44 protein-coding genes and 2 pseudogenes (2 of these 46 cut by a window edge) are annotated in these 57,671 nt (G+C 61.8%); 16 read left to right on the plus strand and 30 right to left on the minus strand.

Going from position 1 to position 57,671, the window contains the following annotated elements:
- Positions 1-576, plus strand: partial view of a hybrid sensor histidine kinase/response regulator gene (locus CWR53_RS10605; RefSeq protein ID WP_100851477.1) — the 3' portion only. The gene continues 1,047 nt to the left of window position 1, outside the view; 576 of the gene's 1,623 nt are visible here — the last part of the coding sequence; the start codon falls outside the window, past its left edge; its stop codon occupies positions 574-576.
- Positions 577-594: 18 nt separating this feature from the next.
- Here CWR53_RS10605 and CWR53_RS10610 read toward each other — a convergent pair whose 3' ends face one another.
- Complete coding sequence (locus CWR53_RS10610) at positions 595-891, minus strand: hypothetical protein (RefSeq protein WP_058604601.1); 297 nt, start codon at positions 889-891, stop codon at positions 595-597.
- Positions 892-1,139: 248 nt separating this feature from the next.
- Between CWR53_RS10610 and CWR53_RS10615 the strand changes: the two genes are divergently transcribed.
- Complete coding sequence (locus CWR53_RS10615; protein ID WP_078478616.1) at positions 1,140-1,484, plus strand: transcriptional regulator; 345 nt, start codon at positions 1,140-1,142, stop codon at positions 1,482-1,484.
- The gene (locus CWR53_RS10620) at positions 1,484-2,698 is read left to right on the plus strand and encodes a type II toxin-antitoxin system HipA family toxin (protein WP_058604603.1); all 1,215 of its coding nucleotides are present in this window, start codon (positions 1,484-1,486) and stop codon (positions 2,696-2,698) included. The genes CWR53_RS10615 and CWR53_RS10620 overlap by 1 nt, the downstream gene beginning before the upstream one ends.
- A gap of 25 nt (positions 2,699-2,723) precedes the next feature.
- Here the strand turns inward: CWR53_RS10620 and CWR53_RS10625 are convergent, their stop codons facing one another.
- The 3 genes from CWR53_RS10625 to CWR53_RS10635 all read right to left on the minus strand — a co-directional run bounded on the left by CWR53_RS10625 (position 2,724) and on the right by CWR53_RS10635 (position 6,157).
- Positions 2,724-3,977: an arsenic transporter gene (locus CWR53_RS10625; RefSeq protein WP_100851478.1), complete on the minus strand. Its 1,254-nt coding sequence runs from the start codon at positions 3,975-3,977 to the stop codon at positions 2,724-2,726.
- A gap of 7 nt (positions 3,978-3,984) precedes the next feature.
- On the minus strand, positions 3,985-5,235 hold the full coding sequence (locus CWR53_RS10630; RefSeq protein WP_100851479.1) for an MFS transporter: 1,251 nt from the start codon (positions 5,233-5,235) through the stop codon (positions 3,985-3,987).
- Between the two features lie 310 nt (positions 5,236-5,545).
- Positions 5,546-6,157: a trans-aconitate 2-methyltransferase gene (locus CWR53_RS10635; RefSeq protein WP_058604606.1), complete on the minus strand. Its 612-nt coding sequence runs from the start codon at positions 6,155-6,157 to the stop codon at positions 5,546-5,548.
- 238 nt (positions 6,158-6,395) lie between these two features.
- Here CWR53_RS10635 and CWR53_RS10640 point away from each other — a divergent pair.
- The 3 genes and pseudogenes from CWR53_RS10640 to CWR53_RS10655 form a co-directional block, all read left to right on the plus strand.
- A pseudogene (locus CWR53_RS10640) lies at positions 6,396-7,001 on the plus strand (site-specific integrase); the annotation flags it as partial.
- Positions 7,002-7,579: 578 nt separating this feature from the next.
- The gene (locus CWR53_RS10650; protein WP_058604608.1) at positions 7,580-8,026 is read left to right on the plus strand and encodes a hypothetical protein; all 447 of its coding nucleotides are present in this window, start codon (positions 7,580-7,582) and stop codon (positions 8,024-8,026) included.
- Positions 8,001-8,297, plus strand: a pseudogene (locus CWR53_RS10655) (GrpB family protein); the annotation flags it as partial. The gene CWR53_RS10650 and the pseudogene CWR53_RS10655, both read left to right, overlap by 26 nt.
- Positions 8,298-8,568: 271 nt before the next feature.
- Here CWR53_RS10655 and CWR53_RS10665 read toward each other — a convergent pair.
- The 7 genes from CWR53_RS10665 to CWR53_RS10695 all read right to left on the minus strand — a co-directional run bounded on the left by CWR53_RS10665 (position 8,569) and on the right by CWR53_RS10695 (position 22,353).
- Positions 8,569-9,165, minus strand: a complete 597-nt coding sequence (locus tag CWR53_RS10665; protein ID WP_058604610.1) for a TetR/AcrR family transcriptional regulator — start codon at positions 9,163-9,165, stop codon at positions 8,569-8,571.
- Between the two features lie 155 nt (positions 9,166-9,320).
- Positions 9,321-10,529: an MFS transporter gene (locus CWR53_RS10670; RefSeq protein WP_058604611.1), complete on the minus strand. Its 1,209-nt coding sequence runs from the start codon at positions 10,527-10,529 to the stop codon at positions 9,321-9,323.
- A 109-nt stretch (positions 10,530-10,638) separates the two neighbouring features.
- Positions 10,639-11,418 (minus strand): 4'-phosphopantetheinyl transferase superfamily protein, encoded by a 780-nt coding sequence (locus CWR53_RS10675; protein ID WP_309147995.1) that lies wholly within the window; start codon positions 11,416-11,418, stop codon positions 10,639-10,641.
- Positions 11,415-13,049, minus strand: coding sequence for an aldehyde dehydrogenase family protein (locus CWR53_RS10680; protein ID WP_241493105.1), 1,635 nt, complete (start codon positions 13,047-13,049; stop codon positions 11,415-11,417). Before CWR53_RS10680 ends, CWR53_RS10675 begins: the two co-directional genes overlap by 4 nt.
- Before the next feature lie 56 nt (positions 13,050-13,105).
- Complete coding sequence (locus CWR53_RS10685) at positions 13,106-13,981, minus strand: SDR family NAD(P)-dependent oxidoreductase (RefSeq protein ID WP_058604614.1); 876 nt, start codon at positions 13,979-13,981, stop codon at positions 13,106-13,108.
- 30 nt (positions 13,982-14,011) lie between these two features.
- Positions 14,012-15,187: an FAD-dependent monooxygenase gene (locus tag CWR53_RS10690; protein ID WP_058604615.1), complete on the minus strand. Its 1,176-nt coding sequence runs from the start codon at positions 15,185-15,187 to the stop codon at positions 14,012-14,014.
- Positions 15,184-22,353 carry a non-ribosomal peptide synthetase gene (locus tag CWR53_RS10695; RefSeq protein ID WP_058604616.1) on the minus strand — a complete coding sequence of 2,390 codons (7,170 nt, stop codon included), beginning with the start codon at positions 22,351-22,353 and terminating at the stop codon, positions 15,184-15,186. The genes CWR53_RS10690 and CWR53_RS10695 overlap by 4 nt, the downstream gene beginning before the upstream one ends.
- 200 nt (positions 22,354-22,553) lie before the next feature.
- Here CWR53_RS10695 and CWR53_RS10700 point away from each other — a divergent pair, with 200 nt between their 5' ends.
- Together CWR53_RS10700 and CWR53_RS10705 are read left to right on the plus strand one after the other, a co-directional pair.
- Positions 22,554-23,240 (plus strand): TetR family transcriptional regulator, encoded by a 687-nt coding sequence (locus CWR53_RS10700; protein ID WP_241493102.1) that lies wholly within the window; start codon positions 22,554-22,556, stop codon positions 23,238-23,240.
- Between the two features lie 1,335 nt (positions 23,241-24,575).
- On the plus strand, positions 24,576-25,271 hold the full coding sequence (locus tag CWR53_RS10705) for an aminotransferase class I/II-fold pyridoxal phosphate-dependent enzyme (RefSeq protein WP_058604618.1): 696 nt from the start codon (positions 24,576-24,578) through the stop codon (positions 25,269-25,271).
- Between the two features lie 143 nt (positions 25,272-25,414).
- Here CWR53_RS10705 and arfB read toward each other — a convergent pair whose 3' ends face one another.
- The 3 genes from arfB to CWR53_RS10720 all read right to left on the minus strand — a co-directional run bounded on the left by arfB (position 25,415) and on the right by CWR53_RS10720 (position 29,075).
- On the minus strand, positions 25,415-25,828 hold the full coding sequence (gene arfB, locus CWR53_RS10710) for an alternative ribosome rescue aminoacyl-tRNA hydrolase ArfB (RefSeq protein WP_058604619.1): 414 nt from the start codon (positions 25,826-25,828) through the stop codon (positions 25,415-25,417).
- Positions 25,829-26,163: 335 nt separating this feature from the next.
- Complete coding sequence (locus CWR53_RS10715; RefSeq protein WP_100851481.1) at positions 26,164-28,074, minus strand: AAA family ATPase; 1,911 nt, start codon at positions 28,072-28,074, stop codon at positions 26,164-26,166.
- Between the two features lie 101 nt (positions 28,075-28,175).
- The gene (locus CWR53_RS10720; protein WP_058604622.1) at positions 28,176-29,075 is read right to left on the minus strand and encodes a helix-turn-helix domain-containing protein; all 900 of its coding nucleotides are present in this window, start codon (positions 29,073-29,075) and stop codon (positions 28,176-28,178) included.
- Between the two features lie 161 nt (positions 29,076-29,236).
- Here CWR53_RS10720 and CWR53_RS10725 point away from each other — a divergent pair, with 161 nt between their 5' ends.
- The 4 genes from CWR53_RS10725 to CWR53_RS10740 all read left to right on the plus strand — a co-directional run bounded on the left by CWR53_RS10725 (position 29,237) and on the right by CWR53_RS10740 (position 35,100).
- Positions 29,237-30,595, plus strand: coding sequence for a glutamine synthetase family protein (locus CWR53_RS10725; RefSeq protein ID WP_058604623.1), 1,359 nt, complete (start codon positions 29,237-29,239; stop codon positions 30,593-30,595).
- A 67-nt stretch (positions 30,596-30,662) separates the two neighbouring features.
- A complete protein-coding gene (locus CWR53_RS10730) occupies positions 30,663-31,751 on the plus strand; it encodes a polyamine ABC transporter substrate-binding protein (RefSeq protein ID WP_058604624.1) in 1,089 nt (362 codons plus the stop codon).
- Between the two features lie 13 nt (positions 31,752-31,764).
- Positions 31,765-33,060 carry an FAD-binding oxidoreductase gene (locus CWR53_RS10735; protein WP_058604625.1) on the plus strand — a complete coding sequence of 432 codons (1,296 nt, stop codon included), beginning with the start codon at positions 31,765-31,767 and terminating at the stop codon, positions 33,058-33,060.
- A 120-nt stretch (positions 33,061-33,180) separates the two neighbouring features.
- Entirely contained in the window at positions 33,181-35,100 is a 1,920-nt protein-coding gene (locus CWR53_RS10740) for an acyltransferase family protein (RefSeq protein ID WP_100851482.1), read from the plus strand.
- A gap of 12 nt (positions 35,101-35,112) precedes the next feature.
- On the opposite strand, the gene CWR53_RS10745 is transcribed toward CWR53_RS10740, so the two are convergent.
- Complete coding sequence (locus CWR53_RS10745) at positions 35,113-36,489, minus strand: L-serine ammonia-lyase (protein WP_100851483.1); 1,377 nt, start codon at positions 36,487-36,489, stop codon at positions 35,113-35,115.
- A 146-nt stretch (positions 36,490-36,635) separates the two neighbouring features.
- Here CWR53_RS10745 and CWR53_RS10750 point away from each other — a divergent pair, with 146 nt between their 5' ends.
- On the plus strand, positions 36,636-37,589 hold the full coding sequence (locus CWR53_RS10750) for a LysR substrate-binding domain-containing protein (RefSeq protein WP_100851484.1): 954 nt from the start codon (positions 36,636-36,638) through the stop codon (positions 37,587-37,589).
- A 32-nt stretch (positions 37,590-37,621) separates the two neighbouring features.
- On the opposite strand, the gene CWR53_RS10755 is transcribed toward CWR53_RS10750, so the two are convergent.
- The 12 genes from CWR53_RS10755 to CWR53_RS10810 all read right to left on the minus strand — a co-directional run bounded on the left by CWR53_RS10755 (position 37,622) and on the right by CWR53_RS10810 (position 49,700).
- A complete protein-coding gene (locus CWR53_RS10755) occupies positions 37,622-39,043 on the minus strand; it encodes an undecaprenyl-phosphate glucose phosphotransferase (protein ID WP_058604629.1) in 1,422 nt (473 codons plus the stop codon).
- A 174-nt stretch (positions 39,044-39,217) separates the two neighbouring features.
- On the minus strand, positions 39,218-39,976 hold the full coding sequence (locus tag CWR53_RS10760; RefSeq protein WP_100851485.1) for a WecB/TagA/CpsF family glycosyltransferase: 759 nt from the start codon (positions 39,974-39,976) through the stop codon (positions 39,218-39,220).
- Entirely contained in the window at positions 39,976-41,163 is a 1,188-nt protein-coding gene (locus CWR53_RS10765) for a glycosyltransferase family 2 protein (RefSeq protein ID WP_100851486.1), read from the minus strand. Before CWR53_RS10765 ends, CWR53_RS10760 begins: the two co-directional genes overlap by 1 nt.
- On the minus strand, positions 41,160-42,362 hold the full coding sequence (locus tag CWR53_RS10770; RefSeq protein WP_100851487.1) for a glycosyltransferase: 1,203 nt from the start codon (positions 42,360-42,362) through the stop codon (positions 41,160-41,162). The genes CWR53_RS10765 and CWR53_RS10770 overlap by 4 nt, the downstream gene beginning before the upstream one ends.
- A gap of 49 nt (positions 42,363-42,411) precedes the next feature.
- Positions 42,412-43,416, minus strand: a complete 1,005-nt coding sequence (locus tag CWR53_RS10775; RefSeq protein WP_100851488.1) for a DUF535 family protein — start codon at positions 43,414-43,416, stop codon at positions 42,412-42,414.
- A 9-nt stretch (positions 43,417-43,425) separates the two neighbouring features.
- The gene (locus tag CWR53_RS10780; RefSeq protein WP_258313226.1) at positions 43,426-44,412 is read right to left on the minus strand and encodes a glycosyltransferase family 2 protein; all 987 of its coding nucleotides are present in this window, start codon (positions 44,410-44,412) and stop codon (positions 43,426-43,428) included.
- The gene (locus tag CWR53_RS10785) at positions 44,409-44,933 is read right to left on the minus strand and encodes a serine O-acetyltransferase (RefSeq protein WP_058604634.1); all 525 of its coding nucleotides are present in this window, start codon (positions 44,931-44,933) and stop codon (positions 44,409-44,411) included. The genes CWR53_RS10780 and CWR53_RS10785 overlap by 4 nt, the downstream gene beginning before the upstream one ends.
- A gap of 6 nt (positions 44,934-44,939) precedes the next feature.
- Positions 44,940-45,893, minus strand: coding sequence for a glycosyltransferase family 2 protein (locus CWR53_RS10790; protein WP_100851489.1), 954 nt, complete (start codon positions 45,891-45,893; stop codon positions 44,940-44,942).
- The gene (locus CWR53_RS10795; protein ID WP_027916342.1) at positions 45,886-46,503 is read right to left on the minus strand and encodes an acyltransferase; all 618 of its coding nucleotides are present in this window, start codon (positions 46,501-46,503) and stop codon (positions 45,886-45,888) included. Before CWR53_RS10795 ends, CWR53_RS10790 begins: the two co-directional genes overlap by 8 nt.
- 104 nt (positions 46,504-46,607) lie before the next feature.
- Positions 46,608-48,074 carry an FAD-dependent oxidoreductase gene (locus tag CWR53_RS10800; RefSeq protein ID WP_100851490.1) on the minus strand — a complete coding sequence of 489 codons (1,467 nt, stop codon included), beginning with the start codon at positions 48,072-48,074 and terminating at the stop codon, positions 46,608-46,610.
- Positions 48,071-48,283 carry a twin-arginine translocation signal domain-containing protein gene (locus CWR53_RS10805; protein WP_100852627.1) on the minus strand — a complete coding sequence of 71 codons (213 nt, stop codon included), beginning with the start codon at positions 48,281-48,283 and terminating at the stop codon, positions 48,071-48,073. Before CWR53_RS10805 ends, CWR53_RS10800 begins: the two co-directional genes overlap by 4 nt.
- 40 nt (positions 48,284-48,323) lie before the next feature.
- The gene (locus CWR53_RS10810) at positions 48,324-49,700 is read right to left on the minus strand and encodes an oligosaccharide flippase family protein (protein WP_100851491.1); all 1,377 of its coding nucleotides are present in this window, start codon (positions 49,698-49,700) and stop codon (positions 48,324-48,326) included.
- Between the two features lie 95 nt (positions 49,701-49,795).
- Between CWR53_RS10810 and CWR53_RS10815 the strand changes: the two genes are divergently transcribed.
- From CWR53_RS10815 to galE, 3 genes are all read left to right on the plus strand, one after another.
- Positions 49,796-51,331 carry an O-antigen ligase gene (locus CWR53_RS10815; protein ID WP_100851492.1) on the plus strand — a complete coding sequence of 512 codons (1,536 nt, stop codon included), beginning with the start codon at positions 49,796-49,798 and terminating at the stop codon, positions 51,329-51,331.
- Positions 51,328-53,925 carry a cellulase family glycosylhydrolase gene (locus tag CWR53_RS10820; protein WP_100851493.1) on the plus strand — a complete coding sequence of 866 codons (2,598 nt, stop codon included), beginning with the start codon at positions 51,328-51,330 and terminating at the stop codon, positions 53,923-53,925. Before CWR53_RS10815 ends, CWR53_RS10820 begins: the two co-directional genes overlap by 4 nt.
- Before the next feature lie 106 nt (positions 53,926-54,031).
- Positions 54,032-55,009 carry a UDP-glucose 4-epimerase GalE gene (galE, locus tag CWR53_RS10825; protein WP_058604640.1) on the plus strand — a complete coding sequence of 326 codons (978 nt, stop codon included), beginning with the start codon at positions 54,032-54,034 and terminating at the stop codon, positions 55,007-55,009.
- Between the two features lie 40 nt (positions 55,010-55,049).
- Here galE and CWR53_RS10830 read toward each other — a convergent pair whose 3' ends face one another.
- The 3 genes in view from CWR53_RS10830 to CWR53_RS10840 are tightly spaced (at most 19 nt apart) and all read right to left on the minus strand, a layout consistent with a single transcriptional unit that may run on beyond the window.
- Positions 55,050-55,856 carry a CpsD/CapB family tyrosine-protein kinase gene (locus CWR53_RS10830; RefSeq protein WP_100851494.1) on the minus strand — a complete coding sequence of 269 codons (807 nt, stop codon included), beginning with the start codon at positions 55,854-55,856 and terminating at the stop codon, positions 55,050-55,052.
- A gap of 10 nt (positions 55,857-55,866) precedes the next feature.
- A complete protein-coding gene (locus tag CWR53_RS10835) occupies positions 55,867-57,429 on the minus strand; it encodes a Wzz/FepE/Etk N-terminal domain-containing protein (protein WP_100851495.1) in 1,563 nt (520 codons plus the stop codon).
- Positions 57,430-57,448: 19 nt separating this feature from the next.
- Positions 57,449-57,671, minus strand: the end of a protein-coding gene (locus CWR53_RS10840; protein WP_100851496.1) for a hypothetical protein. 893 nt of this gene lie beyond the right edge of the window; only the last 223 of its 1,116 coding nucleotides appear in the window; its start codon lies beyond the right edge, outside the window; its stop codon occupies positions 57,449-57,451.

The following is a 57,671-nucleotide window of genomic DNA, read 5'->3' on the forward strand; positions in this document are numbered from 1 at the left end:
GTCAGGCAAGTGCGCGACAAGGACGTCGAAGGCGTCGGGTTGGGCCTGTCGATCGTTCGTCGGCTTGCGCGGCTGATGAACGTGCAGGTGCACCTGCGATCTCGACCCGGTCACGGCACCACCGTGAGCCTGAAGGGGTTGCCACAGATAACGCCTCAACCTACACGGGCAGCGCCTGAGCAAGAGCTGGCTGCTGCAGGTTGGCTCAACGGCCTGCGGGTTTGCCTGATTGAGGACGACCAGAACGTGCTCAGGGCAACATCGGCCCTGTTGCAGCGTTGGGGATGCGAGGTAGACGGCCATAGTTCTGCTGCCGCTTCGAATGAGGACTGCGACGTCATCGTTGCCGATTATGACCTTGGCCAGGACGCCACCGGAGTCGATTGCATCGAGCGGCTGCGCAGCGAGCGGGGCTGGGCTGTACCAGCCTTGATCATGACGGGGCATGATCCGGACCGAATACAGGTCGCAGTACAGGGTCGCGGTATCGCAGTGCTGTCCAAGCCCGTGCGCCCTGCCGAATTGCGGGCCATGTTGCGCACGCTCTGTGATAACGCCACCTCGCCCCGTTATTGAAAGCGGCCATAGCGCCGGTCAAAAGCGTCCGGTCTGGCCTTCTTTCACGCAGCTGGGGGTGGGTTGATAGATGCCCATGCCGGCCGCAGCGACCAGCGCACCACTGGGCATCTGGCATTCGAATCGCCCTTTGCCAGTTGTGGCGGTGTAGTACGTGATGGTGCTGTCGCTGCGCACATCTTCCACTTTGGAGACCTTGGTATTGAGTACGAACTCGGTACGCTTCTTCAGCGTGTCATCGGAAGGCTTGACGGTTTGGCAGCCGGCCACGGCGAACAGCGCACCGGCAATGCCGATTAGCTTGAAAGGACTCATGGGAGGTTTCCTTGGCGATGAAAGCCCTGGAATATAGCGTGCGTTGAAGGGAGGAGCGATTAGGACGGATGTGCTAAATGGCACCTGGCTACTAGAGCCTTGATCAATTTATACGAGATATAGAGTCAACCAATATTGATCTTATACTATTTAGTGTTGATTATAGTCGCTTCTATGAGTCTGGTTTCTCATTTTAGAGGCAACCGACGTAAGTCTTAAGCCTCGTAAAATTGACTTTGGTGAGCATTATGCAAGACTTCTTTCCCGTGGCTTGTGCCGACATGCTCGCGCGTGTAGGCATGCTGGTGAAGGCACAGCGTTTGGCGCTAGGTATTCGGCAGGCGGACATCAAGGCCGCTATTGGCATATCGCCGCACCTGTTGCGCAAGGTCGAACAGGGCTCGCCTCACGTAGACCTGCGCTCCTTCATGCTGGTGCTATGGCGGCTTGGCATCAACGATACGGTCTTCCGAACGCTCGAGGACGTTGAGCACAGCGCCCAGATGGCCCGTTTCGTTCAGCTGGAGGATGACCCTGAGCAACTTTCAGCCCGACGCGTGCGCCTTCCCAAACCCAAGCCTGAGGCGTTCTGATGCAACGTGCCTACATCTACATGGAGCATCCCGAGAGCGGCCAAGTAGTCACCCTCGGCCGCCTGAGCCTGAAGGGCAGACTGGGCGAATTCGTCTACGCACCCGAATACGTGGCGCAGGGCGGATGGGTACCAGACCCGATCCACTACCCGCTGCGTGCCGAACCCTACACGGGCATCACACGTAACCGGGGCATACCTGGCTTCATCAACGATGCGATGCCGGACGGTTGGGGGGAGCGCTTGCTGCATCGGGTTTATGGGCAAGCTTTGAGCACGCTGGACTTTCTGCTCAAGTCTCCTAACAACGACCGCGTCGGCAACCTGATGGCGGGGCGAGCCCGCACGCCCGACGAAGGCACTGGCGAGGGTACCATCCCGAGCCTAAACGGCCTGGCCAAGTTCATCGCGGCATGTGAGGCGGTTTATGATGGGCAACTGACTGCCGAGGCGATCACTGCCTTGAGCATGCGTCAGCAGCGCTCGGCACTGGGTGGAGCGCGGCCGAAGCGAACGCTGCAGGACAAGGGCATGCTGATCCTGGCCAAGCCACGCGACCGTTTCGATCACTACGACCTACCAAGCATCGAGCATGCCTGCATGACGTTTGCGGCAATGAAGGGTCTGAGTGTTGCACGCACGGCGCTGCATGCACACAGCCCGTCCACCTTGCTGGTAGAGCGCTTCGACCGGCTCCCCATTAAGGATGGTGCGCGGCGGATTCCAATGCTCAGTGCGCTGACACTGCTTGATTCAGAGTGGAACGCGCCATACCACAGAGACTGGCAATATGCCGCAGTGGCCGACGAGATGCGCCGTCGGGGAGTGCCGGTCGGTGACCTGCAAGCATTGTTCACACGCATGTGCTACAACGCCATGGTTGGCAACTCGGATGACCACCCGCGCAACCATGCGGTGATCTGGCTTGATGGCCAGTGGCGTCTTTCACCGCTCTACGATGTTCTGCCAATGCTCGATGAGGGGCCGGCCAAGGCTTTGGCCATGGCCGTCGGGCGCGAAGGCAGCCAAATCAGCAGGTTAAACCTGCTGAGCCATCATGCCCACTTTGGGCTGGCGCGGGACCAAGCCGAGCATGTGCTCGAAGAGGTCGCCAGCTGGGTACCTGCGCTTCGCGATCACTATGCCACCTTCCTCGCGGGTGCGGACCTGGACAGCGCATGCGCAGCGGCGAGCAGTGATCGGATGCTCAGTTGATTTTGCAGCGGGGTCTTTGCGGCAATCAGACCATAAGGGCCAACAGCGCTGCGGCCAAGGCTGGCGGCATGATCAGCAGACCCAGGCGCAGGAATTGCCAGGCGCTGACAGACTCGCCTTCACGTCGAATCGCCACCAGCCAGAGCAGGGTTGCAAGGGACCCGGTAATGGACAGGTTCGGGCCCAGGTCGACGCCGATCAGCAACGCGGCGGTGGTTTGCCGAGGCAGGTGGGCGATATCAACCATTGAGCCGGCAATCAGCCCAGTCGGTAAGTTGTTCATCAAGTTGCTTGCCACGGCCACACCGAGCCCAGCGGTCCAGCTCGCAGCGGCCTGAGACCGCTGCTCCATGGTCATGAGCATGTGCGCCAAGTGTTCGATCACGCCTGTCTGGGCCACAGCTTCGACCAATACGAACAAGCCCGCAACCAATGGCAGTACACTCCAGGCCACGTGTCGCATAACGGGCATCGGGCTGCGCCGTTGGCGCAAATGAATCAGCGCGGTGGTCGCGACACCAGCGCTGAAGGTAGGCAGGCCCAAGGGTACGTCCAGTGCCGAAGCACCCAATAACACGCAAGCAGTCAGCGCAATACCCCATGCACACAGACGGGCACCGGCTGAAAGAGGCTGTGCTTGCACAGTCAGGGCAAGCGGTTGGCAGATCTGGCGGCGTTGGGTAATGCGCAACATGAGATAGGTCGCCATGATGGCCGCCAACGAAGGCAAAGTGAATTGCCTGAGCCAGTCCCACAAGGGCGGCATCTGGCTGCCGAAAACCACTAGGTTGGCGGGATTGGAAATGGGCAGGACAAAGCTTGCGGCATTGGCGATGAACGCACAGATGAACAGATAGGGCAGGGGCTCAGCCTTGGCGGCCTTGCAGGCTGCATACACTGCCGGGGTAAGAACCACGGCAGTGGCATCGTTCGAGAGAAAGACGGTCACCAGAGTGCCGACCAGGAAAACCAGATTGAACAGGCGCTGGCCAGAGCCCCGGGCATGTCCTACGGCGTACCGGGCTACCCAATCGAAAAGGCCTTCCTGACGGGCCACTTCGGCCAGCACCATCATGCCGATCAGAAACAGGTATACGTCGCCGCCCTTGGCCACGGCGGCCAAAGCGTTCATCGGCGCAATCAGCCCAAATAGCACGAGTGCGATGGCGCCACCCAGCGCCCAGATAAATTCCGGCACCTTGAAGGGTCGGAGTATGACGCCGGCGGTGGCCAGGGCCGAGACGATCCAGATGATCAATGAGGTTTGGCTCAGGTGCATGAAGGGTTCAGTTTCCGGCGGCTGACGGCATTGAGGAGGAGGGCGCATCGCCCTGACGCGGGTGGGTTTCGGGCAGGGCGACCAGCACAAGCACGAAGGCGCAGGCTGCGATCCCGGCCAGCGTCAGGAACGCGGCATTATAGCCCGCCGCTTGGACGACGAACCCAGCCAGACCAGGGCTTAGCGCTGCACCTAGACCGAACACGGCGGTAAGCGCCCCAAGGCTGACGTTGAACCGCCCGGTGCCCTCGGTGAGGTCCTTGACGATGATCGGGAACAACGCCCCGAAAATGCCGGCGCCAATGCCGTCGAGTAACTGCACGCCTACAAGCCAGAAGGGATTGTCCGACAAGGTGTAGAGGGCGCCGCGCAGCGGGAGTATCAGGAACCCCACGAGCATGAACGGCTTGCGCCCCCATTGTTCGGCACGCGCCCCGACCAACAGCGCCATGGGTACCATGACCAGCTGGGCTGCCACGATGCAGGCCGAGGTCAGCGGCGTGGCCAGGCGCAGGTCGACCTGGGAGAGCTTCTGGCTTACCAATGGCAGCATGGCCGCATTGGCCAGGTGGAACAAAGCGCAGCAGATCGCGAAGAGCAGCAAGGTGCGGTTATGCAACAGCAGCGCAAAGCCAGCCGGATTGTCTTGATCGTTCGGGCCATGGGCCAGACCGCGAGCCACGTGGTGGTCGATGGCGGCGCCCGGCACGCATGCTACCGCGATGACGCTGGCCACGGTCAAGGCAGCCATCAAATAGAACACCACTACTGGGCCATAAAGGTAGGCGAGCCCACCGGCCAGTAGTGCAGAGAACGCATTGCCAGCATGGTTGAAGGTTTCGTTGCGCCCTACGCGTCGCGTGAACGCCTTCGGTCCGGTCAGCCCCAGTGAGATGGCAGCGATCGCCGGCGCGAACACGGAGCCGGCCAGTGCGCTTACAGTCTGGGTTATAGCGACCCAGGTAAATGACGTGATAAAAGGCAACAGCACACAGCTCCCGGTTACCAGTACTGCCGCTATGACCACCACGGCACGCTTGGCAGGCGTACGGTCAATCAGGGCGCCGGCGGGCGTCTGAGCGAGCAGGGCAGTAACACCGGCAATCGTCATGACCAGCCCTATGCTTGCGGGCTGCCATTGATGAACGGCAAGTAGGTAGATGGCGAGGTACGGTCCAAGTCCGTCACGTACATCGGCGAGGAAGAAGTTCAACCAGTCAAGCGAGCGATACGGGGCGGATTGCCTAGGGTTTTCCAAGGACGTGCTCTCGAGAGGGCCACGCAGCCATCTCGCTGGCGTGGGCCGGGGGATGGACGGCAGGCGAGTACTGATGCTGGGGTGTCATTGGCAAAGACTGTGCTTTGCGATAATAGGTTCCAGAGGCGGATTTGAGTTGTCTGGGGTGACGGCCAAGAATCAGTGAGGGATGGAATAACAGGCCTGGTCATCAGGGCATCATCAGATGAAAAGCTTGGGAAGGTAGGGCTGGCTACGACGATACGAAGGATCATTTTATAACTAAACTAAATGAATATTTAGTGTAGTTATCACCTGTAGTTATATTAGTTTAGGGCAGGAGGCGCCCTAACCATACGGTTAGTCCTCCAGATTCTGGATCTTCAACAACGTGATCGACTACCTCGAACCCGTTGATGCGCAACTGATCGGCGTATTCCTTGGCATTTAGACTCGCGTGATACAGCGTTTCGCCTTCGAATGTACCCAAGGCCTCACCGTAAGAAGGCCCACTCGTGAACATGAGCAACGCCCCTGGAGCCGCGTGACGACGGAAAACCGGGAACATCCCGCGCTGATCTGAGGGTTTGAGATGGAAGAAGCTGTTCCAAGCAATGATCGCGTCGAATTGGCGTCCCAATGCAAGCGCGCGCATGTCTGCGTGAATCCATTGCTGTTCAGGAAACTGTGCACTGCAAAGGGTCAGCATCTGGTTGGAGGAATCTACACCCACAATGCGAGCGCCGATTCCGACCAGATATCGCGCCACAGGTTGGCCAGAGCCGCAGCCCAGATCTAAAACAGTTGCTGACGGCCTCAACAAGGCCCCGAAACGCTCAATCCATTTGCGATCGGTGAAGTGATTGGCACGTTTTTGGTGCCAGGTGAATGCATGGCGATCGTAGAGGTCGATGATGTGGTCAGCTGATAGATGGTAGGACATGGGAAGAGGGTTTCCGTGAGCGGTCTACAGGAGGACGCTGTATGCGGTTCGTGGGTTCGAATGTACCCCAGGGTCGTATCGAACTGGAAATACCTAGATGCGCATAATGTGTATTATGTTAAATGGTGGATGAGCTTGTTGGGTTGAGTGGCTTTCTTTTCGATGATTCGCCCAGCGTTCATCCGCGACCTACCCGTATATTGAGGCTGTCGCTAAATGAGGCGACTCACCAGTATTAATGGCGAACACCGAGCCGCAGCGGCATGAACGAACTTTGTTTATTGTTGCCACCTTGTTCGCCATGTACCTGCGGGTTTCAGATCTCGCCGGCCGAAAGAATTGGAAACCCACCATGGGTGACTTTCGCTTAGATGATGAAGGCAACTGGTGGTACTTCACGGTGGGTAAAGGCAACAAGGCAGCCAAGATTGCCGTGCGGGATATCTACGTAGAGCGCTATTTAAAACGTTATCGACGATTCCTGGGGCTCTCCGAATTACCTCATCCAGGGGAAAGTACGCCGCTGATCAAAACACTCAAGGGGCGAGCAGGCTTGTCTGACCGACAGATCCGCGCCCTCCTCCAAGCCGTTTTTGATAAAGCCGTGGAGAAGATGCGCAGCGAAGGCCGCGCTCACCATGAGATGGAGAGTCTGCGCAGTGCGTCTGCGCACTGGCTGCGTCACACCTCGGCCACGTTTGACGCTCCACTGCGCAATCCTAAGGACCTGCAAGAAGACCTGCGGCACAGCAACCTCAGTACAACCCAGAACACCTATTACCACGCACATGATCAGGAACGTGCGCATTCGGTGAAGCGCATCGGCATGCGCGACCGCGGTTGAGCCTGGATTGCCCAGTCGTCAACCACCAGCTTGCCGTCCCACATGGCTCGAAGCCATTTATCTAGGAGTTCACAGTGAAAACTACCGGGCTGGTTGAGGTTGAGGCCGTTACTGATGTGACCTGTGACGTCTGCGGCTGTTCTACGCGCAGGGCCGCGGGCGGTTGTCAGTATGGAACCCTACACGCCCACTGGGGTTATGGCAGCGAGCACGACGGGCAGCGATTCGAGGTACACCTCTGTGAGCACTGCTTTTTTCAGACCTTGGCGTACATGAAGCAAGAGCGGCGCGTTCAACAGCTATTCAGTGATGAACCGTCTGCTCTGACTGATGATTTGGGCCTGGTTGCCCAGGACGATTACTTCCACGACACGGGTCGCCGTTGATGGGTTGATCATCGACAACGACCAGCCAGTGGCCTCGCCCTAATGAGCGGGCTTCCGCGAGTGGCGTTTTCCTTGGGCAAACGGTCGACCAGGACCAGCATTGAAAAATCTGAATTAATGTTGATCTATCTCTTGGCGGGCAGCTCGGCACTGGCTTGTTGTGCCCTCTCCCCTTAATGCTTAAGGAGCGTCTTGCAGAATGCGGGAATTCCAAAGGCGAGGAATCTTTCCCGCCGAGAGGCCATTTTTCAGTCCAAGTCACAGGCCAGGGTCATAGCCAGTGGAGATTGGCTCACCTGGTCAGAGCTGAATGCACTGTTGCCGGCGGTGGCTGAGGGACGCAGCGACGGCGCTCCTGGCCGGTACCCAGACGGTGCGATCTTCTCTGTTCACTACGAGGGTGTGGAGTACTTCCCGCGTTACGCCGTCGAATCGCTCAGCCTGGCCATAGGGTCGCCGGGAATGCAGCGCATCATCGCTGTGCTCGCCACCAGGATGAATGGCTGGGGCATGGCTTTGTGGTTCGAATCATCGAATTCGTATTTGGCGGGTAAGCTGCCGAAGGACATCATATCCTCCGACCCCGACGCGGTTGTTCAAGCCGCACAGGAGGAGTTTGGGATATGTACGAGGAAGTGACCTATCGGAAGGGCATCATTTCTACCGGCGTAATGTGGATGGGATTCGCACGCACAAGCTCCACGCTTGTACCCGCGGCCACCTTACGATCCTCCAGATGCTGGGGTTCAGAGATTTGCTTAGGCGAGATGCCACGGTCCGCCAGCAGTATGAAGCGTTGAAGTTCCAATTGGAGTCGAGCAATACAGGTGGGATGGCTGAGTATCTGGAGAAAAAGTCTCCGTTTATTATTGCGGCACTGCTTCATGCCGGTATATCCACTCCAGAATGAGCGATGAGTCGACTGCGGTCAGCCGCGACTGACTCCACTGGGCATTTACTGACAATGCCTACGTGCGGGATGACATCACCTCACTGGCGCGCCACATCTGCTGTTCAATGTGCAGACGATGCCGCAGGACTTTGTAGGAGCGGGCTTGGCCCGCGAATTGGCCGGTCCATCAAAAGGCGTCGTCTGGCACGGGCTACGCCCGTGTTCGCGGGACAAGCCCGTCCCTACAAGGAGGGAGCAGAATTCAATGGCAGCTTTGGGTCGATAGCGGTCACCCATCCGTGGGCCGCTTCAGTACCCCGCGCAACAGCAATTCTAACGCCTGGCTTGCCTGCGCCAGTCGCACATCACCGTCATCGGCCTCTGCAATCCATACTGTCGCTTCCGCCAAGCTACCGTATATCAGTGCGGCCAGTGCTTGAGCCCGCGCCTTGACAAGTACACCCTGCAGCATCAGATTTTCAATCAACTCGCGCAACGACTCTATACAATGCCGCTGGGCCTCTGGCGATCCGCCACCCAACACCGCTCTGGCATCACGCAACACGATTCGCTGAATTTCTGGCTCCAGCGCCATTTCCAGATAGGCACGACAACGCTGGCGAAAACCGTCCCAGGGATTCTCGGCGGTATCGGTGATAGCACGCAGGCGCTCGTCCATTTCCGCATCAAGCTGCTCGACGACCGCAGCAAGCACCCCTTCCTTGTCACCAAAATGGTGGTAAAGCGCACCTCGGGTCAAACCCGCCCGGGCGGTCAGATCGTCCATCGAAGTGTGCGCATACCCCAACTCGCTGAACATCTGGCGGGCGGTGGCCAGCAACAGGGCTCGGGTTTCTTGCATTGCGACGCGGGTGCGACGAACCATCCAGTTATTCCTTGTCTTCAATGGCATGCGGTGGGGGCAACGTATGCATGCCTCTAGCGCGCATTGTCTTGGGCACGAGGCGCACTGACAAGCCTGTTGCCTCGTCGTGCCCGATCGAGCCCAGGCCAAATAGCCAGCCGCCAGCCTTAAAGCGGTCAAACCGAATATGACGCCTGCTGGGCACGGGCGCGCACGCGCTGGTAGCCCCAGAGTGCGACCAGCAACACTGCGGCCCCTGCGGCCAAGGCCACGTTGAATCCGGTCTTGGCGCCCCATGCATCAACCACCTGCCCCGAGGCCGCTGCGCCGCCGGCCACGCCAACGTTGAGGCCGGCGAGCAACCAGGTCATGCCTTCGGTCAGCTTGCTTTCGGGGACGATGCGCTCTACCAACGACATCGCCACGATCATGGTCGGGGCAAAGAACAGGCCCGCGACCAGCACGGCGCCGGCCAATCCGACAATGTTTCCCGCCAGCAGCAGCGGCAAGGTTGTCGCCGCGGTCGCCAGCCCGCCCAGCAGGAGCAGCTTGTGTAGCGGTGTATCGAGTTTCAGCGCACCGAACATCAGCCCGGCAGCGCAAGAACCGATGGCATAGCAGGACAGCACTACGCTAGCCGCCGCCGGCATGCCCATCTGCTCGGCGAATGCCACGCTGACGATGTCGACGGTACCGACTATCACGCCCATGGCGACCATCAGCAAGGTCAGCAGGCGCACGTCGGCCAGCCGGAACACGGAATTGCTGCCTTGACCGGTGACGGCTTCGGCCTCCACCGGCGGCTCGCTGCTGACCTGCACCGACAGGGCGATCACCCCGATGGCCAAGAGCACGGCGGCAGCCAATGGCCCGGCCTGTGGCAGTACCGCCACGCTCAAACCCACCGAAATCGGCGGGCCGGCAATGAAGGTAACTTCGTCGAGAACGGTTTCCAGCGAATAGGCGGTTTGCAGTTGCGCCTTGCCGCGGTAGATCGCGGTCCAGCGCGCGCGGACCATCGCCGACATGCTGGGCATGAAGCCGGCAAGCGCGGCGCCGACGAACAGCGTCCACTGCGCCAGCCGCCAATAGCTGCAAGCCAGCAGCAAGAGGATGCCCAGTACGCTGATTCCGGCGGCGGCTGGCAATACCCGGCGCTGGCCGTGGCGGTCGACCAAGCGCGAGATCTGTGGCGACATCAGCGCATAGGTCAGCACGAAGGTGGCTGCCACAGCACCGGCCAAGCCGTAACTGCCGGAAATCTGCGACAGCATGGTGATAATGCCGATACCGGTCATGGGCAATGGTAGCCGGGCCAACAGGCCAGCCAGGGCAAAGCCCTTGGCCCCTTTGGCCTGAAACAACTCGCGGTAGGTACTGAACATACTCGACTCTCCTTATCGAAAAGGCCCTCGCGCAGTCATGCGCCAGCGCACGTTTACATACACTGCGTATGATTAACACCCTATTATCATACGCACTGAATGTAAAGCATCATGATCCTGCCGGATCTACCTTACGCAGCTCACCCTGCTCGCCTACTCGATGGGTATTACGACCGATGGCCAGCAGGGTCAGCATGGTGTTATCCCGCTCGGTCCAGTAGCCTTCGAAAAGCTGCCCCTGGATGAACTGCGGCGCAATCCGTGCTGAAGTCAAACGCAGTTGGAAACGCCCCTGCAGATCCCAGGCGGTCAGTTCTGCTTCGGAAAATTCCATGTCCGTGTGACAGAGCGGGAAAACCGCCTTGTAGAACGCTTCCTTTGCGCTGAAGCTCAGATAGAAGAAGCGCAACGCCTGCGCCTTGTTCATGTTCTCCAGGCATGCCCGTTCGTGGCTCGTCATCACCTGCGCGACCATCTCCCACAACTCAGGATGCAGGGCTATCGGCTCGGCATCTATGCCAACACCGGCGTAGTAATGGGCATCTGCAGCACAGGCCAGGGCGAGGTTGTGGGTATGAGAAATCGAACCCACCACGCCGAGCGGAAACCGCGCATAGCGATAAGGCTGGGCAGTTGCCAGCCAAGTGGGTTCCATGCCCAGGTCAGCCAAGGCGGCAGCTGCACAGAGGCGTCCAGCCGTGAATTCCCTGCGCCGGGGCGGCAACGCCTGTTCCAGGCACCGCTCATTCGGTACGGATGTTTGCGCCCATGTGGTGCTGCCGTCCAGGCGCAACGAGCGCAGAGCAAGGCCGCTCGGTGGCGGTTGCCGGAATGGCCAGCAGGCTTGTGTCACCGCCATAGCCAGCTCTGCGTGTGCTGCCCCGCTCATAGTACCTTGCGCCGCTCGGTCATGCGCAGACGGGCATGATAGAAGGCCGGACCTCCGTATGTAACGTCTGCCGCCGGGCCGGTGGCTCCGCCATGTATATCCGTGAATACCGAGCATTGGCTGATGAAGAAGTTCTTGCAGAAGTTGACTGACAGCACCGCACCGATCTGCGCCGCAACCTGTGCCAAGGCATTTTCCACTCCGCCATCCTGCGTATACAGGCCCAACCCCAGCATCCCGTAGTGCTTGCCGACATGACGTAACTCGGAAATCAACTCGCGCAGACCCTGCTTCTGAATCATGAACGACACTGGCCCACACACCTGGTCTGCGTAATGCTCGACGGCCGACACGAAGCCCGAGCGCACCTCGATGACCGAGGGCGAGACGATACATGCCTGAGGGAAATCAGCATCATCAAGTGCTTCGGCACGGCGCAGCACGCGAGCGAAATGGGCATTCTCAAGCGCGCGGATCCGCGCCAGGCAGGCCGGGTCGAGCACCGCGCCGAGCAGTTCGCGCGGTGGCGTGAAGCGCTCGAGCAGACGTTCGACGCGTGCAACCAGATCCTTCTGGAACTGCTCGACCGCTACCCTGCCGCCCGGCACCCCGACGCCCTCTGACAGCACGTAGATGTTCTGCGGCGAGGTACACAGCTGTGCCGAGTACGAGCACAAACCGAAGGCAAGGTTCTCGAGCATGCCGTCATAATCTGCGGTTGAATGCACGAACACCGCAGTTTGCGCGCTCTGCTGGGTCATCACCCGGGCGCGCCAGGCATGCTGGCGCAACCAGCCACCGAACTCGTTGCCCCCCATATAGTCGATCAGCCGCACCGAGCCATGCAACGCAGCGTCGCGATAGTGCGCTGGATTGTCGGAATAAAACAGATTGACGATATCGCCCGGTAGGCCGACCTGGGCGCATACCGCTTTGATCGCCCTGACTGTCAGGGCTATGGGCAAGATGGCATTGGCGTGCGGGATGAGGATTACCGGGCAGCCCGCAGCGAGCGACGCGAACAAGCCCGGGTATGCCCCCCAGGTGGGCACCACCTGGCCAGCGTAGACCAGAGAGAGCCCCGCGGGCATGCAACTGAAGTCACGCACGATGCGCTGCACCTCGCCCTGCCCGATCACCATTTGGTTATCCAGGCGACAGCTCAACTCGCGCGACACTTCATACACGTTTGCCACCGATTCAAGCGCGCGCGCCTGCGCATGAATGGCATTGGCATGGAACCCCATGAAGAAGCCGTGGCCGCTTGTGTGCATGCCGACATGGGCGAACAGGAACGTGTCGGCGTGCAGCCGTTTGATTACCTCACACAGCAAAGCGCAGCGCAGCTCTGTTTCCACCTGCTGCCACTTACGCATGGCCGCCTCGGCACGGCCGACCAGATCGGTGAACGCCTCGCACGGGTAAGCGATATCCAGATCGAAACCATAAGGAGAGCGCTCGGCACCCGCGTAGCGGGTGCTCGAAACATCGACCACACCCGGTTCAAGCCTGAATGCGCTACCCAGCAGCGCGTTGAATTTCTTTTCGCCCTTATGAACCAGCGCGGGATCGTAATCGGCCAGCTCGTCGGAGAACGGGTTGTATGGCTGACGCGTGCGCACGGCACACATCGCCGCAGCCAGCAAAGGGCCGTGCTGCTCGCGCCAGGCCTTGAGCTTGCGCCTGTTCATCCGATCGCTCCCGCCACCTCGGCAAACGCCTGGGCGCCAGGCATCTGCGCGGCGAACAGCGCATCCAGTTCGACAGCACTCAGGTTACGCGCCATGGCGACGAACTCCGCGGCATCATTGCCCACACAGTAATGACTGGCCGGTGCTTGTGCAGTCAGGACCTGCACGATCACGTCGGCGAAAGCGTCCACCGTGGTCACCGCACCCTGCGCGGACGCCTCGCTCTGCTCCAGGAATGCGCGGAATGACGGCCCGTACAGCGCCTGGGCTTCCTCACCAGCCTGGGCCAGGATGTGTTGGCCGGTGGCAAGAAACTTGCCCCAGATCGGTGTGTGGATCGCCCCAGGCTGGACCACGCTGACACTCACTCCGGAGTTCAGAAGCTCGCGGCGAAGTGCATCGGTGAACGCCATCTTGGCGAACTGGGCAATAGAATACGCGCCCAGATAGGGTACGGCGATGCTGCCCAAGCCAGAGGTGACGTTGATCACCCGGCCATGGCTGCGACGCAACTGCGGCAAAGCGGCCTGCGTGACCAACAGCTGGCCGATCACATTTGTGTCGAGCTGGCGTCGCAACTCATCGGCATCCAGCAATTCGAGCGGGCTCGGCACGCAGATGCCTGCGTTGTTCACCAATCCCCACAATGGCCTGCCGTCACTGGCGCTGGCGATCTGTTCGAAGGCGGTGGCGACTGACGTTTTGCAGGCCACATCCATGCCGATGGCTTCGATCCCGGAAACGCCGTTGAACACGCCCTGAATGCTGCGCGCGGCGGCGAACACGTGAAATCCGTTGCGCGCCAGCTGCAGCGCCGCCGCCTGGCCAAGCCCCGAAGATGCCCCGGTGACGAGTACGCTTTTCTTGCTCATGATAATCCCTTATCGATAGTGGGTCGTGTGTCAGCGGCTGCGGACCGCCAAGTCGTCGAACAGCAGCGAAGTCTGCAGGCGCTCACGCATGGTTCTGGCCGGTGCCAGCCACATGCCAAGGTCACGCTTGAGCCGTGGCACGAAACGGTCGTACTGCTCCACCTCGCTCAAAGCCCGGGAGGCATCGACGATGGCTCTGGCGCGTGGTTGCCGAAGGGTTTCGTAACGGCGCAAAGCGGCTGCGTAGTCGCCCTGCCCGTCAAGCACATGGCCAAGCACCGCCGCGTCCTCGATGGACAATCCGGCACCCTGGCCAAGACTGGTCAGCATCGGGTGAGCGGCGTCACCAAGCAGCGTCACCCGACCCTTGGACCAGGTCGCGGGGAACGATCGATCCTTGGCATCGACATTGATGATGGCGTCATCCGGCGTAGCGTTGATGATGTCACCCACGATTTCGGGCCAGCCGGCGTATACCTGCGCCACATCGGCTCGCGTGCCACGCCATTGCTGGGCCTGCCGGTTGGGCATGTTGCAGGTGCCCCACCAGTACACCCAGCCGCCGCCGATATCGATGATGCCTACCCGCTTGCCCTTGCCCCAGTAATGCACCACATAGCCGGGAGTGATCTGCGGGTGACTGTACCTGACCAGTGCCAACCAGCAGATGTAGCCCGCCTCTTGAACCACGCTGCTTACACCGATCGCCTCGCGCACGGCAGAGTGATAGCCATCGGCACCGACCAGGATATCGCCCGAGGCCTGGCTGCCATCTTCGAAGCGGACCTGCACGCTATCTGCCAACTGTTCCACGCTGGCGAAGCGTTTGCCGAGCTGAATGTCGGCTTCGCTCAGGTGGTCGAGCAGCGCCCGTTGCAGCTGCTGGCGAGAAATGCACACGCTGGGTGCGCCCTGTTCTTCGGCGATTTCCTGAAAAGGCAGGCGCTTGAGCAGGAGCCCGGACTGGTGGCGGATTTCAAAGTCGCGGATCTGTGCGCCATAACGTTCCAGGCCGAGATCAATGCCGAGCAGGCGCTTCATTGCGGCGCTGGCATTGGACATCACCGACAGCCCCGAGCCAGATACCCGCAGGCTTTCGGCCTTTTCGAAGAGGCGCACCGACCAGCCTACCTTCTTCAAGGCAACCGCGCTGGCAAGGCCGCCGATGCCGGTACCGATAATCAATGCGGTGGGGTTGTTGTTCATTGTTCAGTCCCTTGTTGAATGTCTTCCATGATGGCTGCCACCAACGGCCCGACGAAGGGTTCTTCCATGATGGTCAAGTGGTCGCCGTCGACTTCGACCAGCTTCACACTGCCGGAGGTCTGCGCGGCCCAGCCGTTGAGCGGGTCGTTGTATTCACTGCGAATGGTGTCGTGCATCTCCCGAAGAATCGGCGGCAGTGGCTCGCGGGCGCGCACCAGGGTGATGTCGACTGCCGGGCGCCGAGCCTGATAGTTGTACTCGGTAGCAGCGTCCCAGTTGTTGCGATATACCTCAAACAGGCGTTGCATCACCGCTTTGGTGCTGCCCGCCGGAATCGCGCCAATGGCGATGGCGTGGTCTGTGATGTAGTCGAAGCGTTCCTGCAAGCTTTGGATGTGCGCCGGCACCAGCTGCACCGGCAGCTCCGAACCACGCGAGGTCCACAGCAGTTCCCAGAAGAACCAGCTCAGTAGCCCATCGTCACTGGCCTTGCCTTTGGCCCTTTGGCTCAGCGCCATGGTGTCCAGGATCAGTACCTTGGCTACTTCCTCGCCCGCCTGGATCAGCTGGTTGGCCATTTCGAAGGCGACGAAGCCACCATACGACCAGCCACCAATCAGGTAAGGCCCGGTCGGCTGCACACGGCGCATGGCCTGGATGTAAACGGCAGCCTGAGCTTCGACGCCGGGGATCGGCTGTGATCCGACGTCGACTCCGCAGGCCTGCAAGGCGTAGAACGGCTGATCAGCCGGAAGATGCGGCAGCATACGCAGGTACGAAAGGATGTTGCCGCCCATCGGGTGGACCAAGAACAGCGGCCTGCGGCCCCCCGTCTGACGCAGCGGTACCAGTGGGTCGAAGTGGAACTGACCACCGCCCTGCTCGATCAATCGGGCGAGTTTTTCCATGGTTGGCGCACTGACGAACGCCGACAGGGGCACGTTGATGCCATAGCGCTTTTCCACCAGCACGACAATGCGCATGGCAGTCAGCGACGTAGCGCCGCAGTCGAAAATGCTTTGCTCCGGGTACAGACGCGGGATCTTCAGCAATTCCGCAGCCAATTGACACAAGTGCAGCTCATATTCGCCGACCGGCTCCCGGTAATCACGGCTGCTGCTGGCCTGGCGGATTTCCACCGCCCGCAGCTGGGCGTCGTCGCGTTTTCCGCTAGGTGTTCTGGGCATTTGCTCAATTGCAACGATATGGTTCGGCAACATGTAAGCGGGTAATTGTTCAGCCAGGTACGCGCGCAGCGCCTCGGTCTGTTCCGGTTGGTGCGCGACGGCGCCCACCAGATAAGCCACGAGGTAAGCATCCAGTGCATCCCGCGGCCGCGCGATGACCGCTACCTCGACTCGCTCGCCCTGCGCTTCGAAGAAGTCGAGTATCTTCAACTCAATCTCGGACGGTTCGACCCGATAGCCACGCACCTTCACTTGGGAGTCGTTACGGCCGAGGCTGATCAGCAGGCCTTGTGCAGTGCGAATCCCGATGTCGCCGGTGCGGTAATACACGCCTCCGGGCACACTCGACTGGCGAATGAACTTGTTCGCGGTTTCGCTGGATGCACGGTAATAACCGCTGGCCAGTGCCTCGCCATAGGCACAGATCTCCCCCGGTACGCCGTCTGGCAGCAGATGACCGTCGCTGTCCAGAATCAGCAGGCCCGCACCGTCGATGGAGCGGCCAATCGGCGGCAAGGTAGGGAAGCGCTGCGGATCCCCGCTCATGGCATGGCTGGCGACCACATGGGTTTCGGTCGGCCCGTACTGGTTCTCCAGCACACTGGCCGGCAGATGCCGCATCAATGCACGAATCTCCGCAGTGACCCTCAGTTGCTCGCCTGAAGACGCGACTACGCGCAGACCACGTGGGTAAAGTTCCAGAGCCAGCGCGGTCTCAGCCAGTTGCTGCAGCGCGACGTAGGGCAGGAAGACCCGCTCCACAGCATGGTTGTCGAGGTACCTGAGCAGTGCCGCCGGATCACGCCGCTGGTCCTCGTCGATGACCTGCAACCTGGCGCCCGCACAGAGCGTGCAGAAGATTTCCTGGAACGACACGTCAAAGCTTAGTGGCGCGTACTGCAGAGTCGAAGCCACCGCGCCGCTGGCGATCCCGTTCTGCCACGCCACCAGGTTGGCCAGCCCGCGATGCGGCATGGTCACGCCCTTGGGCGTGCCGGTGGAACCAGAGGTGAACAGCACGTAAGCGGGATCGGCTGCTTCGATCTGTGCACGGGGCTGCCAGGCCAGATGCTCATCTGCCGGCCCTGGTTCCAGCGAGACAGTGGGTACCTGCCAGGACAAGCCAGGAATCTCGCCGGTACGGACCACGAGCTTGGGCACAGCCACTTTCAGTATCAGTTCGATGCGGCTTGCTGGATACGCAACGTCTATAGGCAGGCAGACCGCCCCCACCGCTGCGATTGCAACTACCGTGGCAATCTGTTCGAAGGAGCGCGGCATGGCCACACCGACGATGTCGCGGTGGCCGACACCGTGCGCGTTGAGCTGGCCTGCAATGGCCGCTACAGCGTGCCACAGGCGAGCGTAGTTCCACTCGCCTTGTTTACCGGCCAAAGCAATTGCCTGAGGCGTGTCCCGCACCACTGCGGCAATGCGCTGGGTCACAGGGATGAAAGCCTGCCCGGCATTACCGTCGAGCAACCGACCAACCTGGGCAAGCGGCCGGCAGAGGGTCACCGCCGACTGCGGTTGGTAGGCCATACTGGCAAGCGCCTGGCTGAACAACTGTGCATAGACCTGCGCCTGCTCGCCGGCAAAACGTGTTGCGTCCATGTCGACACGTACGCTGACGCCTTCGCCGGAGTAACCACGCATGACGTTGGCAAGGATAGCGAAGCTGGTTTCTTCCTGCGGCTCGAAAGCTGCAATCTCGATTCCGGCCTTGACTGCGACGTCGTGCAGAACATGGAAATGGATGTAGTTGAACGCGGTCGTGACGGCGATAGCCGGGTTGCTGTGCTGGATTTCGCTCAGCGGGAAGCGGCGGTGCTTGTGACTACGCTTATCGCGCTCGTAAAGCTGCTCGACCAATCCTTGCCAGCTGCCATCCAGGGTGGTGCGCACGGGTAAGGTATTGAGGAACAGCCCGAGCAGATACTCCGAATGCTCTATCTCCGGACGGGCATGGGTGACCACGCCTGTTGTCACCTCATGAGCGCCGGCCATGGCGCCCAGCGCCACGCAGTGCGCCGCCAGGTAATAGAACTTGACGGGCACATGGTTGCCGCGAGCAACGCGGCCCAAGGCCGCATCCAGTTGCGGATCGACCTCGAAGCGGTACGAGAACACGCCGCGACCAGGCGCCTGCAGGTGCCCGGCCAGTCCCACTGGCAAGGTAGGAGTGGCCCCCTCGAGGTATTCGCACCAGTAGCGGCGATGCTCTTCAGCGTCCATCGCTGCCAACTCATCTGCCACGAAAACTGCCGGGTTTGGCAAGTCATGCTGCGCATAGCCCAGCTCGGCGCTTCCATCCCGCGCATAGCTGAGCAGCAGTTCGCGCATCAGATTGGCGACGCTGCCGCCATCGAGGATCGCGTGATGGAAGCTCAGAACCAGGTCGACCGTCGCCGCCGGTTCATCGGGAAATACGCTGATATTGAACAGTGGCCCCTCAGCGAAACGGTAATCGTGCTCTGCCCATTCGCGCATGTGGCGGCTGATAGACTGCTCATGTTCTCCAACCGGCGGGTGAACTATTGCCAGTACGCTTTCGACCGTCAGCGAATGCCTGATCAATTGCAAAGGCCTGCCGTGGTCACTCAGATTGAAACAGGTACGCAACGCCGGATGCCGGGCGATGACGCCTTGCAAGGCACGGGTGAATGCCGCCTCGTTCCAGGCTGTTCTGAGGGTGTAGCGGAACACGTCTTTGTAGGCTCTGGCAGCCTGCGTCTCACGGCTGTGGAACAGCAACCCGAGCTGCAACTGAGACACCGGGTAAGCATCGGCCCAGGTCTGGTCAAGGTGCTTGCGTTCCACCTCGCTGACCAGTGCGAAGGGAGCAAGCGGTTCGCGACTACATGCCTCGGCCAAGGCCTGCTGCTCCAGCAACAGCGACAAAGCGCCGAGTGTGGTGTGCTCACCCAATGCCGAGAGATCGACGGCATAGCCATGGTGCTCAAGTTCCGAACGGACTTTGAGCATGAGGATCGAGTCACCGCCGAGTGAATAGAAATCGTCCTCGCAAGACATGTCCTGCGGCCCGAGCACCTTGCGCCAGATGTCGGCCACCAGAGCCTGGTGCTCGCCCATCAGCTCGGTACGTGATTGGGGAACGCTGCCGTTGATCTGTTCGAGGGCCAGCTTGCGATCGAACTTGCCATTGGGCGTCAGTGGCATGCTATCGAGGGCCGCCCATCGGGAAGGCAGCATGAACGCTGGCAGGCTGGCAGACAGCTGTTGGCGCAAGCTCCGCTCCTCAAGCGGCTGGCGGCTGACGTAGACCGCGATCAGGTACTTGCCGCGCACCTCGTCCTCTTCGACGAGGATCTCGGCGTTAAGGATATGCGGCAAGGCCATCACGGCATTCTTGATCTCTCCAAGCTCAATGCGGTTGCCACGAATCTTGACCTGACCATCCATACGCCCCAGATACACTATCGAGCCGTCCTCTGCCCAGCAGGCAAGGTCGCCGGAGCGATACCAGCGGCGGTTATCGTGCGGGTCCGTGATGAATCGCTCGGCTGTCAGTTCGGGGCGGTTGAGATAACCACGCGCCAGTTGCACACCCCCTATCTGCAGTTCGCCGGGAATGCCGATCGGTTGCCGCACGCCGTGTTGCGAGACGATCCGGATGGACGTGTTGTTGATCGGGAAGCCAATCGGCACCACATCAATGTCCGCATCAGCGAGCAGATCGAGTTCGAAGAACGTGACATCCACCGTTGCTTCGGTAGGGCCATACAAGTTGATAAGGCGGGGGGGCTGCGCTGCGTTGCCGAACAGCTTTCGATACTTGTTGACCACGGCCGGGCTCAAGGCTTCACCGCTGGTGAACAGGCAGCGCAGACTGGCCACGGTAGCAAGAAGCCGACGGTCCTCGGCGAGCGCTTGCACGTAGGGTTCGAACATCGATGGCACAAAGTGGGCGACCGTCACCCCGTGGCGGTGGATTGCTTCCACCAACGCCCGTGGGTCGCGCTGGGCGCCTGGTGCCAACAAGGCTACGCTGGCTCCGCACATGCTCCACCAGAACAACTCCCAGACCGATACGTCGAAGGACACCGGCGTCTTCTGCAGGATCACATCGCGGCTGTCCAGCGGATGAATCTGCTGCATCCACTCCAGACGGTTGATCACGCTGTGATGCTCGATCACCACCCCTTTTGGGCGGCCGGTCGAACCGGAGGTATAGATGACATAGGCCGGGTCACGCGGGCGCGCTTTGCTTGCACTGCGCACGCTGGGCGCTTGCTCACGCGATACGGCAGCCAGGTCGAACCAGCGCGGATCGGTCGGGGCGACGACTTCTGCCAGGTCGGTGATGACCAGCTTGGCCTGACTGTCCTCGAGCATGTAATGAATCCGCTCGCGGGGGTACTCGCTATCGATCGGCAGATAGGCCGCGCCAGCCTTGAGTACGGCGAAAATGGCCGCCAACATGCGTGGCGAGCGCTTCAGCGAGACCGCGACGATGTCACCCCGCGTGACGCCGCGGGCCTCCAGGGCCGTGGCCAGTGCCGAGGCCCAGGCATCGAGCTGCTCGTAGGTCAGGCAGGAACCGTCCGCAGCGCGCACGGCCACCTGCTGCGGCATGCGCCGCGCCGTGGTCTCGAACACTGACATAAGTGTCTCATGCTCGTGGTACGGCTCGTTCGGCCCATCCTCGAAGCGGACAAGCGTCCGAGCCTGCTCTTCGGTCAGCAGGTTCATCGCCGACACTGGCTGATCGAGGTGGGACTGGAAGCACTCAATCAGTTGGACAAAGGTATCCAGGAACTCCTTGGCGCAGTGCTGCGAAGCGAAGGCGGCGCTGTTAAGGCACACCTCGCCCTGAACCTCAGCACAATCTCCATGGCTGTGCAGGTGGATAGCCACGGCATCCTGCACGTGCACGTGGGCCAGGTTGTACACATCGGTCGCGCTCAGTCCATCGAGGTCATGGGCCGGATAGCGAAGGTACGAAACAGTCGCATCGAATAGCTGCCGCGAGCGACCGGTGCGGGCCAGAGCCGCCACCAACCGGCCAAACGGCATCGACTGCTTTGGCTTGAGCGCTGCGGCTTCGTCGCGGATGGCCAAGGCGATTTCACGGAATGTCTGATGCTGGTTGACCTCGATGCCGAGGGCCAGGGTGTTGGCGCGCTGCTCGACGCTGGAGATGCGTGTGTGATCACGATTGAGGAAAGGCACCCCGATGAAGAAGCGCTCGCTGCCGTATTGGCACGACAGCAATACCGCCAACGCCGCTGACACGCTCATGAACGGCGTAATTCCGCCCTCCAGCGCATGCTGCACATCTTCGGCAGCAATTTTGAAAGTACGTCGGTAACCGGCATCGGTGGAGGGTTTGGCACCGGTCTTGGCAAACAGCACCGGCTCGATCTCGCCATGCCGAGCCGCCACGGTCTGAGCTGCCAGGTCGATGTCTGACGACGCCAGGTCGCAAATGTCGCTGGCATAGGGCATGACCTGCTTGAGGCGCTCAGTGCTGCCGGCGCGGACGTCGAGAATCTTGCGCACCAGTACGTCGAGCGCCCAGCTGTCGGCAACGATGTGGTGAGCACGAATCATCAGCATGACGTGGCTGGGCGCCCGGCCCACGACCACGTTGATCAACGGTTCGCCGGAGAGCGCCCAGGACTTTCGCGACCACTCTTCGAAGAACGCCGTCGCTCCCTGCTGATCGGCAAACACAACGTGCTCCACTGCGTCAGGGGCAGCCACATAGCCAACCATCGCGACACCTTGGTGGTCGAGATAGACCCGCCGACAGGCCGGCTCAGCCTGCATCACCTGTTCAGCGGCATGCTGCAGTTCGTCGACCCTGTACGACAGCGGCAGACGGATGCTCAGCGCAACCGTGAACTGGTGACTGGTGGGGTCGCGCTGCGCCTCGACCCAGATGTCCCGCTCATACGGGCTCAGTGATTCAGTTTCGCCTAAGCCCGGTTTACTGGCGTTGATCGCAATAGTCATCGGTGATCTAACTCCCTTTAGATGGATTCCTACGGATCGCGCCGGTGAGCTGTGTTTGCTCAAGGAATTCCGAATAGGCGATCCGTCGCCTACATACTGAGACCGCGCGAATAATGTCTTCGAGTGACATATTATGTCAAGCGTCACTTTTCATTTGGTGAATTTTTATAAAATTGCGCAAATGTCAGGTAAAAACCATAATGCAAGATTGGTCATCATCCGTTGACCTGACAGGAGGAATCGAACGCGTGACAGATAAAGAGGAAGTAGGCCGTCGCGAACGCAAGAAACTCATGCTGCGTGATGCCCTCATTAGCGCGGCATACGAGCTGTTTGCGGTGAAGGGTTTCGACGAGACACGGGTCGAAGACATTACTGAGCAGGTGGATGTGTCCACGCGAACGTTCTTCCGCTACTTCGCCTGCAAGGAAGATGTCGTACTCGACTATCAGGCAGCCGAACACGAGGACTTCATGGCGGCGCTTAGCCGACGCCCCGCCAGCGAGCCGGCCCTTACCGCTTTACACCACGCAGCCGTGGAGGTTGTCAGGTCATGCGAAAGTGGCTCGTACGGATTCGACGCGGACCGCTTCATGACGCTTCAAGAGTTGCTCAGAAGCCACCCGCTGGTACGTGCAAAGAACCTGCAGAACGGCGTGGAGCGGCGGGATTCGATCATCAAGCTGATCGCTCAGCGCATGGGCACCGACCCTACCGAGGATATCCGACCCAACGTACTGGCATGGGTCCTGGACTACGCCCATATCGCCGCACACGACCTTTGGAAGAGGAAAAAAGCTTCATCGGTGCCCTATTCCGATGTGCTGGACGAAATTTTCACCGTGATCGAGCAAGGCTTGAACTTCCCGGCGATCTTGCCTTCATGAACGCATCAGGCAAAAACCGTCCAGGGTAAGCGAACGGCAAACACACCTTGCGAGGCTGTTACCTCTGCGGTTCCGATGGTGGCTTGCTTCGCTTGTGCTTCTCCGTATCAGAGTGATCCGATTTGCTGCAAAGCAGGAAACAGAACAGCATTCTATGTGTCCACCAGCCAGCCTTCAGAAGCTCTGGAACGGCAAGGTGAACTACCCTGCGGAAATTCGGTAAATAGCAGCAAGGCGGCCTTGTAGATTCTGCCGTTAGACGCTATCTAAATCGGCGCGCCCAATGAACTGAACGCTTACCGCTTGTATCTCAGCCCAGGTATTGTGTCTGATAAGCACAGGTTGTCCGCATCTATTGCAGCGTTTAGCGATGAAATTGACAGAACCAGCACCGATGCCCTCGTCCCAGCCGATGCAGCCTTGCGGTGAAGTCAGTTTCAACCAGCCAACCGGCCTGCTGCCTCAAGATCGCGGTCTTTGACCAGTGCATGATCGAGAAAACGGCTGGCTTGTCGGTCCGCTTCGCTGGCGTTGCGCGTGCTTCCGCCCGGAAGCGAGCAGCCATCATTGGCTTTGGCTCGCGTTTAGGTTTTCCATGCGACCTTGCGGATCTGAATGAACAGATGTTATTGCTGTCGAGCCACAGCGAGAAAACTACTTGTCCATACCAGTTGGAAGACGGACCAGCTCTCCCCCCTCCTCCGGCAGGAACCCATATGCGCTGCCAACCCAGGATGAAACGTACTGCAGGAATGCATTTTGCTAGTTTTTTTCGATACGGCGAATGTGAATGACTTGCTGAAGCACCACTTCGATGGCTCAGCTGCTATCTACAACTGACTGTTAGCACGCTTCACCGGACGCGCCATGCTGGCCCTACCCACACCAGGCTGTATGCCGCAGCGACCGCTATCGTCGCCGCGATAAGTGCAATGATAACTCGGAAGAGGCGATGCAGGACTGTGCGCCGCCGATGGAGCTTGAAGTCAGACCACCAACCCACGAATCTGGTGCGGTCCCCGTGTTGAAGCCAGCGATGTTCAGCCCGTTCCCTACACTGCAGGCGTGGCGGGTGCGCTCTCTGAACGCCATTCAGACGGGGCATTCAGGGGCGGGTTTAGCGGCATGACCAACTGGCCTTAGGCGACACTCCCCCGCAACTCGATAAACTCAGGCTATTTTGACATAGCAGTCCGCAGTCGCTGCGCTTGCCTACAAGATCGGTGCCGTGCAACCCCCGCCTGACGTCATAGTGTCATCAGAGTCTCTCGACTTTAGCCTTTGGAACACTTGTCATGAACAGTATCACGATCCACGGAATTAGCGAGGGCCGAGGTGATTTTGCGCAGCGGTATCACGCTGATCGAGGACGACCCTTACCGCCACCTTATCGACAATGCGCCGCCACCGATCGCGACCCTTCTGGGGCGACGCAATGCTTATTACCTCGCCTCTTTGTCCAAGTGCCTGTGGCCGAGCCTGCGTACGTCGTTCGTCTTGCCACCGCACGGCGATGACGGACAGAATCTGCAGCTTAGCCTGCGCGCCACGAGCATGGGCTGTTCAGCTTTGTTGCTGGCGCTGGTGGAGCAATGGCTCAACAGCGGCGTGGCGAAGCATCTGGTGCAGGAAATCAAACGCGAAATGCGAGCGCGGCACGTGCTGGCTGGTAAGATGCTGTCCCACCCGTTTCATGCACACCCGACCGGCCTGCATCTATGGCTGGAACTGCCGGCGTATTGGAATCATGAATTGCTTAGCCACGCCCTGCGCGATCAAGGCGTAATTGTCGCAGGCGGAAACTCTTTCGCAGTGGACTCTCAGGCCCCCAATTGCCTGAGAATTTCATTGGGCGGCGCTGTGAATCAGGCCGAACTGGGCCGCGCGTTGCGCAAAATCGAAACACTTCTGAACCACGACCGACGCCGTGAATCCCGCGCTTTCGTTTCATTCAGCACGCCCGAAACACTCGGAGGTGTGTACCCTGGCAGGTGGGTGAGGAGCTGTTTCCACTTGCTTGACTTGCTATAAGGGTAGGCGCCCGTCCTTGAAGGATGAGAGAGTGGGTCCATTGCCTGTCTATTAGACAAATACATTAAAAATCAATAGACAACCACGGGGAGCCGTAATCCATCAGCGGCTCAAGGCATATTGGAGAGCATTATGGATCCCGGCTAGAACTCCACCTTTCCTCTGCCCGCCTTGATACCACTACGCCTGGCCTTCCCCTCCAGGCGGCGCGTTTTGGAACCGAGTGTCGGCTTGGTAGGCCGACGCTTCTTTTCAACCTTGCCTGCACTCACGATCAATTCGGTCAGACGCGTCAGCGCGTCAGCCCGGTTCTGCTCCTGGGTACGGTATTGCTGAGCCTTGATGATCAATACACCGTCCCCAGTGATGCGGCTGTCTCGCAATGCCAACAGTCGCCCTTTGTAGAACTCAGGCAATGAAGAAGCGGGAATGTCGAATCGCAAGTGCACGGCACTCGACACCTTGTTGACATTCTGCCCGCCTGCGCCCTGGGCGCGCACGTAGGTCAGTTCGACTTCAGCGTCCGGCAGTTGTACGGAATTGGAGATGGTCAGCATGAAGGGACCCTTATGATCGACCGCATTATCACAGCAATGGCCGCGCCTAAATAACGGTACTTGGTTATTCGATGGCTGGCCCTTGTGAAAGGTCAGTCGGGATCAGCCGCCAGGGCTCGTGCGACCTGCCCCTCCAGCGCTCAGTCTGCTTGAGCGCCACGAGAATATCCCTTGCTTGGATCAAGCTGCTCAGGTAGCCGGGCAAGATCGGAAACCAGCGCCAATGCCTCCTTCTGATACTGATCACGCCAGCACTGCGACCAGTCTGCAGGGCGACCTTGATCTTCCCACTGGCCCAGCGCCAGCCCATTACTGATCCCCCGCTCCACCTGCTATCACCCCCGCCCCTGATCCTTCACCCAATCGAGCATCCCACCTGGCACGATCAGCTCGTGTCGAGCCCTGGAACACGCCGTATACAACCCCGCCAGCAGCCGGGCGCGCTCGTTGCGGTTGCCTGTCACCTGTTGCGGCACCATCAGCTCTGGCGACACCATCACCCGCGCGAACTCCATGTTCCTCACATCCCGGACCCGTCCCAGGAACAGCTTGGGCGCCTTGTCCCAGCGGTAGCGGCTCTTGGCCTTGGCAAAATGCTGCGAGGTATACCCCTTGCCCAGCATCGAAGCCACGGCGATGAACGCCTTGTCGTCCCCTTTATGCTCGGCCAACGCCTGCCAGCTGGCGTACCGGAACAGCATCGGGTGCCGCGGCCGGGTGCCGTGGCGGTACAGTTCGATGCAGTCTTCGACGAACAGCTCGAAGTCCTTGCGTGCCCCGTGCAGCATCACGAACGCAACGCCAAGGTGCGTCAGGCGCTGGAACCAACCGAACAGGCCCCACTCATCCTCGACGATCAAGGCCGTGGGCTGCTGGGGCACGGTCACGCTGTCGAAGAAACTGACGCGTGTGTAATGCTCGGCACTGCCGCTGAACGCGGCCTGGATGGCAGCCGGATGCGCTTGAATCAATGGGTTGAGCACATTGTCCATGGCCGGCCCGACCCGCAATGAATGGTCGATGTAGCGTTGACGAATGAACCCACCATGATGGGCGCTAAGGCCATTGAGGTTCTGCAACTCGTCACCCAGCGCAATCACCGATTGTGGGCTACGGTCGAGCACCTCGAGCATGGGCGCTGACAATTCGTGGGCTTCGTCCACGATGACGTGGGTATATCGCGCATCGATCAGGTAGCCGGTCAGGGCAAGCAATTTGACCCGGTGATAATCGCGCAGCGGCAACTGAATATCCCTGGCCGGGGGGCGGATCAGCGCCTGCCAGTAAAGGCGCGCCGTTTCGAGCAGCACGTGCTGGTCCAGCGGCGTGATACCCGGTACGGACGACGGCAAATGGTGCAAGTCAATCTGCGCGTCGCCACTGTGGCAAAAGGCGCGCACCGCGCGTACGCACACGCCCACCACGTCGACGGCGGCCAGCGGCCCGACGTCGGGCAAGCCGAGCCAGCGCACGATCTGCGCCTCCTGCGGTCGCCAGGACTGCCGGGTACGGTACGGGTCACGCAATCGCCAGCCGGTGCGGGTCAGATCGCGGTTCAAGAGCTCATCGGCCAGTTGCCCGAATGTCATGGCCGTGTAGGCCTTGGCATCCTTTACCCGCGCCTGCAGCGCCCGCAATTGCCCCTCGGTCAGGGCCAGCAGCAAGGTGCGCTGCGGATCGAGCAACCTGGCGAACTGATGAATCAGAAAGGTCTTGCCGGTGCCTGCAAAACCCTGCACCGCCACCGATTCGTCCACCCCGCTGAGAAATTCACGCAACAGACGGTTTTGCTGATCACTGAGTCTAAGATCGCTGGCCAGCGACGGCAGGTGTACGGCATGCAGGGGCGTGACGCGCTGACGGTACAGGTCGGCGAACTGGTAGTTCCACTGTCCCTGATCGTCCAGTAACTCGTCCGGCGAATGAGTAACCTCAGGCGACAACAGCGCAACACCATTTTCGCCCAGCATGCCCAGGCCCATGGCGAACACTTCGCGGTCGAATTGCTGCTGCACCTGCCCCTGAAAACGCCCGGGCGCTGCCTGCTCGACCTGCTGGGCAATGCGCAGCACCTCGGCGAAGCGCCGCTCCTGGGCGTCGGCCGTGAGCGGCGCCCGTTGACTGGCCAGACGCTGGACAAACAGCACGGCAGCCGCTTGCAGCACACTGGCAGAGACAAGTGGATCGGCACAGGTGCCGGCGGCGAGGTTGTCGGCCTGGTCACTGGGCAAAGGCAGGTAGAACATCGGCACCTCAGACGTTTATCAGGGCGGCACGATAGCAACTTTATCGCCCTGATGCAGGCACCAAACACCCGAGGACCGTCCTGCCGTAATGCGGGGGCTGCTCAACCCTTGGCGCGCCGCAGCGTGTCGCTGGGAAGTTCCTTGAACAAATGCTTGTAACTGTTTGAAAACCTTCCTAAATGCCAGAATGACCACCGCATCGCTACTTCGGCCACGGTGCCGCTGGCCCCATTGAGCAGATCCCGCCGGGCGCCGTTCAGGCGTCTTAGCCGCAACCAGTGCGCAGGGGTCATCCCTGTGAAGGCCTTGAATGCCTGCTGCAACTGGCGCAGCGAAACGCCTGCAACGCTGGCCAGCTCGACCAGGTTCAGGGTCTGTTCGGGGCAATCGGCGGCCCAGTCACTGACACGGCGCATGATGGCCCTTGCCTCCCCCCGCTGCCCCAGTGCCACGCCCTGCAGGCGCTGGCAGGCGTTGTCCAGAATGAAAAGGCAATCCTGCAGCAGTTGCTCGGCCAGGGCTTGCCCCTGCACACAACCCTGTGATTGCCCCAGGTGGGTGAGCGTGGCGCTGAGCCAACTGCCGAACAGCGCCGTTTGCCCGCTGCCCAGTGGCACCATGAACAGGCCATCAAGGCGTTCGAGGTTAAGCCCATGGCTGAGCAGGAAGGCCTGCTCGAACACCACGGCCACTTCCTGGTAGTGCTCGGGGGTGATCCAGATGTTGCGAGTGTGCTCATTGAGCAGATACAGGTTGTTCTCGCTTCGGTCGAAGCAGAAGGTCAGCGAGCCCGGAGGCGGTCGAAAGAATTGTTCCACCCGGGTGTTGAGCCGCTCTTCGTACACCTGCAGCCCGTCCAGTCCCAGACAGCGAAGCTCGCCGCTGAAATGACCCGGCGACATTTGCCGGTAGTGCTGCTGCCACCCAGGTGTGACGCGGATCTGCTCAGTGACATCGTGAGTGTGGTAAGCCTGGACCTGCAAGGCATCTGCGGTATTCACGCGACATCCTTTGTGCACTCTTATGGTGCATTCGACAGCGTAGAAAGTGGATAGATCGTAGCCGGGACTGCGACCAAGATAGTCGCCAGCGCGTCGACTGGGAAGCCAATGCCTGTTCACCTGTGATGCCGCGCACTCACCGATAACCTCAAGAGGTCCGTATGAACGCCCCCTTCGATCAGCTGTCCGCCTGGCTGAAAGAGCACCGCATCACCGAGGTCGAATGCGTCATCAGCGACTTGACCGGCATCGCCCGCGGCAAGATCGCCCCTACCGCCAAGTTCCTGCACGAACGGGGCATGCGCCTGCCCGAGAGCGTACTGTTGCAGACCGTCACCGGCGACTATGTCGACGATGACATCTATTACAGCCTGCTCGATGCGGCCGACATCGACATGATCTGCCGGCCTGACCCCAGTGCGGTGTACCAAATTCCCTGGGCCATCGAGCCGACCGCCATCGTGATCCATGACACTTTCGACAAACAGGGCAACCCGATCGAGCTGTCACCTAGAAACGTTCTCAAGAAAGTGCTGCAACTGTATGCCGATAAAGGCTGGCAACCCATCGTGGCCCCTGAGATGGAGTTCTACCTCACCCAGCGCTGCGAAGACCCGGACCTGCCATTGCAGGTGCCGCTGGGCCGCTCCGGGCGTGCCGAGAGTGGGCGCCAGTCGTTCTCCATCGACGCGGCCAACGAGTTCGACCCCTTGTTCGAGGACGTCTATGACTGGTGCGAACTGCAGGGGCTGGACCTGGACACCCTGATCCATGAAGACGGCCCGGCGCAGATGGAGATCAATTTCCGCCACGGTGACGCGCTTGACCTGGCCGACCAGATCACAGTGTTCAAGCGCACCATGCGCGAAGCGGCCCTCAAGCACAACGTGGCGGCCACGTTCATGGCCAAGCCCATCACCGATGAACCCGGCAGTGCCATGCACCTGCACCAAAGCGTGCTCGACGTTGCCACGGGCAAGCCGGTGTTCGCCAACGAGGATGGGAGCATGAGCCAGTTGTTCCTGCACCACATCGGCGGTCTGCAACGGTACATACCCAAGTTGTTGCCGATGTTCGCCCCCAACGTCAATTCGTTCCGCCGGTTCCTGCCGGACACCTCCGCCCCGGTCAACGTCGAGTGGGGCGAAGAGAACCGCACCGCGGGCCTGCGCGTTCCCACGTCCACGCCCGAGTCGATGCGCGTGGAAAACCGCTTGCCGGGCGCAGATGCCAACCCTTACCTGGCCATCGCCGCCAGCCTGCTGTGCGGCTATCTGGGCATGGTCGAGCAGATCGACCCCAGCGCGCCGGTCCAGGGCCGGGCTTACGAACGGCGCAACCTGCGCTTGCCGATCACCATCGAGGATGCGCTGCAGCACATGGAAGACTGCCAGACCGTGCAACAGTACCTGGGCAAGTCATTCGTGCAGGGCTACGTGGCGGTCAAGCGCGCCGAGCATGAGAACTACAAGCGCGTCATCAGCTCATGGGAGCGCGAGTTCCTGATGCTGAGCGTCTGATCCTGCAGGGGCCGCAGCGCGGCCCCTTAGCACCGCACACCCACAACAATGCCAACGAGGTGTCGTCATGCATTACCTGAAAGCCCTGATCCCTTCTGCATTCACCCTGTTGTTCGCGGCCACCAGCCAGGCAGCGCCGACGGTCAGCGTGTACAACTGGACCGATTATGTCGGTGACACGACGCTGGCGGACTTTCAGGCCAGCACCGGTATCAAGGTGGTGTACGACGTGTTCGACTCCAATGAGACCCTCGAAGGCAAGCTGCTGGCAGGTCGCACCGGCTATGACGTGGTAGTGCCGTCCAACCATTTCCTGGCACGCCAGGCTCAGGCGGGTGCCTTCCTGCCGCTCGATCGCAGCAAGCTGACCAACTGGCAGCACCTGGACCCCAAGCTGCTCAAACTGCTGGAGCAGAACGATCCCGGTAACCGCTATGCAGTGCCCTACCTATGGGGGACTAACGGCATCGGCTACAACGTGGACAAGGTCAAGGCAGCCTTGGGCATCGATCGGGTGGACTCCTGGGCGGTGCTGTTCGAGCCCGAGAACCTCAAGAAACTCAAGCAGTGCGGCGTGGCCTTCATGGACTCGCCCGATGAGCTGTTCCCGGCCATGCTCAACTACCTGGGCATGGACCCGCGCAGCGAGAACGCAGCGGACTATCCCAAGGCCGAGGCGCGCCTGCTGGCCCTGCGGCCCTATATCACCTACTTCCATTCCTCCAAGTACGTCTCGGACCTGGCCAACGGCAACATCTGCATCGCCTTTGGCTATTCGGGCGATGTGTTCCAGGCTGCCAACCGCGCGGCAGAGGCCAACAATGGTGTGAAGATCGCCTACAGCATCCCCAAGGAGGGCAGCAACCTGTGGTTCGACCTGCTGGCCATCCCCAAGGATGCCAACAACCCCGAGCAGGCCCTGGCCTTCATCAACTACCTGCTCGACCCACAGGTGATCGCCAAGGTCAGCGCGACGGTCGGTTATGCCAATGCCAACCCTGATGCCAAGGCATTCATGGACGCGGCGTTGGTGAACAACCCCGAGGTCTACCCACCCCAGCAGGTGCTGGACAAGTTGTACATCTCTACGACACAAAGCCCGAAGATCATGCGCCTGATGACGCGCGCCTGGACCAAGATCAAGTCCAATCGCTGAGTGAGCCTTACCCATGCCTTTATCTGCCGAACATGCCGCGTCCTACTATGCGGCCACTGCCCGTGACACAACCCGCTATCCGTACCTCGACGGCGAAGTCGATGCCGATGTGTGCGTCGTCGGCGGCGGCCTGACAGGGGTCAACACCGCACTGGAACTCGCCGAGCGCGGCCTGTCGGTGGTGCTGCTCGAAGGCCGGCGCGTAGGTTGGGGTGCCAGCGGGCGCAATGGTGGCCAACTGATCCGTGGCATCGGCCATGACGTCAACGGCTTTGCCCGGTACGTGGGCCAGGATGGCGTGCGGTATCTGAAGCAGGCAGGCATCGACTCGGTGGCCCTGGTGGCGGAGCGCATCGCCCGCCACGGCATAGAATGCGACCTGCGCTGGGGCTTCTGCGAGCTGGCCAATACCCCCGCCCAGTTCGCTGCCTTTGCCGCCGAACAGCAGGAGCTGACGGCCTTGGGCTACCAGCCTCACACCTACCGGGTGCCGGCAGAGCGCCTGCGCGAAGTGGTTGGCAGCGACCGTTATGCAGGCGGCATGGTAGACATGGGCTCAGGGCACCTGCACCCACTGGATCTGGTGCAGGGCGAAGCCCGAGCGGCACAGTCCCTGGGTGTGCAGATATTTGAACAGAGCCCGGTGCTGCGCATTGACCATGGCTCCACCGTGACGGTGCACACCGCGCACGGCAAGGTGCGCGCTGCCAGCCTGGTACTGGGTTGCAATGCCCACCTTGAGGGCCTGGAGCCCAGGCTCAGCGGCAAGGTGCTGCCAGCGGGCAGCTACGTGGTCGTGACCGAGCCACTGGAGGAAACGGTCGCAATGTCGCTCATTCCCCAGGACATGGCCTTGTGTGATCAGAAAGTGGGGCTGGACTACTACCGCCTGACCGCCGACCGGCGCTTGCTGTTCGGCGGTGCCTGCCACTACTCCGGGCGCGATCCCCGCGATATCGCCGCGTACATGCGGCCCAAGATGCTGCGCGTGTTCCCGCAGTTGGGCGAAGTGCGCATCGACTATCAATGGGGCGGCATGATCGGCATCACGGCCAACCGCTTCCCACAGGTCGGGCGACTGCATGATCACCCCAACGTCTACTATGCCCAGGGTTATTCGGGCCATGGGCTGAACGTCACACATTGGACGGCCAGGCTGCTTGCCCAGAGCATCGCGCTGGGGCAAAGCAAGGGGCTGGATGTGTTCAGCGCCGTGCCCCACCTCACGTTCCCCGGCGGAAGAGCGCTGCGCTCGCCCCTGCTGGCCCTTGGCATGTTGTGGTACCGGCTGCGCGAGGCCCTGGGGTGAAGACGTTCAGGTACAGGCCATGGGCCATGTGGTAGTCTGCGCCCCTTGAAATGCGTGGTCGCGCCGACCATGCCAAAAGGAAGCGGGCCACCCGGCCCAGGCCAGATCAGGACCCCTCCCATGCTGTTTCACAAGAACATCAACGCCCTGCGGGCATTGGCCGTCGTATCGGTCGTGCTGTACCACTTCAAGATCCCGGGGTTCTCGGCTGGGTTTCTCGGCGTGGATGTGTTCTTCGTGATTTCGGGCTACCTGATGACCCGGATCATCGTGAGCGGCCTGCACAAGCAGCAGTTCTCGCTGATCGGTTTCTACGCGGCCAGGGCCAGGCGAATCATTCCGGCGCTGCTGGGGTTGTGCATCGCCCTGGCAGTATTCGGGTATTTCTTCCTGGCAACGGAGGACTACCGGGAGTTGCTGCGCACCAGCAAGGAAAGCCTGCTGTTCACGTCCAACCATTATTTCGCCCGTGACGGCAGTTATTTCGATGCACCGCTTCAGGAAAACTGGCTGCTGCACACCTGGTCGCTGTCGGTGGAGTGGCAGTTCTACCTGATCTACCCAGTGATCGTGATGGGCCTGCACAAGGTGTGCGCACCGCCTACGTTCAAGCGGCTTGTGTTAGCGCTGGGTGCCGGTTCGCTGATGTTCTCGGCGCTCTACAGCCCAGGCCATCCGGTCGCATCGTTCTTCCTGCTGCCCACCCGGGCCTGGGAAATGCTCGCCGGTGGGCTGGTGTTCCTGTATCCGCTCGCGCTTTCGCCCAGGGCGGCGGCACTGTGCGAAGGCCTGGGCCTTGCACTGATTGCGGGCGCCCTGGCACTGCTGCCCCACGACGCTACCTGGCCGGGTTACCTGGCCCTGATACCGGTGATCGGCACCCTGCTGGTGATCCACGCCAATGCCAACAGCCTGTTCGCACGCAACCGGGCGCTGGCATTTCTGGGCAAGACGTCTTATTCGATCTACCTCTGGCATTGGCCATTGGTGGTGTTGCTCTATACCTGCGGGCTGCTGCAAGACTGGCGCGCGGTGACCTGTGCGGTGCTGTTGTCGGTTGCGCTGGGCGCGGCGTCCTATGGGTTGATCGAAAGCAGGACACGCGCCCTCAAGCGCCCGGTACTGGGCCTTGCCCGTTACGCAGGCATGGGCCTGGTGTGGGTGGCGGCGGCAGGGGCCGTGGCCTCGGCAATCAAGCACAACCCGCAACTGCGCTGGGCCCACGATGACGGCAAGCCGGAGTACGACAGCAAGCTGTACGCACAGCACTGCGACACCAATCCGTACGGGGCCGCACAGTGCGTGTTGGGCAGCGGCGATATCTCGGCCCTGCTACTGGGCGACAGCCATGCCCAATCCACCGCTGCGGCCTTGATGCTGGAAAACCCCGGCGCGGCGATGGGCTGGGCACGGGCCGGCTGCCCTACCCTGATCGACTTCGAAATGGGCGACAAGGACGTCGAGCAGCACTGCAAAGCCTTCAACGCCGACAAGTTCGCCCAACTGGCCACGGACTACCCTGGCGTACCCTTGTTCCTGTTCAGCCGCGCAGCGCTGTATACCGACCAGCGCCGGCACAGTGGCTATAGCGTCTACTTCAACGGCGACAAGCACCAAAGCGGCCCGGAATTCGAACGGCAGTTCATCCAGACCTACACCCAAACGGTGTGCATGCTGGCACAAAATCGCCCGGTGTACATCGTCAAGCCGGTGCCGGAAATGCCGTTCAGTGTCTATAAGGGCCTGACCCTGCAGCACCGGCTTCTAGGCATGAACAGCGACATCGTCACGCCTGTGAGCGATTACCAGGCCCGCAACCGCCTGGCCCTGGAAGCCATCGAGACGGCGGCCGAACGCTGCCATGCAGGTATCGTTGACCCGGTGCCCTACCTCTGCCCGGACGGCAAGTGCATGGGTTCCAAGGACGGCAGGCCGCTGTATTTCGATGACAACCACTTGATTGACGCTGGCAACGAACAACTCAAGGGCCTGTTCAAACAGGCCATGCACAGCAGCCCGGGTTCGACTGCCCTGCGCTGAAGCGCAGGGTGCTCAACACTCCACGAACGCAACGGCCAGGCCGCCGCGAGAAGTTTCCTTGTAGTTGGCGTGCATGTCCGCACCGGTGTCGCGCATGGTGCGGATGACGCGGTCCAGGGAAATGAAGTGGTCCCCGTCACCGCGCAGCGCCATTTGCACGGCGTTGATCGCCTTGACCGCGGCGATGGCATTGCGCTCGATGCAGGGCACCTGAACGAGGCCGCCGACCGGGTCACAGGTCAGGCCCAGGTTGTGCTCCAGCGCAATTTCAGCGGCATTTTCCAGCTGCGGGGGCGTAGCGCCCAGCAGCTGCGCCAGGCCTGCGGCTGCCATCGAGCACGCTGAGCCCACCTCGCCCTGGCAGCCCACCTCGGCACCGGAAATTGACGCATTCTTCTTGCACAGGATGCCCACGGCCGCAGCCGCCAGGAGGAAATCCACCACGTCGTCATCGCAGGCGCCGGGGTTGAATTTCATGAAGTAGTGCAACACGGCCGGGATGATGCCGGCCGCGCCATTGGTGGGTGCGGTGACCATGCGCCCACCGGCGGCATTCTCTTCATTGACCGCCAAGGCGAACAGGTTGACCCACTCCATGGCGCTCAAGGTAGAGCCGATGACATTGGGCTTGCCCAGCTCCTGCAAGCTGCGATGCAGCTTGGCCGCCCGGCGCTTGACCTGCAAGCCGCCCGGCAATACGCCCTCGTTGCGCAGCCCATTGTCGACGCACTCGCGCATGGCCGCCCAGATGCGCAACAGCCCGTCGCGCACCTGCGCCTGGGGCCGCCACGCGCATTCGTTAGCCATCATCAACTGCGCAACGCTCAGGCCATGCTGGCTACACAGCGCCAGCAGCTCGGCTGCGCTGTCGAACTCGTAAGGCAGCGTGACGGTTGGCGACAGGCCCACCGGCGCGGTCAGCTCGGCCTCCTCGACAATGAACCCGCCGCCTACCGAATAGTAGGTCTGGTGCAGCAGGCTGGCCTGCTGGTCGAACGCCTCCAGGCGCATGGCGTTGGGGTGATAGGGCAGGTTTTCATCGAGCAACAGCAGGTCGCGGGCGTAGTCGAACGCCACAGGATGGCTGCCGTCGAGCATCAGGCAATGCTCCTGCAGCACCTGGCCGATGCGCGCATCGATGCTGGCAGGATCGATGCGGTCTGGCCACTGTCCCATCAGGCCCAGCAGGCAAGCCCGATCGGTGGCATGGCCCACGCCGGTGGCCGACAACGAGCCATACAGGCGTACTTCGACACGCTGGGTGCTGTTGAGCAAGCCTTGCTCGCGCAGCGCTTGGGCAAACGTGGCGGCGGCGCGCATGGGTCCCACCGTATGCGAACTGGAAGGGCCGATGCCGATTTTGAAAAGGTCGAAAACACTGATAGCCATGCTAATACCTGACGGGCGGTTGCTGCTGCCAAAACACCCAACACCTGAAGACCTCGGGCGCACAGGCCCGTTTCGCGAGATACTGCGCGCCTGTGCTACAAATGACCAACGAAACTTCCTAAGCCAGCCTTTAGCAGGACTAAACCATGAGACGCCAACTGACAGGGCAAGCCTTTGTCTGGCTGCACGTGTTCGCCTGTGCCGCCCGCCACCTGTCGTTCACCCGCTGCGCCGAAGAGCTGCATATCACCCCCGGGGCCGTAAGCCAGCAGATGCGCCAACTGGAGGAGCGCCTGGGTTATCGGCTGTTCCTGCGCCGCGCCCGTGGCGTGGAACTGAGCGCCGAAGGCCAGCGCCTGGCTCAGACGGTGGCGGACGCCTATGGCAGCATCGAGGCAGAACTGGTGCGCCTGGATGCAGGTGAAATACGCGGCACCGTACGGGTGCGCTCGATCCCCTCGTTCCTGGCCAAGTGGCTGACCCCGCGGCTGTCACGTTTCCAGCAACGCTACCCAGACATCGAGCTGCGGCTGGTGGCCGAGGACAGCGCACAGGCCCTGACGCCTGGGGATTTTGACCTGGCGATCGACCTCAACGACGGCAGCTACCCCGGCATGCTGTCGACGCCGCTTCTGGCCGAGCAGATCTTCCCGGTCTGCTCCCCGGCCCTGCTGCGTGGGCGTCCCCCGCTGCACGGGCCAGCGGACTTGATGCACTACCCGTTGCTGCACGACATCACGGCCTGGCGAGGCAGCTCGGAATATGCCGAATGGGAGTTCTACCTGGAAGGCATCGGCGCGCCGGCGCAACCCGTACGGCGTGGCCACACCTTCAACCGCAACCACTTGACCATCGAGGCGGCCATTGCGGGCCTTGGCGTGGCCATTGCCCGGCGTACCCTGCTCAACGACGAATTGGAGCGCGGCGCGCTGATCGTGCCATTCGGGGTCGCCATCCCCAACCACAAGCGCTACGTGGTGCACTACCCGCCTGGCGGGTTGAACCAGCCCGGCGCACGTGCGGTACACGACTGGCTGGTGGCAGAGGCGCAGGCGTTTCGAGAATTGCATCCCCTGACTGGCGCACCGCAAGATCTGTAGCGCAAAACACCCAGCCTGTCTGGCTTGGGTCGCTAGTACGCCTGCTTGCCGGTGAAGGCGTTTAGGGTGCGCACCAGGATGACGAAATCCAGCCACAGGGACCAGTTGTTGATGTATTCGATGTCGGAATCCACACGCTGGATCATCTGCTCGATGTCCTTGGTTTCACCCCTGAAACCCCGCACCTGCGCAAGGCCGGTCATGCCAGGCTTGATGTTGTGGCGTGCGAAATAGTCGACGATGTCCTGGGAGTACAAGGTGTCATGCTGTAATGCATGGGGCCTGGGGCCAACCAGTGACATCTCGCCCGTCAACACATTGAACAACTGCGGCAGCTCATCGAGGCTGGTGCGCCGGATGAAGGCGCCGACCCGGGTCAGGCGCGGGTCGTTTTTTTGTGCCTGCTTGATCTGCCCGGCTTCGGGCTGGTGAACATGCATGCTGCGAAATTTCCAGATCCGAAACGATTCCCCGGTCCAGCCCGTGCGTTCCTGGCGGAAGAACACCGGGCCGGGGCTGTCGAGCTTGATCGCCAGGGCCACGGCCAGCAACACCGGCGATGCACACAGCAGAATCAGTGCCGCCAGGACGCGATCCTCGAGGTTCTTCAGGAACAGGCTCATGCCGGTCAACGGGGTTTCAGACAGGGTCAGGACAGGAATACCGGCGATTTCGCGCACGCTGTGGTTGATCAGGCGCAGGGAGAAAATGTCGGGCACCCAGTTCACTGCGATGCACTTGTCGAGCAGTTTGAAATAGACGTCGCTGATGACTTGCGAGCCTCCCAGTGGCGTCACCAGGTAGACCGTGCGGATGCCATGCTGGGCGACGATGCCGTCCAAATCGCTGATATGCCCCAGCACTGGCAGGCGCTGCTTGCCGTGCTCGACGTCGTCGCCGTGCGGCGCGGCTTCTGCGGTCAACACGCAGCCTACCACCCGTTCTCCGAACCAGGGGTTGCTGCTGATTTTCTGATAGAGAAAATTGGCCAGGTCACCGTCGCCGATGATCAGGGCGTTCTCCAGGCGGGCGTGGGCGGTAAAGCGTTTTTGCAGTTCACGCACGGCAAAATGCAGGAACAGCTGGGCGATGTAGCCGATGACGAACAATTCCACCACCAACAGCCGTGAATAGGTTTCGCTCTGCTTGGTCAGAAAGGCCATGACCACTAGAAAGCAGAACGTTGCCGACCATGCCTTGAACAGCCGGAACGCCTTGATCGACAGCCCGACGTTTGTGCGATAGATGGCGTAGTGATCGTAGATGACCGCCAGCGCCCCGATCAGCAACAGCAACATGATGACGTAGTCGGACGTGATGTAGCCGAACTGGTCGTAGATCAGGTACCAGGCGATACCGGTCACCGCCACGCCATCCAGACCGGCTTGCACGGCGTTGCTGACGCTGCTTCTGCGCTGAAGCAAAGACCGGCTGCTTCGGGGTTCGAACACCATTTCAGACCTCATCGATGGGTGCATGGCCAGGGCCTGTAATCGCCCCTTGATACTGAAGGACAGCGTTGGCGAAGCCGGTACAGCAGCAGGCGCGCGCAGGTGTCTGTAGCGGTGATATCACTGTAGCAGCCCGTCCTTGGCTGCGCGGTGCCTTCGGGCGACCGCGCCATGTCGTCAGCCGCCAGGATGCAGCGCTCGCCCTGCCCGGGCAAACCGCCGGGCGCGTAACAGGAACAGCGGATTGCCCACCACGTAGCGAATGAACAGCCGCCGGGGCTCGCACAGCAAGCGGTACAACCACTCTGCACCCAGGCGCCTGACCCAGGCCGGTGCGCGATGGACCTTGCCGCCCATGAAGTCCAGCACGGCGCCGCCGCAAACGATCGTGCACACAAGGCCCGTGCCTTTGAGCGCAGCCGCCACGGCCTCCTGCTTGGGCATGCCCATGCCTAGCAGGATCAGATCCGGCCGATGCTCGGTCGCCAGGTGCAGGTACGTCGATACGTCGGCGAAGCCGTCATGCACCGAAACCGGCGTGACGCCATAGGTGGCAGCGCAGCACTGAACAGCCTGCCCCAGATAAGGCTGGCGGGTGCCCCAGAAGGCCACGCGGCGCCCTGCGTAGGCGTGCACCAGCCGAGGAATGAAATCCGTCCCGTTCATGTTCAACCCTGGCGCCAACCCGAGCTGACGGTACAGCATCGCCATGCCCGAGCCATCGCGCAGCAGCACATCGGCGCCCAGCAGCGCCTCCCCATAGGCGTCATCGCGAACGATCAGGTTCATGGCATGGGCATTGACGAAGCCCAGCACGGTCGGGGCTACAGGGGCAGCCAAGGCGTGCAGCAGACGCTCAGCAGCCTCGCTATCCTCGACCACCTGCAGCTGGTCGACCACCGCGTGCCACCGTGCTGGCCCTTGCTTTTCGGCCATCAATCGTCCTCCCGGCGGGAGCGCACCCACTCCACCTGGCGCTTGATCAGGAAGCCCAGGTACACAGGCACCTTGCGCAAGGCGTAGAACGGCGCATACAGCAGCACCGAGAACGGGATCACGTCGCGGCAGAATCGGGCCCAGGCCAGCAGCACGGCAAGCGCCAGTAGCAGCAACGCACTCAGGGCCATCCAGGCAGGTGTCGCCACGCCTGTCACGGCGTAGGCCACCCAGGTAAGGGCGTTGAGCCCCAGCAACATCAGGACCAGCAGGGCCAGCGGAGGCACCAGCACGTCCAGCGTCAAACCGGCCAAGGCCACGTTGCGCTGGCTGAAGGCAGCCCAGGCGCGACGGGGCGCATCGGCCAGCATCAGCCCCAGGTGCCCGTGCTCCCAACGCGTGCGCTGGCTGTTAAGGCCTTGCTCACTGGTCGGAAACTGACTGGTGACCAGCGCCTGCGGGCAGAACAACGGCGGCGTGCCCCGCTGGCAGAGGTCAAGGCCCAATTTCACGTCTTCGACCAGATGCCCGTTGGCCAGGTCCACGGCGGCCAAGTCCTGCCACGGGAACGCCATGCCCGAGCCCATGAGCTGGCAGGGCAAGCCCAACCGTGCCCAGCCACGGGGCCGGACCAGGTTCTTGACCCGCCAGGCGAACTCGGCCACCTGCACCTTGAGACCGGCACCTGCCGGCGCCTTCATCAGGTACAGCGCCTGCACCGGCCGGCCGCTCTGCGCGCAGCGAAGGGCCAATTGTTCGAGCGCCCCTTGCTCAGCACGGCAATCGGCATCGACGATGATCACCACCTGGGGCGGGTCGGCGGCCAGGTGACGCATACCGAAGTCCAGCGCATAGCCTTTACCCCGGCGCAAGGCATCCTGACGCACAACCACTTCAGCACCGCCCTCCTCGGCCCGTCGCGCTGTGTCGTCGCTGCAGTTGTCGGCCACGACCAGCAGGCGGTCACCGGCTTGCAGTTGCGGCACCAGGCTCGCGAGCGTGGCGGCGATGATGCTGGCCTCGTCATGGGCCGGGACCAGCACGGCAACCTGCGGGCGCGCCCGGGCAGCGACGGGTTGCGCACGAGCGGGAAGGTAGGCCAGCAACACCTGCCCCAGCAGCACCAGCACCGGAACCGAGACTAGGAGCGCCAGCCCCCCCAGTAAGAACGTCAATACAGTGATCATGCCGTTGCCTTGAAATACTCGGCCAGCCGGGCCGCCTCAGTGTCCACATCATGTCGCTCCAACACCCGCGCATGGCCGGCTTCGCCCATCCGCTGCAGCGCCTCGACCGGCTGCTGGAGGCAGTCAGCCATGGCTTCGGTCAATTGTTCGACGTCCCCCGCTGGCACCAGCCAGCCGTTCTCACCAGGGCGCACCAGTTCGGGGATACCTGCCACATAGGTACTCAGCACAGGACGACGCAGCGCCATGGCCTCCATCAAGACCACGGGCAACCCTTCGGCAAAGCTGGGCAGCACCAGGGCACGCGCCGCAAGCATGTGCTCGCGCACCTGCTCACTGCCGATCCAGCCGGTGATGCACACCTGTTGCTGCAAGCCATGATGGGCGATCAACCGCTCTATCTCGCCACGCATCTCGCCATCACCGGCCAGCACCAGCTCGAAGGCTATGGAACGCGCCGCCAGCCGGGACGCGGCCTCCAGCAGCAGTAACTGGCCTTTCTGCTCGCACAGGCGGCCCACGCAAACCAATCTCGGGGCCTGGGGTATCGCCACGCTGGGCACCTCATGAAACGCGCGTTCCAGACCGCAATGCACCACCTTGACCTTCGGCCAGTTGGCGTGGGCCACCCATCGATATAGCTGGCTGCGTCCGTAGGCACTGACAGCCGCTACGAACGCTGCACGGTCGACCTTCTCGCCCAGGTGCAGGAACTGCGGCTTGTCGAACTCCTCCGGTCCGTGGACGGTGAAACTGAACGGCGGCCCACCCAGTGCGTGGACGAGCATGACGACTTCAGCGGAGTTGGTGCCAAAGTGGGCATGAACGTGGGAAGCCTCGCTTTGCTGCAGCCACAGCAGTACCTGGCAGGCTTCGGCCAGGTATACCAGGTGAAACGGCCAGGCGCGGTCCGCCCTGTATCCCATGCGCAAGGCCAGGCTCAGGGTTTGGCAGAAACGCCGTGGTTGTGCCCGCAGCACGCGCCAGAGCGGTTTGAGCAAACCCGACAGCCCATGCTTTAGCACATACACCGTTTTGGCTTTCTCGCAGACATCCTCAGGGTCCTGCAACTGGGCGTCCCATCCGCGCAGGGCAATGCGCTGAACCGTAATGCCCAGGCGTTCAATCGCCAGGATTTCGCGCCGTATGAAACTGTGACTCACCTTCGGGTACTGATTGACGAAGTAAGCAATACGCATACGAATCCAGATCCAAACCCGCTTGATGACACACCACGCCCGACAAGCCTTATGTACGGCCTTCTGTCAGGGGCGGAGCGTCCACTGCCGATGCATGCCCAGCGCATGCATCCCCTTGTAGTTCTTGTAGTTCATGGTTGCCGGCAGCGCCTGCCAAAGCCTTGTGCATGCGCGTGAAAACACCGTCGAGCAAAGCCTGCCGGCGGCGGTACATGGCCCGTTTCTTGGCGGGAATGTCCGATTCGGCGCGCTGTGCAGCCACCAGGGGTAGCTCGAAAAAACCGTTGCAGGGCGTCGGCTGGCCGCCGTGCTCCTGCCAGATAGCATCGTAGTCGGCCGCCAGTTCACGGGCGGTGTCGGCGCCAAAATAGGGATGACGGTGGTGCCTGCAGCCGTCGCTGACGGCCAGTATGCGATCGACCGAGAGCGAGCGCGCCAGGCACTTGAGCGCTTCGAGCACCAGGCTGCGCGGGCGCAGTCCTTCGAAATGCTTGGTCAGATCGCGGTAGATGGCCAGGGACGTTTCACTGTCGATGCCTTTGTGGATGCCTTGCACCGCGCCGATGAAAAGCGTCAACCTGTTCCCGTCATTACACAGGGTGAAGGCCAGTGACGCGACCCGCAGGTCGCCCTGAAACAGGTTCAGGACCAACTCGCCTTCGCGCTTGAACCAGATCGGCCGGTCCAGCACTAGGCTGCAGGCCGGTGAATGGTCCCCCAAATCGCACAACACGCGGCGCTCATCGCGGCCTGTGACCAGCAGCACCGGCGCTTTAGCAGTCAACACTTCGAAATGCGAGGCCACGGCATCGAGCCGTTGGGCCACGTTCCAGCCGCTGCTGATGTAGGGCCATTGCACCATGCCCAGCGCGTCGTCCCCTACGCGCTGCCGCCATTGGGGGCCCAGTGCAGTCCTCATGCGCCCCATGAAGCGCTCGAGCGCGTGGCGATGGCTGACCATGAGCACGGCCAGCGCGCACTTGCTCTTCACGGCCCGCGGGGTGAAACCGGGTTGCAACGTCGATAGGCTGCTCACGAGGCGGACAAGCATCATGGGGTCATCTCACTTGTACTCGATCAGCGCTGATTTGCCGGGCAACAGCCGCTGGCGCCAGAATTTCAGTTGCCCCACTGCCTCTGGGAACTTGCCCATTACCAGAAACAAGGCCTGCAACCTGCGTTGCCGGGGCGCCAGGCCGCCGCGCCTGGCCAACCGCAGGACTTGCAGTGGGTACAGCAGCAAGAGCGCCAGCCCCCCTACCCCGAACACCAGGCATGCCGCCAGTGTCAGCAGCGGGATCCCCAGCCCCCAGACCCAGGCACGGCGGGACTCACGCACCCAGTGCCGCTCGGGTGCAGCACCATGCAACCAGGCGCCTTCGGCATAGGCGTAGCCGGCGCGCATGCTGCGTCGCCACCATTGGCCGAAGCGCGTCATGGCTGCATCGTGCAGGGTCATTTCGGCGTCCAGGCGCCATATTTTCCAGCCCGCGGCTCGCAAACGTACACACAGCTCCGGCTCCTCGCCGGCAATCAGCCCCGCCCGGAAGCCGCCTACGCTGGCGAATGCCCGGGCTCGCATCAATGCGTCACCGCCACAGGCCTCGGCTTGGCCAACCGGGGTGTCCCACTCCAGGTCGCACAACTGGTTGTAGACGCTGTGCTGGGCAAAGCGCTCACGCCGCCGCCCGCAAACCACCGCAACCTCGGCGTGCTGTTGCAAGAAGGCGTGGGCAGTGGGCAGCCACTGGGCGTCGATCTCGCAGTCGCCATCAACGAACTGCACCATGTCCAGACCGGGCTGCAACTGGTGCAGCCTGGCGAAGCCTTCGTTGCGCGCGCGGGCGGCAGTGAATGGGATACTCAAGTCCAGGGCCAGGACGTGTACACCCAGCTGATGCGCGAGCTGAACCGAGCCATCGGTGGAGCCGGAATCCACATACACCACCGTATCGACACGGGTCACCAGCGCGCGCAGGCACCGCGCCAGGCGCTGGCCTTCGTTGCGGCCAATCACCACGACGCCAATGCTCTCCAGGTGTGCGCTCACGGCGTCACCTGCGTCGCAGGGCTGCGCCTGGGCTTGACCACCGCCGGCACGCCCACGGCAATGCTGTTGTCCGGCACATCGACCAGCACGACGGCATTGGCGCCGATCACCACATTGTTGCCAATGCGTATATCGCCCAGAATCTTGGCGCCGGTACCAATGTCCACATTGTTACCGAACACGGGCGCCACAGGCCGATCGACCTGCTTGAGCCCCACCACCACGCCGTTGCGAATGCGACAATCGTCACCGAACCGAGCGTAGCCGCTGACGATGATGCCGCCGAAGTGATCGATGACGAAATTGCGGCCCACCAACGCCTCGCAAGGCAGTTCCACCCCGGTCAGGATCTGCACCAGTTTGAACAACACCTTGTAGACCAGCGAACAGAGCTTGCGCAGTGGCGCGGGCCTAACGCCATAGCGCCAGCGGCCGAACCGGTAGACCAGCATCACCCAGAACCCCTGGGCGCCCCAGTCGCCACCGTGGGCCCGCAGATCGGCACGAATATTCTCGAACATGGCGCGCTACCTTGTCGGCTGGGTGGCGTAGCGGGTTTTGAACAGCAATGCCCACGTGGTGCGGCTGTGCAGCCAGCAGGCCTTCAAGGCCTCCCGCCCGCGCCGCTTGATCATCGCCTTGAGCGCCAGTATCACGTCACCCAGGCTCACCAGCCCCATATGCAGAGCAAGGCCCGCGCGGCCGTGGTGCTTTCGAAAGTACAGCAGCTCGCTTTCGATCTGATACGTGGAGATCTGTCGGCTCGCGGCTTCGAGCTGGGCCACCGACTTGGAGCTCTCGCCGCCGATATGCACCACCGTGGTGTGCGGGTAGAACACCACCTTCCAGCCCGCGGCCTTGACGCGCTTGCAGTGGTCGACCTCTTCGTAATACAGAAAGAAACGGGGGTCGAACAGCCCCACCTGGTCAAGGACTTCGCGGCGCACCAGGTAGAAACATCCAGGCAGCCAATCGCATTCGCGCACCGAGCCATGGTCCCAGCTCATGTCGTCGACGCGCTGTACGCCGGGGACGAAGCGTTCGAGCCCGGTGCGGGCGAGAAACACGTTGAGCGGCGTCGGAAAATACCGGCAGCTCGGTTGCAGGCTGCCATCGCGACCTTCGAGCCGAACACCGAGCACGCCACATTCCGGATGCGCCTGCATGTAGTCCAGCGTTTTGTGCAGCGCGTCCTGGGCCATGAAAGCGTCAGTATTGAGCAGCAGGGCGTACTGGCCTTGCAGGTGCGCCAGCAACTGGTTGTTGGCACGACCAAACCCTACGTTCTTCGGGTTGCTCAGCACCACTGCCTGAGGGCAGACCTGGGTCAGGCGTGCAAGTGAGTCGTCGGCCGAGGCGTTGTCCACCACCAGGTAGCGCACCAGATGCTCGCTGTCGGCGCTGCGCAGGGCGTCGAACATGGGCTGCAGCAAACCGGCCGTGTTGAAATTGACCACCATCACATCCACCGGCTTAGCCATTGTCGCTGTCCCCGAAGAAGTACTGGCGCCGCTGGGCCATCAGCATGGGCTCCACCTGTGGGTCGAAGGCGCCCTTGCGCTGCTTGACGATGTCGATCCAGGGATAGGCTTCGCAGCGGGCTTCCACCCGTTTGATCAGCGCATCGGTGGTGCAGATGAAGGCCGCGGGGTTACCCCCGTAGACGGTGCCAGGCGGCACATCCTTGGTCACCACGGCCCCGGCGGCCACGACGGAGTCCGGGCCGATGGTCACGCGCGGCATGACGATTGCGCCGTGACCGATGAAACAGTTGTCCTTGATGTCGATGAAGCCGACCGAGTCCAGGTGCTTGCCGAAGCGGTGCTCGATCAGCAGCACGACGCCGTCATGGCCGATGAGGGTGCAATCGGACAGGCCCACGCTGTTGCCGATGCGCACCAGCGATGGATCGGTGACGTTGCAACCCTGGTTGATGTAGACGTTGGTGCCCACCGAGTGAAAACCGCCCCAGCGGGCCAGGTAGGTGCCCCATTCCAGCCCCGCAGGGTTGCACATCTTCTTGTACAAACCGCGTGCCCGCCCCGTGCGGTGGGCATACTGCATTACGGCTCTGCGTATCCATCCCATCATGCTGCCTGGCCTCGCAATCGATGCAACCTGAGTTATCCCTGGGCGCCGCCGGTCTCATTCTTGTGTGTGCTGACCGCCGCACCCCTTTTCCTAAAGCCGGTGGATCACGCCGCGGCGCTCCTCTGGGCGCTCATGCGGGCATCGAGGTGTTCGGCCAGGCGCACGGTGAATTGCAACAGTGGCATGGTCGGGTTGGAGGCACCGCCGGTGGCGAAGATGCTGCTGCCGGCTGCATACAGGTTGTCGGTGCCGAACACCTTGCAGTCGCGGTCCACCACGCCATGACGGGCGTCAGCGGCCATGCGCGTGGTGCCCATGTGGTGGGCGTGCGGCGACAGCCTGAGCGGTACCGAGGTGTCGTAAACGAAGTCGTTGAGTTTGACGAACCCCAGGTTCTGGTTGGCCCACTGGGTTGCAAGCTCGGTGCCGATGCACTTGATCGTGTGCCGGTCCTGCTCGTCGAGTACCCAGTTGACGTTGACCTTGGCCACGCCCAGCGCATCCTTCTCGTCGAGCAAGGAGATCCGGCTGTGCAGGCTTGGGAACTGTTCGATCATGGTGCTGATGATGCCATCGCCTGGGCAGCTGAAGCTGGCGACGAAGGCCACCTTGCTGGCCACGCCCATGTCACAGGCCAAGGTTTCCAAAAAGTACTTGACCTCGGCGGTACGGCCGTAGGTTTGCACATCGGCCAGCAGGGCCGCGCGCACATTGCCCTTGCCGATCTTGAAATGCTCGATGAAGGCGTCGGTGGTGTAGTACTCGCGCGGATCGGGATCAAGCCCCGACTTGAGGATGAACGTGCCCATGTCGATGTTCAGGTGCTCCATGAAACACCGGCCCACCAAGCCGTCCTTGCTGATCACCCCGGCCGCTGCCAGGGAGGTGCTGTTGAGCAGTTGCCGCGCGTTCTCGATGGCGCCTGCGGCGAGGATGAAATGCCGCGCGACCTGACGCTGGCGGTTGCCGGCGTAGTCTGACAGCAGCACCGCTGCCAGCCGACCAGAGGCGGGGTCGAATTCCAGGTCTACGCAGTTGCAATTGATGAATACGTCCAGCCCTGGGGTTTGTTCCAGGGCGGTGGCGTACTTTTGGGCAAATCGGGTTGGGGTACTGAGCAGGAAGCGGTCCGGTTCGAACTCGTCGCCGTCCAGGCCCGTGTTGATGGCATGAAAGTCCGCACCGGCGGGCAGATCGACGATGTCCATGGCGGCCGGCAGGTAGCGCGCGATTTCGGCGTACGCAATGGGCCAGCCTGGCAGGTCGCCTGGCGGTGCGATGGAAAAATCGGACGGGGTAAAGGGTCGGCAGCGGCCTGCCCAATGGTTTGAAGTACCGCCCAGGTAACGCAGCCGGGTCTGCTCGGCATACAGTTGCAGCCCACTGGAGGTGCAGGCGTACAGCTCCTGAGAGCGAGGTGCATAGTCATGGCCACCCCCCTCTGCCAGCAACACGCTCCAGCCAGCCGCCGCCAGGCGCAACCCAAGCGTGATGCCGGCCGGGCCAGCGCCGATGATGCACACGTCGTAGCTGTCGCGCAGCGTCTTGTGTTCCTGAAAATCGGTGATCATGCCGACGGGCTCTTGAAATACTGGGACGGCAATACCCAGCCATTGATGACCACGAACGCCTCGCTGGTGTCAGCGGTGTGCCGTGGCAGCGTTTGGCCGGCGACCGCCGTCATCGGACCCAGCACGGCGCCTGTCGCCCCTACCACCGCGCACCCCTTGAGAAACCCCCTGCGACCTACCTGTGACGCACACACGCTCTGCTTGCCCATGATCACCTGGCCATCCTCACAAAATTCCGACAGGTAGCGCTCAGATCCACTCGAACAAAGCGGTCAACCCAGCCCCGCACAGCGCCCCGGCCACAAGGGCCGGCAGCACTGCAAGCTCGCGCTTGAGGCTGAACATACCCAGTTTGCTGTTCACGTAAACGATTAACACCAAGGTCGGCAGCGTGTGCAGGGCAACGCCCCAGATCGCCCAGTCCACCCCACCGAAATACAGCAGTACCGGCAGCAACCCCCACAACGACACCAGGCGGATGATGTTGTCCATGGCCTGGTACTTGGTCAGCCCCAAGGCGATCCAGACCTGATGGGCCAATGTATAGCGCAATGTGAGGAAGGACAGCGAGAGAATTGCGAGCATCGGCCCTGCTTCACGGTACCGCTCGTCGTACATCCAGCCAATCAGCAGCGGGCTGGCGGTCAGAAACCCCCCGCAGATGAACAGCACCAGCAGGTCCACCAACAGCCGGAAACGGTGATAAAGGGCCACCAGACGTTCGCGATCATCAGCACGCGCTGCCTCGCTGAACGCTGGCAGCGCCACGGCGCCGACCACCTTCATGATGGCCATCTGTACCGCACCGAGGATCAACACGGCGATGGAGTACACCCCCAGCTGCGCTGCCGTCATGCTGGCACCGAACCAGATACGGTCACCATACATGGCCAGCACCCCGACCATCGAAGACAGCAGGATCCAGCGCCCGAACACGATCAGCTCGTTCAGGGCGGCGCGGTCCCAGTGCAGGCGGTTGCCAGGGCCCTCCAGCGCAGTGTGGCCCAGTACCGTCCAGACCAGGGCAGACACCAGGCCAGCGCTGACCAGCGCCCAGATGGAATGGGTCAGGTAGCCCACCACAAGCATTACCAGCAGGCCCGCGACTTGGGACGCCAGGTCGACCAGCACCACGCGCTTTTGTTGGAAGGTTCGCACTGCCACGTCTATCTTGGTCGACTGAAAACCCCAGATCACAGCAGACAGGCCGGTGATGGCCAGTACCGCCGGCAACACGGGTGCCGCATACGTCGCGTCCGCAGGCCACAACTCAGCCACCTGCGCCAGCCACGCGCCCAGGGCCAGCAGCAAGGTCAAGGCGAACAGGATGAAGCCGCGAATGATCTGCACGGTCCAGGCCGTGTTGAGGAAAACGGGGTCGTCACCCCGGTGACTCTGGATGATGTTCTGGCGCAGGCCCACATCGGAGAGCAAGTGAAGCAGTACCGAAACCGTGGTGGCGATGACCATGACCCCGAACATCTCCGGGACCAGGATACGCGCCATGATCAGGTTGCCGCCCAGGCGCATCAGTTGGGAAGCCACTTGCGAGACTAGGTTCCATGAACCCGCCCGCAAGGCCCGCGAGCGCAGGCTCGTGGTGGCTGACACCTCAATCGACGGCATGGGTTCAATCTCTGACTGAATGGCTAAAAGTCACTATAGTTTCAATTAGCCATGATGCTAGCCGTGGCCCACCGAAAGGAAGGTGTAAATAGCTGATGCCTGAACATTTTCGCGCGTTGATCGTCATCCTGTTCCTGGCCAGCGTGGTATTCGTGCTGGCTCGGCGTCCTGCCACCGACCTGATCCCGCTGCGCGATTTCAAGCGCCGGCGCAACCTGTGGTTTTTGCTGACGGTACTGGCATTCGTCTCTCACAGTTTCTGGCTATACCTGGCGGCAGGCGGGCTTATCCTGTACCTGGCCGGGCGCCGTGAGCATAACCCCATGGCGCTGTTCTACCTGCTGCTGTTCCTGATCCCACCGGCGGCGGCGCAGGTACCGGGGTTCGGCGTGGTCAACTACCTGGTCGACCTCAATCACATCCGCTTGTTGACGCTGTGCGTGCTGCTACCAGCCGCACTGAAACTGCGTCGGCAGTCGGACACGCTGCGCTTCGGCCGCACCTGGCCAGATCGCCTGCTGGCAGCGAGCCTGGTGTTGATGAGTGTGCTCTACTTGCGCGAAACCACGCCCACCGACACCCTGCGCCAGACGCTGTACCTGTATGTCGATGTGTTCCTGCCCTACTACGTGGCCAGCCGTGGGTTGCGCCAGGTCAGCGACTTCAAGGACGCCATGCTGGCCTTCGTGCTGGTCGGTTTCCTGCTGGCGTTGATCGGGGTCGCCGAGTACGTACGCCACTGGTTGCTGTACAGCGCCCTGATCGACGCCATGGGTGTACCCTGGAGCCTGTCAGGCTACCTGAGCCGCGGCGGTGCACTGCGGGCCAGCGTTACCACGGGCCAGGCCATCGTGCTGGGTTATGTGATGAGCGTGGCCATTGGCCTGTTCCTGTTCGTGCAAGGTTATCTGCGCCGTCCGTTGCACCGCTGGATGGGCGCGTTGTTGCTGGCTGCCGGTCTGTTCGCGCCGCTCTCACGCGGGCCCTGGATCGGCGCTGCGGTGATCGTGGTGGTGTTCGTGGCACTGGGCAGGGGTGCCGTGCGGCGCCTGGTCTTGCTGGCTACGGCGGGGGTGCTCGCACTGCCGCTGCTCGGGGTGATACCGGGTGGCGATAAAGTGCTGGACCTGCTGCCGTTCATTGGCAACCTTGAAAAAGAGAACATCACCTACCGCGAGCGGCTCATGGACAATGCCTGGATCGTCATTCAGCGCAATCCGTTGTTCGGCTCGTTCGATTTTCGCAACACGCCCGAAATGCAGTCGATGATCCAGGGAGAAGGCATCATCGATATCGTCAATTCCTACATCAATTTGGCCCTGCACGTCGGCTTGGTCGGGCTTGGATTGTTCGTGGCCTTTTTTGCCGTGGTGCTGCGCGGCCTCTACAAGGCTATGCGCAGCTTCGACGACAAGGATGACGAACGTCGCCAGCTTGGCCGGGTGTTGCTGGCGACATTGATCGGCATCCTGGTGATCATCTTCACCGTCAGCAGCATCACGTTCATCCCGGTGGTGTACTGGTCCATCGCCGGGTTGGCCGTGGCCTACACCAACATGGTCCGCCGGCAGCACGCGCTCGCTACGCCCGCTTACGACATCCCCTCTGCGCAACCCAGGAGCCTTTCATGACCCTGCCTGCCATGCGTGCCCTACTGTGCCTGACCGCCCTGTGCGCCCTGACCTTGCCCGCAAGCGTTCAGGCCGAGGCGTGGCAGGTCAGCATCGATGAGCAGAACGGCCTGCCGGTGGTGACACAAGGCGGCGGGCCGGTGATGAGCGCCAAGTTCGACTTCTGGGCGCAGGACTGGAGCTGGACGGGTTTCCAGACGGCCCTGAGCGTCGATGCCCCGGCACGCTATACCTTGCAAGGGCAGAACAAGGCCCTGGATTTCGAGCTCAAGGCGGCAATCACCCAGGTGCAACCGCAAACCCTGGCGTGGGACTTCGACCTTGATGCCCATAGCCGCCAGCGCGATGTGATAGGCGGCGGCATGGTGTTCCAGTTCGACCCGGCGCAGATCGCGGGGGCCATGGGTGCCCCGCAACTGCTGGCCGGTAACCGCGGGTGGTCCTGGGGCGGTGCCGAGCAGGGCCGGCGTGTAGAGATGCGTTTCGACCCACCCTTGGCCAAGGTCTACTTCGAGCGCGGCAACCCCTCGGAGCTGCGCGCCTTCTTCTACAAAGACGACATCGCCCCCGGCAAGCAACAGGTCAAGGCCGCGCTGAACGTGACCGGTGACATAGCGCTGGCGCCCACGCCAACCGAGCGATTTGGCCTGGTGGACCCAACGGCCTGGCCACTGGACCAGTTGGACTGGCGCACATCACCGGTGGACTTGTCGTTTCTCAATGCGCAGCAAAAACCTGCCGGCAAACACGGCTTCGTCAAGGCGTCCGGTGAACAGCTGGTGTTCGAGGACAACACGCCCGCGCGGTTCTGGGGCACCAACCTGTCGGCCTACGCCCTGTTCAAGAGCCCTGACGAGGAGATTGTCCAGCAGGCCAAACGCCTGTCGGCGCTGGGCTTCAACCTTGTACGGCTGCACCATCACGACTCGCCTTGGGTGAGCCCCAATGTGTTTGGTGACGGTACGCTGGTACGCAACACCCAACAGGTGGACGCCGAGTCCATGCGCAAGCTTGACCTCTGGATCAAGGCGCTGAAGGACGAGGGCATCTACATCTGGCTGGACCTGCACGTGCAACGCGCCCTGACCACCCAGGACGGTATCGATGACTTTGGCGAACTGGCCAAGGGCGAAGCGCGGGTCGACCTGAAGGGCTACGCCTACGTCAACGCCAGCATCCAGCAGGCGATGAAACGCTTTGCCACTCAGTACCTGGGCCATGTAAATCCCCTGACAGGGCTGGCTTACAAAGATGACCCCGCCATCGCGGCTATCCTGCTCACCAACGAGAACGACATCACCCAGCACTACGGCAACGCCCTGCTCCCGGACAAGGATGTGCCCCGCCACAGTCAGCGTTACATGGCCGCTGCCAAGGCGTTCGCCAGCCAGCACGACCTGCCCGCAGACCTGACCTGGCGGGCTTGGCAGCCTGGCCCCTCCAAGCTGTTTCTCAACGACCTCGAGCAGCGCTTCAATGCCGACATGATCGCGCACCTGCGCGCCTTGGGGGTAAGAGTGCCGATCGCCACCACCAGCACCTGGGGAGGCAATGGGCTCAGTGCCCTGCCCGCCCTCACGGTGGGTGATGTCATCGATGCCCACAGCTACGGTGCCAGCGGCCAGCTGGAGAAGAACCCGCTGACCAGTGATGGTTTGATCGACTGGCTGGCCGCCGCCCAGCTCGTGGGCAAGCCGTTGACGGTCAGCGAATGGAACGCCGAGCCATTCCCGTTGCCTGACCGGCACTCCCTGCCGCTGTATATCGCCGGCACCGCCAGCCACCAGGGTTGGGACGCCATGCTGCAGTACGCCTACAGTCAACAGGCGTTCAACCCCGGCTGGCGCACGGCAGACAACTGGCATGCCTACAATGATCCGGCATTGCTTGCCACCCTGCCGGCTGCGGCGCTGATGTATCGGCGCGGGGACGTTCAACCCGCCAGTACCCACTACGTATTCGCGCCCAGCACCGATACCTTGTTCAATCAGGAGATCACCCCGCGTACTTCGGCGCTGCTGCGCACGGCGGTAGGTCTGGGCCAGCTGCAGATCGCCTTGCCTGCCACGCCCGAGTTGCCCTGGCTCAAAGCTGCTGCCATCGCTGACGGAGCTACCGTGCTGCGCGATCCTGCCCAGGCGTTGCTGCCGGCAGACGCGACTGAGTCGGTGAGCGATACCGGCGAGCTCAAGCGCAACTGGCAGTCGGGCCTCTACACCATCGACACGCCGCTCACCCAAGCGGTGACGGGCTGGCTGGGCGGGCGCACGATCACGTTGGGTGATGTCCAGGTGCAGGCGAGCACGCCCTACGCCAGTGTCGCCGTGCAAAGCCTCGACGGGGTCGTGCTAGGCCAGTCGCGCAGCGTGCTGGTGTCCCTGGGCACGCGAGCGGTGCCCCAGCCTGAGCAAAACACGCGCTTTCATGTCGAGCCGCTCAAGGCCGAGCTGAGCATCAAGGCGCCTGCTGGGTTGAAACTGTTCGCCCGCGATGCCCAGGCGCAGCTCAAACCCCTGCCCGCCAGCTACCGAGATGGGCGTTATCACATCATCCTGGACGGCACCTACATGTCCAATTGGCTGTTCTTGAAATAGGGCAGATGGCCATCTACGCTCAGGGCACCTGTTAGCCGAGCATCCCGCCTGCATGTTCCAGGGACGGTTCACGGTGTCTGTCGACAGCGGCTTCGTGGAGGTGTGGATGAGGTACCTGGTGGTGGGGGGCTCGGGCTACATTGGCTCGCACATGGTCGGCTATCTGTTGGCTGCCGGGCATTCAGTGGTTGTAGCGGACCTGGTATCGCCAGGGCCGGGCATTCAGTGGGCCCGATTGGATATCGCCGATGAAGCTGCGCTCAACGTGTTGTTCGGCGTGTGCACGTTCGACGCGGTTTTTCATTTTGCCTCGTTCATCCAGGTGGGCGAATCGGTCAGCGCACCGGGCAAGTATTACCAGAACAACGTCGCCGCTACCCTGTCGCTGCTGCAGGCGATGGTCAACGCAGGTATCAAGTGCCTGATTTTCTCCTCCACGGCGGCTGTGTATGGGGATCCGCAGTACGTGCCCATCGACGAGGCCCATCCCAAGTCGCCGATCAACCCGTATGGGCTGAGCAAGTGGATGGTGGAACAGATTCTTGAGGACTTCGATCGGGCCTATGGGCTCAAGTCGGTGTGCCTGCGCTATTTCAATGCCGCAGGCGCCGACCCGGCCGGATTGCTCGGCGAGCGCCATGAGCCGGAGACACACCTGATCCCGCTCATTCTCCAGGCCGCCTCGGGCCGGCGCGAGGCAGTCACGGTGTTCGGCCGGGACTACCCCACCCCCGACGGCACGTGCATCCGCGATTACGTCCATGTGACTGATCTGGCCTGCGCCCATGCACTGGCCGTGGACTACTTGCTCGAAGGCGGTGAGCGTGCAGTGTTCAACCTGGGCAATGGCCAAGGGTTCTCGGTGCAGGAGGTCATTGATGCGGCCAGGACCGTGACGGGCCGCCCCATCACCGCGCTGGATGCACCGCGCCGCGCAGGCGACCCGCCTCGACTGGTGGCCGATGCCAGCAAGGCCATGCAGGTGCTGGGTTGGCGGCCTGTGCACGCGGAGCTGGAAGTGATCGTGGCCCACGCCTGGCAATGGGAGCGACAGTACCCGTGGCCTGCGATGTCGTGGCGTTGAGCGTCTGACAGGGGCTGCGTGGTGACGCCCCTGAACGCGCTCAGTAGTAGGGCTGCGGTTTTTCGTCGGCCTTGTTCAGGACGGTGCCAATCAGGTTCGCCGTGCCCAGATGGTGCAGGCAGTCCTCGATCTCTTTTTTGGTGTTCATGCCGTTGGCCACCACCAACAGCACGCAGTCGAACGTGGGCAGCACGGTGATCGCATCGTCGGAGCTCAGCAGCGGTGGCAAGTCGAAGATGCAGATACGCGAGGCATAGCGATTGCGCAGGTCGCTGACCAAATGGGTGACCTTGGGTGAGCACAATACTTCGGTCGACATGGGGACCGGCACCCGCGTCGGCAGTACGACGAAGCGAGGCAATGTCGGGTTCACCAGGCAATCCTGCAATGGCGCCTGGTCATCGAGAAACTCGTTCAACGAGCAGTCCATGGGTAGCCCCAGGCTTCTGCCGACGCGGGGGCGCCGCAGGTCGAAATCCACCAGCAAGGCCGTGCGGGTGGTGTAGTGGGCAATGCTCATGGCCAGGTTGATAGCCAGTACCGTCTTGCCCGCTTCGGGGGTGGGGGACGTAATGGCCAGGGTGCGCCAGCCATTTTCCTCCATGGTCCGGAGCACCTGGGTGCGCAGCAGGTCAATGGGCCCGTTCATGCTGGAGTTCTTGTTGTAGGCAACGATGCGATGACGTTCCAAGTGGTCGGCCTTGAGCGCCACCACCTTGGTATTGACGTAGTCGAACTGCCCCGGGACTTCGGCAAGCGCGGTGCCCGGTGCCGGGGTCACGGCCTGGGGCGTACCGGGAGTGACCGTGTGAAGGGTATTGCCATAAGCCGGTGTATTCCTGTCCATCACTGCTTTCCTATGCAAACCTGGAGGTGAGCTTGAGCAACAGCACATCCAGCGGCATGTAAAAGAGGTGTACCAGCCCTACCAGGATAGCCACCAGACACAACGCTGCCAGAATCAGGCCGTTGCGCCAGCGCTTGCGCCTGGCCACGTCGGCGCGGGTGTCGATGTAAGGCAGCGCCACCAGCACGCGCCTGCCCAGCAGGTTCTCAAGGGCGCCCACGCCCCGCACCCGTTGGTTGAGCATCTCCAGCAACATGACCAGCGCTCCACCACCTGCCGGCGCCAGCACCAGCCCCAGTGCCGCGATTTTCTTGCGGTTGGGCTTGACAGGCTTCTCGGGCATCAAGGGCGGTTCGAGCAGTACGAAACGCTCGGCCTTGTTTTCCTGCTCAAGGCTCTCGGTGATTTTGGCGCCCATTTCCTTGGCCCGGATCTCCTCGTATTTCTTGCGCGCGTTGTCATGGTCGCGCATCAGCGTCACCAGGCCGCGCTCAACCTGCGGCGCTTCGAGAATCTCGGCTTCGTACCCTTCCATCTTGCGGGTCAACTCGCGCTTCTGCTCGGCCAACGAGGCAATACGCACCTGTGCGGCGCTCATCTTGGCCCGTACGCGTGCCGCATCCAGGCTCACCGTCGAGGCCACGCTACCGGTCTGGCCACTGGCCTCCAGCGCCTGAATCTTGCGTTTGATCGCTGCCACGTCGGGGTGCGCTTCCTTGTAGCGGGTCAACAAGCGGGCGTATTCGGCCTTCAGGCTGGCCAGGTCCTGAGGCTGATCCGCGCCCGCTGGACGCGCGCCCTCCCCGGTCTTGGTACCAAGGCCGGCATTGGCGGCGGACAGCTCGAGCTCCAGGTAGCGCAGTTCCTCCTGGGCCGCCTTGTAGTCACGGTCTACCTCGCGGAACTCGAGCTCTGCCCGCGAAAGCATGTTCATGCGCAGCGTCTGATGCTCAGGCAACGCGTTGGCATGGGCCTGCTTGAAGTCGGCCAACTGGTTCTCCAGGCTGGCCAGCTCTGCCCCCAGCTTGTTCGCCTCCTGGGTCAGAAACTCGGTGGTCTCGTTGGCCCGCTCCGTGCGCTGCTTGAGGTTCTCATTGAGAAACAGTGTCACCAGTTCATCGGCGACTTCTTTGGCCAGCTCTGGTTGACGATGTTCGAAGGAGACGTTGAAGGCCACCGTCGCCTCGCCGCGTCCACGCACGAAAGTGGTCAACGTCTGGACCGCGATGGCGTTGCGCATCTGGTCGATCTTGTCGCTTTCGCTCAAGCGCTTGTCAGCAAACAGACCGTACTTGTCGATGATGCGCAGTAGGTTTTCCCGCGTCATCACCCGCTGGCGAATAACCTCGATGCGCTCGTCGGCAAAGCTGGTGGTGTTGGTCGACACCAGTTCGGGTGAGATCTGCTGGGACTCCACCAGGATCGTGCCGGTGGACTGGTAGATCGGTGGCACCATCAACGCCACGGCGACGGTGGCGGCCAGGATGACGGCTGCGCTGACCCCCAACACCACGGCCCGGTCCTTGATAATGGCGATGTAATCTCTGAGGGAGAGCTCGTAATCGGACTTCATGGGGCCACCTGCAAGCGGTTCAGATGTCGGGATAGCGGTATGTCAGGGTCAAGCCAACGATCGTGGCGGTCGCATGGCCGTCAAGGTCCTGCTTGCGCTCCTTGTAGGTCAGCGCCAGGCGCACGTCCCAATAGGGAGACAATTGGCGGCTGGCCCAGAGGCTGTAGATTTGCAAGGTATTGGGTATCTGGCCCTTACTGTCCTGCCAGGCGGCGTCGGCGCCTACCCGGGTCAACGGGTCG

It is taken from the genome of Pseudomonas sp. SGAir0191 (assembly GCF_002812565.2).
Classification (GTDB): domain Bacteria; phylum Pseudomonadota; class Gammaproteobacteria; order Pseudomonadales; family Pseudomonadaceae; genus Aquipseudomonas; species Aquipseudomonas parafulva_B.

Bases quoted from the DNA above. Each gene is read 5' to 3' on its own strand.
- CWR53_RS10610 (WP_058604601.1), bottom strand. From the start codon at position 891: ATGAGTCCTTTCAAGCTAATCGGCATTGCCGGTGCGCTGTTCGCCGTG.
- CWR53_RS10615 (WP_078478616.1), top strand. From the start codon at position 1,140: ATGCAAGACTTCTTTCCCGTGGCTTGTGCCGACATGCTCGCGCGTGTA.
- CWR53_RS10620 (WP_058604603.1), top strand. From the start codon at position 1,484: ATGCAACGTGCCTACATCTACATGGAGCATCCCGAGAGCGGCCAAGTA.
- CWR53_RS10625 (WP_100851478.1), bottom strand. From the start codon at position 3,977: ATGCACCTGAGCCAAACCTCATTGATCATCTGGATCGTCTCGGCCCTG.
- CWR53_RS10635 (WP_058604606.1), bottom strand. From the start codon at position 6,157: ATGTCCTACCATCTATCAGCTGACCACATCATCGACCTCTACGATCGC.
- CWR53_RS10665 (WP_058604610.1), bottom strand. From the start codon at position 9,165: ATGGTTCGTCGCACCCGCGTCGCAATGCAAGAAACCCGAGCCCTGTTG.
- CWR53_RS10670 (WP_058604611.1), bottom strand. From the start codon at position 10,529: ATGTTCAGTACCTACCGCGAGTTGTTTCAGGCCAAAGGGGCCAAGGGC.
- CWR53_RS10675 (WP_309147995.1), bottom strand. From the start codon at position 11,418: ATGAGCGGGGCAGCACACGCAGAGCTGGCTATGGCGGTGACACAAGCC.
- CWR53_RS10680 (WP_241493105.1), bottom strand. From the start codon at position 13,049: ATGTGTGCCGTGCGCACGCGTCAGCCATACAACCCGTTCTCCGACGAG.
- CWR53_RS10685 (WP_058604614.1), bottom strand. From the start codon at position 13,981: ATGAGCAAGAAAAGCGTACTCGTCACCGGGGCATCTTCGGGGCTTGGC.
- CWR53_RS10690 (WP_058604615.1), bottom strand. From the start codon at position 15,187: ATGAACAACAACCCCACCGCATTGATTATCGGTACCGGCATCGGCGGC.
- CWR53_RS10695 (WP_058604616.1), bottom strand. From the start codon at position 22,353: ATGACTATTGCGATCAACGCCAGTAAACCGGGCTTAGGCGAAACTGAA.
- CWR53_RS10700 (WP_241493102.1), top strand. From the start codon at position 22,554: ATGCAAGATTGGTCATCATCCGTTGACCTGACAGGAGGAATCGAACGC.
- arfB (WP_058604619.1), bottom strand. From the start codon at position 25,828: ATGCTGACCATCTCCAATTCCGTACAACTGCCGGACGCTGAAGTCGAA.
- CWR53_RS10715 (WP_100851481.1), bottom strand. From the start codon at position 28,074: ATGTTCTACCTGCCTTTGCCCAGTGACCAGGCCGACAACCTCGCCGCC.
- CWR53_RS10725 (WP_058604623.1), top strand. From the start codon at position 29,237: ATGAACGCCCCCTTCGATCAGCTGTCCGCCTGGCTGAAAGAGCACCGC.
- CWR53_RS10730 (WP_058604624.1), top strand. From the start codon at position 30,663: ATGCATTACCTGAAAGCCCTGATCCCTTCTGCATTCACCCTGTTGTTC.
- CWR53_RS10735 (WP_058604625.1), top strand. From the start codon at position 31,765: ATGCCTTTATCTGCCGAACATGCCGCGTCCTACTATGCGGCCACTGCC.
- CWR53_RS10740 (WP_100851482.1), top strand. From the start codon at position 33,181: ATGCTGTTTCACAAGAACATCAACGCCCTGCGGGCATTGGCCGTCGTA.
- CWR53_RS10745 (WP_100851483.1), bottom strand. From the start codon at position 36,489: ATGGCTATCAGTGTTTTCGACCTTTTCAAAATCGGCATCGGCCCTTCC.
- CWR53_RS10750 (WP_100851484.1), top strand. From the start codon at position 36,636: ATGAGACGCCAACTGACAGGGCAAGCCTTTGTCTGGCTGCACGTGTTC.
- CWR53_RS10755 (WP_058604629.1), bottom strand. From the start codon at position 39,043: ATGGTGTTCGAACCCCGAAGCAGCCGGTCTTTGCTTCAGCGCAGAAGC.
- CWR53_RS10760 (WP_100851485.1), bottom strand. From the start codon at position 39,976: ATGGCCGAAAAGCAAGGGCCAGCACGGTGGCACGCGGTGGTCGACCAG.
- CWR53_RS10765 (WP_100851486.1), bottom strand. From the start codon at position 41,163: ATGATCACTGTATTGACGTTCTTACTGGGGGGGCTGGCGCTCCTAGTC.
- CWR53_RS10770 (WP_100851487.1), bottom strand. From the start codon at position 42,362: ATGCGTATTGCTTACTTCGTCAATCAGTACCCGAAGGTGAGTCACAGT.
- CWR53_RS10775 (WP_100851488.1), bottom strand. From the start codon at position 43,416: ATGATGCTTGTCCGCCTCGTGAGCAGCCTATCGACGTTGCAACCCGGT.
- CWR53_RS10785 (WP_058604634.1), bottom strand. From the start codon at position 44,933: ATGTTCGAGAATATTCGTGCCGATCTGCGGGCCCACGGTGGCGACTGG.
- CWR53_RS10790 (WP_100851489.1), bottom strand. From the start codon at position 45,893: ATGGCTAAGCCGGTGGATGTGATGGTGGTCAATTTCAACACGGCCGGT.
- CWR53_RS10795 (WP_027916342.1), bottom strand. From the start codon at position 46,503: ATGATGGGATGGATACGCAGAGCCGTAATGCAGTATGCCCACCGCACG.
- CWR53_RS10800 (WP_100851490.1), bottom strand. From the start codon at position 48,074: ATGATCACCGATTTTCAGGAACACAAGACGCTGCGCGACAGCTACGAC.
- CWR53_RS10805 (WP_100852627.1), bottom strand. From the start codon at position 48,283: ATGGGCAAGCAGAGCGTGTGTGCGTCACAGGTAGGTCGCAGGGGGTTT.
- CWR53_RS10810 (WP_100851491.1), bottom strand. From the start codon at position 49,700: ATGCCGTCGATTGAGGTGTCAGCCACCACGAGCCTGCGCTCGCGGGCC.
- CWR53_RS10815 (WP_100851492.1), top strand. From the start codon at position 49,796: ATGCCTGAACATTTTCGCGCGTTGATCGTCATCCTGTTCCTGGCCAGC.
- CWR53_RS10820 (WP_100851493.1), top strand. From the start codon at position 51,328: ATGACCCTGCCTGCCATGCGTGCCCTACTGTGCCTGACCGCCCTGTGC.
- galE (WP_058604640.1), top strand. From the start codon at position 54,032: ATGAGGTACCTGGTGGTGGGGGGCTCGGGCTACATTGGCTCGCACATG.
- CWR53_RS10830 (WP_100851494.1), bottom strand. From the start codon at position 55,856: ATGGACAGGAATACACCGGCTTATGGCAATACCCTTCACACGGTCACT.
- CWR53_RS10835 (WP_100851495.1), bottom strand. From the start codon at position 57,429: ATGAAGTCCGATTACGAGCTCTCCCTCAGAGATTACATCGCCATTATC.